Consider the following 55,922-nt stretch of genomic DNA (forward strand, 5'->3'; position numbering starts at 1 on the left):
CCAACCTAAACAGGGTGTGAGAACCCAGCACCTTCCTTTTTCTCCTCCCTTCCGGAGGGGCCCCACACAACCCCTTGGGGGGCGGTTGTGCCCCCCCCCCCCCCCCCCCCCACGACGACCGGAGCGCGCGAAGGGCGCCTACGAGCGCGGCAGCACGGCGAGCACGCGCCGGATGTGGTCGCGGAACTCGTTCATGAACTCGGTGAGGAAGCCCTCGGTGCTCTCGTTCGCGATCGAACCGTCCTCGCGGAAGACGTCGGGCGAGAACGTGATGTACGCCTCGGGCGCCGTCATCTGGCGGGCGTTGCAGAAGCTCAGCACGGCGCGGAGGCTCTGCTGCGCCACCGCCGTGCCGATGGATCCGGGCGATGCGCCGATCACCGCCGCCGGGATGTGGTCGAAGGAGTTGCGCCCCCAGGGCCGCGACGCCCAGTCGATCGCGTTCTTCAGTGCGCCCGGGATGGAGCGGTTGTACTCGGGCGTGACGAACAGCACGGCGTCGGACCGTCCGATCGCCTCCTTGAGCTCGAGCGCCTCCGGAGGGTAGTCGTCGTCGTAGTCGGGGCTGTACAGCGGCAGGTCGCGGATGGGGATCTCGGTGAACTCGAGGTGTTCGGGCGCGACGCGGATGAGCGCCTTCGACAGCGTGCGGTTGATCGACGTGGAGGACAGGCTGCCGACGAAGTAGCCGACCTGGTAGGTGCGCATGGGGGCTCCTCTGCTCGCGGTTCGAGCCCAAGCTACGGCGGAAGCTCCTCGGCGTGGAGGGGGTTGCACGCGTGCACTCGCGACGCACGGCGACGATCCTGAACCTCCGAGTATTCTTCACGTGTCGAGGAAGAGGTTGACCGTTTCAGCCTGGGGCGGTTAGCCTTCCTCAGCGCCGGTGCACGTCTCGTGCCCAGCGCCAGCCCCACCCGCCCCGTCACCCGCGGGGAGACCCGAGCCGCCCCCAGCGGCCCACCCCCCAGATGAACACCCCGTCCGCGACGTCATGTCGCGGCGACCGGATGGCGCGCCCCCACGCGTCCATCCGCTATCCACGATCGGAGATCGAGATGAACCTGCTCGAGCTCGCCGAATGCCGGCAGTGCGGACACGACGACACCGAGCACCTCGGTGCCTGCCGCACGGACATCTTCGCCGGCGGCGCCTGGGCGAAGTGCGACTGCGCTTCCTTCGTCACGTCCGAGGCGGCCTGAGCCGCTGAACCCCGCCGCCCACTCGGGCGACGGGTCCGGAGCTCCGGGGGTCTGCTGACTCCCGGCGCTCCGGATCACCCGGTCGCCGCTCACCCATCGCAGTCAGCCCTCGCGCTCGGATCGCAGCAGGCGCACCTCCTCCCCTTCGAGCATCGCCTGCACGCGGCGCAGCACGAGATCGTCGTGCGGCCCTGGTCGCGCAGCGCGAGCACGGCCCCCGTGCTTCCGGTCGAGCAGCGCGAGGCGCATCGCCCGGCACCGGTCGCTCCCGTGAGCGCGCCGGAACCTCCGGGGCGTCGGCGGAGCGCCGCGACCCCCTCCGACGGCGATCCCCGCGACTGGCAGAATCTCCGTATGCACGTGCCCGGCGAGACGGTGACCGGTCCGGGATGACGTCGGCCTGGCTCGTGCTCGCCGGGCTCGTCGCCCTCGTCGGCGGAGCCGAACTGCTGGTCCGCGGCGGCACCAGCCTCGCCGCCCGACTCGGGGTCTCGCCCATGGTGATCGGCGTGACCGTCGTCACGCTCGGGACCACCGCACCGGAGTTCGCGGTCGGCATCGATGCGGCACTGTCCGGAACGGGCGCACTGGCCGTCGGCAACATCGCCGGGACGAACACGCTGAACCTCCTCCTGATCCTCGGAGTCGTCGCGCTCATCCATCCGATCGCCCTGCGCTCGAGGGTGATCCGCCTCGACCTGCCGGTGATGGTCGGCGCCGCTGTCGTGCTGCTCGTCCTCGCGCTCGACGGCGTGCTCTCGCGAACCGACGGCCTCGTGCTGGTCGGGCTCGGAGCGGCCTACACCGTCGTCGTCCTCCACGCCGCCCACCGCGAGAGCATCGCCATCCGGTCGGAGTTCGCTCGTGAGTTCGGCGAGCCGCGTACGCGCACGATCGCGGCGAAGGGCCTCGCCGTGCGGGACGCGGTCTGGCTCGTGGCCGGCATCGGGGTCGTCGTGGTCGGCGCCGACCTGCTCGTGACCGGCGCAGTCGGCGTCGCGACCGTCCTGGGGGTGCCGCTGTCGGTCATCGGGCTCACCGTCGTGGCGCTCGGCACCTCGGCGCCGGAGTTGTAACCGCGATCGTCGCGACCATCCGGCGCGAACGCGACATCGCGGTCGGCAACCTCATCGGCAGCAGCGTCTACAACGTCCTGTTCATCCTCGGTGTCACCGGCATCGTCCAGACCGGCGGCGTCACGCTCGATCGCGGTCTCGTCACGATCGACCTGCCGTTCACGGTCGCGGCGACCGTGGCCTGCATCCCCGCCTTCCTGACCGGCCGGCGGATGCAGCGCGTCGAGGGCGCCGTCTTCGTGCTGGCGTACCTCGCCTACCTCGGGACGCTCCTCGTGCTGCGCGCCTGACGCGCTCCGCTCGTGCGCCGAGGCCATGTCGACGTGCGCAGCGCGCCCGCCCCTACGCGATGAGGAACCGGGCGATGAGCCCGTCGCGCAGGTCGAACGTGAACGTGCCCGGACCGTTGTAGCCGTTGCCCGTCACCGTCACGGTCAGCAGGTACTGCTCGGGCTTGCGTCCCGGCACGATGCCGTGCAGGTCGAAGTGCGCCTGCCGGCCGATGTTGTCACTGTCGTTCCAGCTCGCGACGCCCTCGCGCCCGTGGAACTCGCGCCCCCAGTCGTTCAGGTAGGCGTCCTCGGTGAACGCGGCGACGAACGCCTCGGAGTCGCCGCGGTTCGTGCTGTCGACGAATGCCGCGATGGCGGGCGGGATGCTCGTGTCGGCCATGGCCGTCACCCTACGCCGCTGCGCAGCCGGTGTCAGGGGGCGGATGGCGCGGGGGGTGCCATCCGCTGCGATGATGGTCGGCATGACCGAGCCCGCGATCCGTCCCGTGCGCCCTCGCGTGCTGGGCCCGGTGGTCGACGAGATGACGCGATGCGTGCATTACCGCACCGAGGTCGACATCGTCGCGATCCGGTTCGCGTGCTGCGGCGAGTACTACCCCTGTCACCTCTGCCATGCGGAGACGGCCGACCACCCCGCGGAGCTGTGGCCGCGGACCGAGCGCGATCGCGAGGCGGTGCTCTGCGGCGCGTGCGGCGCCGAGCTCACGATCACGGCGTACCTCGGCGCGACCGAGTGCCCGGAGTGCGGAGCGCGGTTCAACGAGCGATGCCGCCTGCACACGCACCTGTACTTCCAGACCGGGGGCTGAACGCCCCGGGCGGCTTCGCCCACGAATCCCGTGTTCGTGTGAGTTCATCCGCAGGAACCCGTGACTCGTCTCAGGCCGCGACGACCTGCGCGAGGAACGCGTTCCGCTCGGCCTGCGCCGGATACCCCGCGGCATCCGTCACGCACACCGGGCACCAATGGCCCCCGGTGAGCACGAGCCGAGGGCTGGCACTGAACTCGTGCCCGAATGCGCACGCCCACGTGATCGGCGTCGCAACGTCGCCGCGCACGACGTCGGTGCTGAGCAGCCGCCCGCCGCGGTGCGCCGCGACCTCCAGGTAGTCGAGCGCCGACCACTCCGCGGCGGACTTCGACTCGTCGTACCCGTGGTCGAGCAGACTCGGCATGCGCGATGGGCTCGGGGGCTCGAACGTCGACCAATCGCCGATCGCCTCCCATTCGGCGCGCGAGCCGAAGTGCGCCGCGATCTCGGCATGGTCGCCGCGCCGGATCGCGGCCATGGTGCCGCGCGGCTTGCGCGTCAACGGCTTCATGACGAGGTGCTTCACGATCCAGGCCGGCACGCGGCCGGCCGAGCGAACCGAGGCGGGCGCCGCGGCGATGGCCCGGGCGAGCGCGTCGTCGAACGTGTCGCGACGGAACGGCACGAGCTCGTCCAGCCGGTCGCTGTCGGCGTACCACTGGCCGTGGAAGTTGCGGGTGGCGAACCAGTCGCGGTCGTACCAGCGGCGGATGTCGCGCACCCCCATCGCCCGCCCGATCGCGGTCTGCAGCTCCCAGTTGGTGAGCCGCCATCCGTCGCCGCCGCCGATGTTGTACACGCCGCCCCAGAGCTCGTCGGGCACGTCGGCCTCGCAGAGGTTCGCGAGCAGGCGCGCGGAGTCGTCGGCGCTCGCCCACTCCATGACCGCGCCGAAGGGCGAGTGGGTCATGATCGGGTCCCGGATCTCGAGCATGCCGGGGTGGAAGATGCCGGTCTGCCGGAGTTGCACCCATCTGGGCAGTCCGGAGTCGACCAGGATGCGCTCGGCGACGACCTTGCTCTGCCCGTACTCGTCGTACTGCGAGACGCGGATGGGGTCGCCGACGCGTCCCCAGTGGTGCGGCGGATTGCGGCTGCCGGTCTGCGCGACCGAGCCGACGCCGACGACCGCGACCGAGCCCGGGTCGGGCAGCGCACGCACCGCCTCGACGATGTTGCGGATGCTGCCGACGTTCACGCGGTGCGCGAGCTCCGGACGTTCGTCGGCGAGTGGCGAGACCACCGCGCCGACATGCAGCACGACATCGACGCGCTGGACGCACGCCGCGACGGTCACCGCGTCGGTGAGGTCGCCCCAGACCACCTCGAGGTTCGGCATGTCGTGGAACTCGGCGAGCGCCGCTCGGTCGCGCTCGGTCGGGAGCGCCAGCGCGATGACGCGGATGCGGTCGGCGCGCTCGCGGAGTTCGCGCAAGGTGGCGCGGCCCCAGTTGCCTGACGCGCCCGTCAGGAGCACCTGCCTCACGCGACCGGCTCCGGCTGGGCCGCGGCGAGGCTCAGCGCGATGAACTGCTCGAGCACGTCGTCGGCGAGGTCGACGCCGGGGAACCGCGCGAACTGCCCCATCGGCATCGACTCGACCATCCTCAGCGCGTTCGCGTTCGCCTCGGCGGCCGCCTGCTGCTCGGCCGTCGCGTTCGCCATCATTCCCTGCATGAGCGCGGGCCCGACGACGGGGTGGCCGAACCATTCCTTGACCGTCGAGTCGAGGCTGAGCGCCGCGGGCCGGTCGATGTCGCCCTCGAGCGCGAGGTCGCGCGTCGCGACGATGTCGCTCGCCGAACGGCCGAGCTCCAGGCGGTAGGCGCCCGGGGCGACCCACCAGCGTGAGCCGCGCGCATCCCAGTGCGCGAACGCGCGGCGTTCGAGTTCGAGCTCGACCGTGGTCGCTTCGCCGGGGGCGAGTTCGACCTTCGCGAACGCGCACAGTTCACGGACCGGGCGGCGGACATCCGACGGCGCGGGCGCGACGTAGAGCTGCACGATCTCGGCGCCCGTGACGTCGCCCGTGTTCCGCACGATGACACGGGAAACGGCGGTGTCGGGCCCGGTCGCCTCGACCTCGAACGCCTCGACCTCGAAGGTGGTGTAGCTCAGGCCGTGCCCGAACGGGTACCGCACCGCACGGTCGGCGCTCGTGTAGTAGCGGTACCCGACGAACACGCCTTCGCCGTGCCGCACGACCTCCTGCTCACCGGGGAAGTTGAGGTACGCCGGGGTGTCGGCGAGCGCGAGCGGGATCGTCTCGGCGAGCCGTCCCGACGGGTTCACCGCGCCGGTGAGCACGTCGGCGAGCGCGCCGCCGACCGCTTGGCCGAGCGCCCAGCCCTCGACGATCGCGTCGACCTCGTCGTGCCAGGGCTCGAGCGAGACCACGCCGCCGTTGGACAGCACCACGACCGTGCGCTTCGCGACGGCGGCGACCGCTCGGATCGCGGCGACCTGGGCCGCGGGCAGATCGAGGTGCTCGCGGTCGAAGCCCTCCGATTGGTCGATCTCGTACAGCCCCGCGAACACGACGGCGACGTCGGCGGATTCCGCGGCGGCGCGCGCCTCGGCGAGCATCGCGACGGCGGTCTCGCCGTCGGCTCCACGCGCGTACCCGGCCGCGTAGTCGACCTGCTCCTCGCCGAGCGCGCGCCGGAGCTCATCGAGCGGCAGGTCGACGCGGGTGGCGTTCACGTGGGAGCTGCCGCCGCCCTGGTACTGCGGGTCGACCGCGAGCTCGCCGATCACGGCGACGCGCTGGCCGGCGCGCAGCGGGAGCGTGGCATCCTCGTTGCGGAGCAGCACCACCGACGCCGCCGCCGCCCGGCGGGCGAGCGCGTGGTGGTCGTCGACGTCGAACGGGGCCGGCGTGCCGGCGTCATCCGATGTCGTCCGCTCGGCCAGACGCCGCAACCGTTCGACGCTCGCCTCGACGAGGGATCGGTCGAGCCGCCCGTCGCGGACCGCGGCGAGGATCGCCTCCGTTCCCTCGTCACCAGAGGTCGGCATCTCGAGGTCGAGCCCGGCGGCGAGCGCCTCGACGCGGTCCTTGATCGCGCCCCAGTCCGAGACGACGAGGCCGTCGAACCCCCACTCGTCGCGCAGCAGCTCGGTGAGCAGCCACCGGTTCTCCGATGAGAACACGCCGTTGATGGCGTTGTACGCGCTCATGACCGTCGCGGGCGCGGCGTCCTTCACGACGCGCTCGAACGCAGGCAGGTAGATCTCGCGCAGGGTGCGCTCGTCGACCTCGGCGCTCACGCGCATGCGATCTGTCTCCTGGCTGTTCACGGCGAAGTGCTTGAGCGAGGCGCCGACCCCGGTCGACTGCAGGCCGCGCACCCACTCGGTGGCGAGCACGCCGGTCAGGCGCGGATCCTCCGAGAGGTACTCGAACGTACGCCCTCCGAGCGGAGAGCGCTTGATGTTGATGCCCGGCCCGAGCACGACGTCGACGCCGAGCGCGCGGGCCTCGCGGCCGATGGCCTCGCCGATCTCGCGGGCGAGCGAGGGGTCCCAGCTCGAGCCGAGCGCGACCCCGGGCGGGAAGCACGTCGCCGGCACGCTCGCGTTGAGGCCGAGGTGATCCTCGCCCTCGCGCTGCCGGCGGATGCCGTGCGGTCCGTCGACGAGGGTGAGCGAGCGGATGCCGCGTCCCTCGCGCGTCGCCCAGAAGCTCGCGCCGCTCAGCAGCGCGGCCTGCTCGGCGAGGTCGGCGTCGGCGGCCGCCGCCTCGTCGGCGGGCTCCGGGGCCGTGAGCACGTCGGCCGGGATCGGATCGCCCGCGGACACCGCGGCGAGGCCGCGTTCGAAGTCGGCGAGCACTCCGTCAGGGTCGGGGAGCATGACCGCGATCTGCCGGGGCGTCACCTCGTCCTGACCGCGAAGGCCCGCCTGCATATGGTTGGCGGCCGCCGGGATGTGCTTCACCACGACGCCCGTGATGACGCGCATGGCCTCCTCGCTCTCGATCAGGTCGGCGAGACGCGAGTCGACGGTGAACACCGGCAGTTCGATCGGGTCCATGTCGAACGGCTCGGTCCACTCGTACTCGCCGTGGCCGAGGCCCGGGTGCTGCGCACCCGACGGCAGCACGACGTCGGCCTCCGCGCCGACCGGCACGGTCACCCGCACGGTCAGCCGCCCGTCGTCCCATTGCCATCCGGAGGCCGCGCGGCCGTACGGGGTCTCGAGCGACGTCGTCGCACTGGTGAGCCCGCGCTTCGGCGGCTGCGGCGCGATGCGGAGGCGGCGATATCCGGGAGCGGCGGGGGCGAGGCCGGCGACCACGCGATGCATCCAGTCGGCGACCGACCCGAAGGCGTAGTGGTTGAACGAGGTCATGCCGCTGGGGTTGACCGAACCGTCGGGAAGGAGCGAGTCCCATCGCTCCCAGATGGTGGTGGCGCCGTTCTTGACGGAGTAGAGCCACGACGGGTTCTGCGTCTGCAGCAGCAGCTTGTATGCCGCATCGGCGTGTCCGTTCCGGCTGAGCGCGTCGGTCACGAGCGGGGTGCCGAGGAAGCCGGTGGCGATCCTGTAGCCGTGTTCGCGCACCAGCGCCGCGAGCCGATCCGCGGCGCGGCGCCGCTCGTCGGCGCCGTCGAGCAGGTCGAACTGGAGCGCGAGCGCATAGGACGTGACCGAGTCGGAGAGGAGCCTCCCGGAGCCCGATACGTACTCGCGGTGGAACGCGTCGCGCACCTCGTCGGCGAGGCGCCCGTAGCGCTCGGCGTCGTCGTCGCGACCGAGCAACGCCGCGGCGTTCGCGACGATTCGGGCGGACCTGGCGAAGTACGCCGTCGCGACGATCTCGGTGAACGTCATGGTCGCGTCGGGACGCTCGGGCGGGGCGGTCGGGTCGAGCCAATCGCCGAACTGGTGGCCGCCGGTCCAGAGCCGGTCCTCGCCGGCGAGCCCGGCGACCTGGTCGACCCACGCGGCCATGCTGTCGAACTGCCGGCGCAGTACCTCGAGATCTCCGCGGCGCTCGTAGATGGTCCACGGCACGACGGTCGCGGCATCCGCCCAGCCGGCCTGCGGTGAAGCCGCACCGGGGGTCGCTGCGGGCACGACCATCGGCACGCCCCCCAGTCGCCGCTGCTCCGCTTCGAGGTCCCGCAGCCATGACACGAGGAAGCCGGCGCTGTCGTAGAGATACGACGCGGTCGGTGCGAACACCTGCAGGTCGCCGGTCCACCCCAGGCGCTCATCGCGCTGCGGGCAGTCCGTGGGAACGTCGACGAAGTTCCCGCGCATGCCCCAGACGACGTTCTCGTGGAGTCGGTCGACGAGCGGTTCGGATGCCGCGAACCGGCCGGTGCGGTCCATGTCGGAGTGCAGCACCTCGGCGATCACCGCAGAGGGTTCGAACGCACCCGGCCAGCCGTCGATCTCGGCGTATCGGAAGCCGTGGAACGTGAACCTCGGCGCCCACGTCTCCTCGCCGTCGCCGCGCAGGACGTACCGGTCGGTCTGCTTCGCGGATCGCAGGGGTTCGACCGCCAGCTCTCCGTGCTCGAGCACCTCGGCGTGGCGGAGCGTGATGGTCTCGCCCGCGGTGCCGGTCACGGTGACGCGCAGCCGACCGACGAGGTTCTGCCCGAAGTCGACGATCAGCTTTCCGGACGGGCTCGTGAGCACCTCGCGTACGGGGAGCGTCTCGGTGACGCGCACCGGCGGACCGTCGGGTGCGACGAGGGTCGCGGGGTCGCGGTCCTGAGCCGCGGCGGCCTCCCATCCAGCGTCGTCGAAATCGGTCGTCGACCAAGCGGGAACGTAGCGGCGCGCGTCGAACTCCTCGCCGTCGTACAGGTCGGCGGCCCGGATCGCGCTCCCGCCGATCTTCCAGTCGGTGCCGGATGCCACGACCTGCCGCCGCCCGTCGGCGTAGTCGACCTCGAGCTGGGCGAGCACGCCGAGGCGATCCCCGTAGAGGGCGCTGCCGCCGTCCCAGCCGAGGCGTCCGCGCCACCAGCCGTCGCCGAGCCACGCGCCGACCACGTTGCGACCCGGGCGCAGCAGGCCGGTCACGTCGAACGTGGCGTACCGCAGGCGCGACTCGTAGGCGGTCCATCCGGGCGTGAGCTCGTGGTCGCCGACGCGCGCGCCGTTGATCTCGAGTTCGACCAGCCCGTGGGCGGTGGCGTAGAGACGCGCTCGAGCGATGGGCACGTCGTCGAGGTCGGCGATGCCGCGCACGAGCGGCGAGCGCTCCCCCGCGAGCGCGCCCGCGGGGTTCGGGCCGACCATCCTCGCGTGCCAGTCCGATGGCTGGAGCAAGCCGGCCTCGACCGGGGCCCATCCGCTCCACTCCGACGCGGCGCCGCCCTCGCCGATCACCCGGACCCGCACCTCGCGCCGCTCGCGGGAAGCCAGCGGCGCGAACGGCCACGGCACGAGCACCGAATCGGGGCTGTCGACGGCGTGCGAGGCCGGCGCCGCGCCATCCGTCGCCCTCGACTCGACCTCGTAGCGCGCCTGACGCCACCCGCCGGGCGCCGACTCGACGATCCAGCTGAGGCGGGGCTCGGGTTCGCCGATGCCGAGCGCGTCGCGGTGGTGCTCGAAGCGGACGGGGGTGATGGTGATGCTCACGAGGGGTTCCTTCGGTGGGGTGCGGATGTCGGAGGTCGCGGCCGGCTCAGCGCACCGAGCGGATGCGGAGGATGACCAGGCCGCCGGCGAGCACGAGGGCCGCCGCGACGATGAAGAGGAGCGAGTAGTTCTTGTCGCCACCCGTGACCCCCACGAGCAGGATCGCGGAGGCGACGAGCGGGCCCGCGGACTGCGGGATCGAGGTGGCGAAGCCTGTGATGCCCATGAACCGGCCGGCGTCGGTGGCCTTCTCGGGCAGCACGTCGAGCAGCAGCGCCTGGTCGACCGCCGAGAACATGCCGATGCCCGTCGAGACGATGAGCGACCCGGCGATGAGCAGCGGCAGGTCGGACGACAGCGCCATGAGCACCATGCCGGCGGCCATGAGTGCACCACCACTGACGACGAAGACCTTGCGGCGATGGAACCGGTCGGAGAGGAACCCGCCGCCGAGTGCGCCCGCGGTCACGGCGAGCACCCCGACGCCGCCGAGGGTGGCGATGATGCCGGCGACCTCGGTGACCTCGACGCCGAGGCGGTTCGCGAAGAAGAAGGCCGTGAACGTGGTGTTGAGCGTGAGGCCGAAGTAGAACAGGAAGCGGCCGAGCCAGTTCCACGAGAAGTCGGGGTAGCGGCGCGGGTCGTAGACGTACTTGCGCAGCAGGCCGCCGACGGTCAGCGCATCCTTGGGCAGCCCGCGGCTGTCGTCCTCGTGCACGAGCGTGACGAAGAGCGTGACGAGCACGACGCCGACCACACCGGGGATGAGGAACAGCAGCAGCGCGTCGCCCGTGAAGCCGACGGTGAGGATGACGCCGAAGACGGGCGCGACCTGCGTGGCGAAGCCGGTGAGCCCGGCGACCTTGCCACGCTGTTCCTCGGGCAGCCGGTCGGCCGTCGAGTTCTGCAGGTTGCCGAGCACCGTACCCCAGCCCCACTGCGCGAGCACCCAGCCGAGGCCGAGCACGAACACGTTCGGCGCGAGGGCCATGACGACGAGCGAGAGGACGCCGACGAACATGCCGCCGATCATGAACGGGCGGCGGCGACCCAGCCGGGTGCGGGTGCGGTCGCTCCAGACGCCCATGAACGGCGCGGTGAGCATGACGAAGAGGGCACCCGCACCGGTGATGTACCCCAGCAGCTCCTCGCGACCGGGCGCGAGCTCGTTGAGCCGGATCGACAGCGAGATCGCGAGCGGGGTGATGAAGGCCATGAAGACGCCGAACTGCGCCAGGACCATGAACCAGATGTAGCGGGCGCTCACCTTGGGCAGCTCGGGAACGGGCGCGTCGTGTGCTTCGGCGATGACTTCGGGGTCGACGGTCGCGGTGGGCAGCGGGGACGGCACCGGGGTGACGATCGGCTCGTCGTCGCGGTCGGTCGGGTTCATCGGGACTCCGTTGTCGTATGGATGCGGGCTGTGCTGGTGTCCGCTCGACTCACTCACTAGCGCGTGCTAGCGGACGACAGCGATGCTACATTGGGTAACTAGCGCGCGCAAGTAGTGCCGCGAAGAGGGGTGAGCCGATGCCGCAGGCGACGACCACGCGACGAGTGACGGCGTCCGACATCGCCCGTTCGCTCGGCATCTCGCGCGCCACCGTCGGGTTCGTGCTTAACGACACGCCCGGTCAGACCATCTCCGAGGCCACGCGCACCCGCGTGCTCGACGAGGCGAAGCGCCTCGGCTACCGCCCGCACATCGCCGCCCGTGCGCTCGCGAGCGGGCGGACGCACATCGTGCTGCTCGTACTCCCCGACTGGCCGCTCGACTTCAACCTGCGGCGCAACATCGAAGAGGCCTCGCTCGCGCTCGACGAGGCCGGGTACGCGCTCATCACGTACACGCCGCACCCGACCGGCCAGGCGCGCCCCCTGTGGGAGTCGCTCGAGCCCGACCTCGTGATGTCGATGACGCCGTGGGCGACGGGTCGGCCAGAGTCCATCCGCGCCGCCGGCGTCACGCGCATCATTCCCGACCCCGACCAACCGACCGCCGAGGAATGGACCGAGGAAGGACCCGTGCTGCAGGTGCGGCACCTGCACGATCTCGGCCACCGCGCCATCGCCTTCGCCGGCTCGGCCGACCCGCGGGTCGCCGACCTCGTGCGACTGCGTCGACGGGCGGCCGACGAGACCGCGGAGGCGCTCGGGCTGGGCACGCTTCCCACCGCCGACATCGAGCTGACGGATGTCTCGGCGAGCGCCGCACTCGCCGACTGGCGCGAGAAGGGCGTCACCGCCATCGCCGCGTACAACGACGACGTCGCCGGCGCCATCGTCGGCGCGGCCCTGCGGATGGGACTCGCGATACCCGGCGACCTCTCCGTGATCGGCCACGACGACACTCCACTCGCGGCGATGTTCGAGCCGACCCTGTCGACGATCCGCGTCGACACCGCGGGGCTCGGCCGATTCTTCGCCGAACTCGCGCTGAGCGCGGTCGAGGGTCGCCCCGCGCCGACGGTCGCGCCCGAGCTGCGCGCCACGCTCGTCGAGCGGGCGTCGACGACGCCTCGCTGAGGGCTGCGGATCGACCCACCCCCGTGCGCCGAATCCCGTGTTCGTGCGGGTTCACCCGCGGAAACCCGGGATTCGCCGCGACCCCGGCCACCCCGCCACGCCCCATGCCGCGAGTCACGCGTTTCTGCGGGTCGACCCGTCCAAACCCGGGATTCGACGCCGAGGCTAGAGTGCACGGATGGCACACACCGACCTCGTCAGCACCGGCGCCGCCCGCGTCGACTGGATCCGATCCCGCATGGGCCTGCTCGCCGAGGTCCGTCGCGAGTTCGCCGCGACCAGGCCCTTCGCGGGCCGCCGCATCGGCATGTCCCTGCACGTCGAACCCAAGACGGCCGTGCTCGTCGAGACCCTCGCGGCCGGCGGTGCCGAGCTCGTCGGCACGGGCAACTTCGGCTCGACGCAGGACGACGTGGTCGCCTACCTCAACACGCTGCCCGGCATCACGATCGTCGGGCGGCGGTCCGACCCCATCGAGCAGCACGAGCGGAACGTCGCGACGGTGCTCGACGCGGGTCCCGACATCCTGCTCGACAACGGCGGCGACCTCGTGGCCGGCATCGTCGAACGGGGGCTCGGCGACCGGATCATCGGCGGCACCGAGGAGACGACGAGCGGCGGCGACCGGCTGCGCGGCGAGCTGCACGGCCGCGTGCCGTTCCCCATCATCGTGATCAACGACAGCCTGCTCAAGGCGATCGGCGAGAACAAGCACGCGGTCGGCCAATCCGCGGTCGAGAGCTTCATGCGCCTCACGAACGCGATGGTGCCCGGCCGCCGGTTCGTGGTCTTCGGGTACGGATGGTGCGGACGCGGCGTCGCGCACTACCTGCGCGCCCTCGGCGGCAAAGTGGCCGTCGTCGACGTCGACGAGCTCAAGGCGTTCGAGGCGACCCTCGACGGGTTCCGTGTCGGCACCGGCGACGACTTCGCCGAATGGGGCGACGTGTTCATCACCGCGACCGGCCGCCCCGGCGTGCTCGCCTACGACCTGATCGAGCGGATGCGGGACGGCGCGATCATCGGCAACATCGGCCACGTGCCGTGGGAGATCGACGTGCCCGCCCTGCGCGCCAACGCGATCGGCCACGCGCGCATCGTCGACGCGCTCGACCGGTTCGACCTGCCGAGCGGACGGCACGTGGTGCTGCTCGCCGAGGGCCGCATGTTCAACCTCGCGGGCGCCGAGCCGAAGGGGAACTCGCTCGAGTCGATGGACCTCGGCTTCCTGCTGCAGTCGCTCTCGCTCGAGCGCGTGGCGACGCGCGCGGCCGAGCTCGCGCCCGGCGCGCAGCCGGTGCCCGACGACCTCGATCGCACGATCGCCCGCCGCATGATGGCGATCCTGAACGCAGCGGCCTAAGCGGCGCGGGCGCGCGACGGCCGTGCAGCGGTCAGGAGCCGCCGACAGCCTGACCGAGGAACTCCAGCGCGGCCCGGCGGAACACGCGTGAGCCCGGCGCGTTGAAGTGGTGGCGGTCGGGCAGCTCGACGAACGAGCCGTTGGGCGTGGCCTCCGCCAGCAGCTTCGACCGCTCCAGGATGGCATCCTCCGAGCCGGTCGCGAAGAGGATCTCCTGCAGCGGCGGATTCGACGGGTCCGGGTCGGCGTCGCCGAGCCGCATGCCCTCGGCGAGCGCGACGAGGGCCCGGAGGTCGTTGCCGGGCACGCGCTCGGCGAGCGTGCAGTAGTTCCAGGTCACCTTGTCCTCGACCGGGGTGCCGTGCTCCGCGTACGCGCGCGCCTGCTCGATCTGCAGCCGCGCGAGCGGCCGACCGTCGGGGATGCCGCCGAGCACCGCCCGCTCGACGTGGTCGGGCACCTGGACCGCGACCTGCCACCCGACGCGCGCGCCGAGCGAGTAGCCGGTGTAGAGCACGCTGCCGAGCAGGTACGTGTCGAGCACGGTGACGAGGTCGGCGACGAGCGCGTCCATGCCGTACGCGAGCGGATCGTGCGGCTTGTCGCTCAGGCCGTGCCCGCGCTGGTCGACGCCGAGCACGCGGAATCCGGCGCGCGTGAGGTCGCGCACCCACCCGGTGCTCACCCAGTTGTCGCGGCAGCTCGAGGCGAACCCGTGCACGCACAGCACCGTCGGCGAATCCTCGTCGCCCCACGAGTAGGTGGCGATGCGGAACCCCTCGGCCGACATCACGAACTGCGGCGCGGGCATCTCGGTCAGGGCGGGCATCGCGGCATCCATGTCGGCCATTCTGCCGTCGACCGGCCGTCAGCGGATGCCGCCGAGCCACACGATCACGCTGCGGGCGACTCCGTCGATCCATCCGTGACCGGCCGCTGCCGGTGCTGTCGCGCGTACTCGCGCAGGATCGCCTCGGTGTCGTCGCCGCGCGGGATGAACCGGTTGCGGAGGACGCCCGCGAAGTCGTCGATCGCCTCCTCGAGCATCTGGCCGCTGTTGCGCACGGTCCGGTCGGACGAGCGGCGCGCGAGCCGCGCGAGATGGAGCGCGTACGGCAACTGGGCGGCGATCGACGCCTCGGGGTCGTCCTCGGTGAAGTAGTACGACTCGGAGTTCTGCCACAGGTCGACACGTGCCTGCGCCAGGTCGGCGGTCACCGAGTCGAGCAGGCCGCTGGAGGTCGCCGACTCCATGTTGAGCAGGTGCCCCGCGGTGTCGGCCTGCTGGATGAGCGCGATCCGCAGGGCGAGCGCGCGGCGCCGGCCGAGGCCCGGGTAGAGCTCGAGGAACCACGCGACCGCGGCGGTCAGCAGCGCGAACCCGATGAGCGCCTGCAGCGGTGCGAACACGCGCAGCCACGGGTCGATCGGGTAGGCGTCGCCGAGCCCGAGGGTCGACATGCTGACGACCGAGAAGTAGAAGGCCTCGACGATCGGCGGGTAGCCCTCGGGTGCGATCTCGGGGCTGTACGCGAACCCGTCGGGGACGAACGGCAGGTACACGAGCGTCCATCCGGCGATCTGGAGCACCGCCCAGACGGTGACGACGGCGACGGCGGCGAGGGGTCCGGCCACGGTGCGTCCACGTCGGCCGAGCCGGGACGAGAGGCCCCACGTCGTCCTCGCCGCCAGGTTCGAGAAGCGCCCGCGGCCGGTGGGATGCAGCAGGGTGTGGAAGACCTCGTTGAGCCCGAGCGCGATGAGGGCGACACCCGCCACCACCCAGATCCAGCTCACGTGGTCGATCCTTCCGGATGTCGCGGTGCTCGGGTCGGCGGAGAGTCGGGTGTGTCCACCGTCAGCCCTGGAAGTCCTCCGGGTCGACGTCGTCGAGGAAGCGCTTGAACTCGTCGAGCTTCTCCTCGTCGGACTCCTCATGCGGTTCGACCATCTCGGCGGGGATGCCGGCCTCCTCCAGCACCTCGTCGGCCACGAACAGCGGCGCCCCGGTCCGCGAGGCGAGCGCGACCGAGTCGGACGGGCGCGCGTCGATCGTGTACGGCCCGGTCGGCGTGCGGATCGAGAGCTCGGCGTAGAACGTGCCATCCTCGATGCGCGTCACCTCGACGCGCTCGATCTGCGAGCCGACCGCATCGAGCAGCATCTTCATGAGGTCGTGCGACAGCGGCCGTGGCGGCTGCTCGCCCTGGATGGCGATGAGGATGGACGTGGCCTCCTGCGCCCCGATCCAGATCGGCAGCACGCGCCCCTCGCTGGCCGACTCGCCGAGCGGCTTCAGCAGGATGATGTGCTGCCCCGACGCATCGAGCGCGACCCCGAGCACTCGGACCTGGACCATGACGCCTCCCGTCGGACGATCGGGCGTGTCCCCCCAGCGTACGCCCGACCGCCCGCACGACGTCCGGTCCTAGGGCCCGGGCCCGAGACGCGGATCTCCACCTCGCCCGCGGCGAATTGCGACGGCCGCGACGGTACGCCGCCCGGTGTCACGGCGGCGTCACCGCGGAGTCACCCGCCGTGACGCGGGGGTGACGCCCGCGCGCTTGACTGGAAGCGCCAGGCCGGTTCCACGCCCCGTGGAGGCACACCAGCGGAAGGAGCATCCCCATGATCGACTCAGGGCCCTCGTCCCAGCTCGGGATCTCACCCGAGGGGCCGACCCTTCCGACGCCGCCGGAGACGACGGGCCGGTTCATCATCGTGTTCGCCGAGGGCGCCGACCCGGCGAGCATCCTCGAGGATGCCGGGCTGACCGAGGTCGTGAGCTCGCGCGAGCTCGCGGGCGAGGAGAGCGCGGTCGCCTCCACGGACACGGTGTTCGAGGAACTCGGCATCGCGGTCGTCAGCGCCGAACCCGGTCAGCTCGGCGCACTCGAGTCCACGCTCGAAGGGCCGCCGACCGTGCTGTCGGTCTCCCCGGAGCTCATCCACCACGTGCGTGAGAACGACTACGTGCGCGGCTACGCCGACGGCGTCAACGACCTCGCCGGGCGCCTCGGCGTGACCTCCGCGCCGCCGGCGGCGGCACCGGGCGGGGCGGACAGCCCCGGGGTGCAGTTCTTCCGCGACTCGACCGACTTCACGTGGGGCATCCAGGCGACGAAGGCGCAGCTGTCCACGTTCTCGGGCCAGGGGATCTCGGTCGCGGTGCTCGACACGGGGTTCGACTCCTCGCATCCCGACTTCGTGGGCCGGGCGGTGACGACGCAGTCCTTCGTGCCCAACGAGTCGCCGGACGACGGCCACGGCCACGGGACGCACTGCATCGGCACGGCCTGCGGGCCGAAGGCGCCGGGTTCGGGGCCGCGATACGGCGTGGCCTACGGGTCCGCGATCTTCGCGGGCAAGGTGCTGAGCAACGGCGGGTCGGGTTCTGACGGCGGGATCCTCGCGGGGATCGACTGGGCGATCGCGCAGGGCTGCCAGGTGATCTCGATGTCGCTCGGCGCCGATGTTCCGCGCGTGCATCCGCCCTACACGGCGGCCGGACGTCGCGCGCTCGACAAGGGCAGCCTGATCGTCGCCGCGGCGGGCAACAACGCCATGCGCACCGACCTCAAGTTCGGCTTCGTGGGCGCGCCGGCCAACAGCCCCTACATCGTCTCCGTCGGGGCGCTGAACCAGCAGCTGGATGTCGCGTTCTTCTCGGCGCGCACCCTGGCCGACGCGAACGGCGGGCAGGTCGACGTCGCCGGACCGGGCTATCAGGTGTACTCGTCGTGGCCGATGCCGACCCGGTACCGCTCGATCAGCGGCACGAGCATGGCGACCCCGCACGTCTCCGGCCTCGCCGCATTGTGGGCCGAGGCGACCGGATACCGCGGCAACGAGCTCTGGTCGCTGCTGACGCAGAACGGCCGGCGGCTGCTCGCGCCGTCGCTGGACGTCGGCTCCGGGCTGGTCCTCGCACCGTGACGATCCGATGCACGACGAACGGCGCGATGAGCGCGACGACGAGCGGGAGTACCATCCGGCCATGGCCTGGACCCGGGTGACCGTCTCGGTCGACGACGCCCACCTCGACGCGATCGACGAGGTCGCCGAGGCGCTGCGGGAACGGGGCATGCGCGTCGACCGGGTCCTCTCGAGCGTCGGCACCGTGACCGGCTCGGTGCAGGATGTCGCGGCGCTCGACGCCGTGCCCGGCGTGCAGTCGGTCGACCTCGAGGAGGGCGTCGACATCGGCCCGCCCGACCAGGAGATCCAGTAGCGACCGGTTCGCCGGCCGCTCCGCGTGGGTCATCCGCTCCAGGAGAGGACGAGGCCGGTCAGGTCGGCGCTCGGCGCCACATGGAGTTCGGCCTGCAGGACGTGCGCGTACTGCCGGTACGCGCGCCGGGCCTCGGCGAGGTTGCCCTCGGAGAGGTGGATCACGATCAGCGCCCGCTGGGCGCTCTCCCGCAGGGGATCGATCTCGATGGCCGTCATCGCGGCCTCGATCGCCTCGCCGAACCTGCACTGGTCGGCGAGGTGACGGCTGAGCGCCTCGAGGGCGTGCAGGAGCCGCTGCCGGATGCGCTCGCGCTCGAACACGACCCAGTCGTCGTACCATCCCGGCAGCAGTTCGATGGCCGCGGGGTGGAACCGACGCATCGAGAGGTCGTCGTAGTCGGCGGTGCCCTCGACGAGGCGCGCGGCCCACTGCTCGACCCGCGCGACGTCGATCTCGGTGCCGAACCGCAGCGAGAGGGTGTGCCGATCGGAATCGAGGACCCCGATGCCGGCGGACCTGAGCCGCCAGAGGGCCGTCCGGAGGTTGCCGGCCGCGCGCCCCTCCGTCACCGAGGGCCACAGGGTGCCCGCGATCTTGGGGCGGCTCACCGCGCGTCCGTTGCGGAGCGCCACGTAGACGAGGAGCCGCTCGCTTCCCTCCGGCACCGTCAGGCGCCGGCCGTCCTCCATGACGCAGGGGCCGTCGAGCAGGCAGACCTCCTGGGTCGGCTCGAGGACGGGGACCGCCTCGTCCCCCACGTCCCGTCGCTCGAGCAGACTCGACATCGAAGCACACCCCGTCGTCAGTCCTACTCGCGTGGCGCGGAAGCGAACAGTCCTCACTTCTACCGACCCGGTCGCCGACGACCGCGGGGACCCACCGAGGTCCATCCGCGTCTGCGACAATCGGAGCGCGACCGATCGCCGCCGAGACGGAGGACCGACGATGACCCTCAACCGCCCCTCGCCCGAGGTCACGCCAGTAGGGCGCGAATCGAAGTGGACCCTCCTCGGGACGGCGCTCATGCTCGGCATGGCCGCGCTCGTCGTCGGGGCCGGCCTCGTGCTCGCCGTCGCGACGATCGCCCTCGGCGACACCGCGTTCGAGCTGCCCTGATCGCCCCGGCGCATCCATGTCAGCGACACCGGATGGCCCGGCCGCGGCGCCGCAGACCGTCGACGAGTACATCGCATCCTTCCCCGACGACATCGCCGACCGCCTGCGACGCACACGCGACGCGATCCTCGCGGAGGTGCCGAATGCGGAGCAGAAGATGCGCTACGGCATCGCCGCGGTGATGCTCGGGGGCCGCTACGCACTGCACTTCGCCGGGTGGAAGAAGCACATCGGCATCTACCCGGTCCCGCCGCTTCCCGAGCCGCTCGAGTCCGAGGTCGGGCCGCGCCGCTCGGGCAAGGACTCCGTGACGTTCCCGCACTCGGCCGAGCTGCCCGACGCGCTCATCTCGCGCATCGCCGCGGCCGTCGTCGCGCAGCGCGCGTCGGCGGCGGACTGAACCCGGCCGTGTCGGCGGTCGGCGGCATACTCGTGCCATGACCGAGACGATCGGCACGCCGGGCGGCACTCCCGAGCGGCCGGCGCTGTTCTTCTCCGGCCCCGAGGAGTTCCGGGCCTGGCTCGAGGCCAACCACGCGACCGCCACCGAGCTGTGGATGGGCCTGAACAAGAAGCACGCGCCCGACCGCGGGCTGACGTGGGAGCAGGCGGTGCCCGAGGCGCTCTGCTTCGGCTGGATCGACTCCGTCTCGCAGCGCATCGACGACGAGGCGCGGCGGCAGCGGTGGACCCCGCGCAAGCCCGGCAGCAACTGGTCGGCGGTCAACATCGCGCTGGTCGAGCGACTCACCGCCGAGGGGCGCATGCATCCGTCCGGCGTGGCCGCGTTCGAGCGGCGGCGCGAAGACCGGTCCGGCGTGTACTCGTTCGAGAATCCGCCCCAGGAGCTGCCGCCTCCGTCTGCGGCGAGGCTCGCGGCCGACGCTGCGGCGTCGGCGTTCTGGGCGGCCGCGACGCCGACGTACCGTCGGCAGGTCGTGCATTGGGTGCTGTCGGCCAAACAGGAGGCGACGCGCGAGCGTCGGCTCGCGCAGCTCATCGACGACAGCGCGGCCGGCCGGCTCGTGCCGCCGATGCGGTACGGCGAGACGCCGAAGTGGGCCGAGGGGGGCGGGGGGGGGGGGGGGGGGGGGGGGGCGGGAGAAGGGGGGGGGGGGGGGGGGGGGGGGGGGGGGCGGTGGGGGGGGGGGGGGGGGCCCACCCGTTGGGTGGGGGGAAAGGAGGGTTTTCGTCTAGCAACGCCCGTAGACGAAAGCGTGGCCGGCCGGCTTTTTCCGCCGGTGTGGCACGGCGAGACCCCGGGGTGGCCCGCCCCCCCCCCCCCCCCGCCGCGCGCCGTGACATCCGACGACGCATCGGGGTAGCGGCGTTCGGCCCGACCGCCGCCGCGTACGAGGATGTGGGGGTGCCGATGTTCACCCCCCTCGAGTGGCTGTTGCTCGCGCTGGCCGCCTGCGCCGTCGGCCTCTCGAAGAGCGGCATGCCCGCGTTCGGCCCGGTGCCGGCCGCGATCTTCGCGACCGTACTCCCCGCGAGGGCGTCGACGGGCGCCGTCCTCGGCCTCCTGCTCGTGGGCGACCTCATCGCGGTGCGCCTGTACCACGCGCATGCCGACTGGAAGATCCTCCGCCGGCTCGTCCCGTCGGTCGTGGTCGGCGTGCTGCTCGGCGTCATGGCGCTGTGGTTCGCGGATGACGCGGCGGTGCGCCGCATGATCGGCGCCGTCCTCGTCCTCCTCGTCGTACTGAACGTGTCGCTCAAGCTGCGGCGGCGCCGCGAGGATGCGGTGCCGAGACCATTGCCGCCGGCACTCGCCCACGTGTTCGGCCCGCTCGGCGGGTTCACGACGATGGTCGCGAACGCCGCCGGGCCCGTGATGTCGCTCTACTTCGTCGCATCCCGCCTGCCGGTGCAGGCGGTGCTCGGCACGGCCGCCTGGTTCTTCCTGGTGGTGAACGCGTTCAAGGTGCCGTTCTCGCTCGGCCTCGGACTCATGACGCCGCAGTCGCTGCTGCTGAACCTCGTGCTCGTGCCGGCGCTGCTCGTGGGGGCGCTCGTCGGGTGGCGGCTCGCGCGCCGCATCTCCCCCGTCTGGTTCGAGCGGATCGTGCTCCTCCTCACGCTGGCATCCGGCCTGTTCTTGCTCCTCCGTCCGTGAGGAAAGTCTTGCCACGCATAATGTGAGCGACTAACATTTTGCCATGACCACCGAGGCGCCGACCAAGCGCGAGCGCACGCTCGCACGCCTCGTCGAGAGCGGCCTCGAGCTGTTCGAGCAGCAGGGCTACGACGCGACGACGGTCGCCCAGATCGCCAGCGCCGCCGGCGTAACCGAGATGACGTTCTTCCGGTACTTCCCCGCGAAGGAGGCCCTGCTTCTCGACGACCCGTATGACCCCCTGCTCATCGCCGCGATCGGCGAGCAGCCCCATGGCCTCCCGCCCTTCGTTCGCGCCGTCCGCGGCGTGCGGGAGGCCTGGCGGGCGGTGCCCGAACCCGAGCAGCCGATCATCCGCCGGCGCGTGCGCATCGCCGCGACGACGCCGTCGCTCCGCGGGGCGACGTGGAGGTCGACGGGCAACACCGAGCGGGCGATCATCGGCCAGCTCGTCGCCGACGGGGCGACCGAGCACGACGCGCGCATCGCCGCGGCCGCGGTACTGGCCGCGCTCGTGGCCGGTCTCTTCGCCTGGGCCGAGGATGGCTCGGCCGGGCTCGGGGCGTCGATCGAGCGCGCGCTCGACGTCGTCGACCCGCCGGAGACGATCAGTGCATCGCGCACGGAGGAGGCTCGCGATGACTGAGCCGCGCGTCGAGCTCCGCGGCGTCGGCCGGGTGTTCCGCGGCGGCGCGGGCGTCCACGGCGTCGATCTCGCGATCGCGCCCGGGCAGATCCACGCGCTCGTGGGACTCAACGGCGCCGGCAAGACGACGCTCATGCGCCTCATGCTCGGGATGCTGCGCCCCGACCGCGGCGAGGTCCGCATCGACGGCGTCGGGATCGACCAGCTCGCGCCTGCCGCCTGGGCGCGCGTCGGGCACCTCGTCGAGCAGGCCCTCGCGTACGGCGAGCTCGACGTCCGCGGCAACCTGCGCCTCGCCGCCCGCCTGCACGGCGCCTCGCGCTCCGAATCCGCGACGATGGCCGAGGCCGCGATCGAGGAGCTCGACCTCGCCCGGTACGCCCGCGTCCGCGCGCGCCGCCTCTCGCTCGGCAATCGGCAGCGGCTCGGGCTGGCTGCCGCAGTCCAGCACGACCCCGCGCTGATCGTCCTCGACGAACCCACGAACGCACTCGACCCCGCCGGCGTGATCCTCCTCCGCGAGGCCATCGTGCGTCGCGCCGCCGCCGGAGCGGGCGTGCTCGTCTCGAGCCACCACCTCGACGAGGTGGCCCGCGTCGCCGATCGCATCAGCGTCATGAACGACGGCAGGCTTATCGGCACGCTCGACCCCGCCACCACCGACCTCGAGCGGGCGTTCTTCGCGCTCGTGCACGCCGACGACGTCAGCCGGAGCGCGGCATGAGCGCCCTCGGCATCGCGGTGGCCGTCGAGGCGCGCAAGGCCGTCGCGTCGCGGGTGCTCCCCTGGACGACCGGGATCCTCGCGATCGGCCTCGCCGCGCTGACGGTCGGCCTGCTCGCCGCGGCCGCGGCGGGCGACGAGCGCGTGCTCGCGCGGCTGGGGCCGCTCGCCGAGGCCGACGGGTGGGCGCTCGTCGTCGGCACGGCGGCGCAGATCCTCGCCGCGGGCGGCTTCGGCGCATGCGGCATCCTCATCGCCTGGCTCTACGGCCGCGAGTTCGCCGACGGCACCGTGCCCGGGCTGTTCGCCCTGCCGGTGCGCCGCTCGGCGATCGCGCTCGGCAAGCTCGTCGTCTTCCTCGCCTGGGCCGCCGTCGTGGCGGTGGCGCTCACGGCCCTGCTCGCGGCGATCGGCGTGGCGTCGGGGCTGTCCTCCAGCGATCCGGATGGCGCGGTCGAGCTCGCTCGTATCCCGCTGCTGACGATCCTGACCGCGCTGCTCGCCGTGCCGGCGGGCTGGATCGCGAGCCTCGCGCGGAGCATCCTCGCCGGCATCGCGGCCACCATCGTGCTCCTCATCGTGGCGCAGGTCTGCGCCGTGCTCGGCGTCGGCGCGTGGGTGCCGCTCGTCGCACCCGCGCTGTGGGCGATCGACCCGCCGAGCGTGCCGTGGCCCGCGCTCCTCGGCGTCCTCGTCGTGCCGGCGGTGTTCGGCGGCGCGATCGCGTTCACGTGGGAGCGGATGCAGCTCGACCGCTGAGCCTCGCCATCCGGCGCGCCCCTACGCCGAGGCCGTGCGCCATCACGGTGCTGCTCACGTTCTGAGCGAGCGCCTGATCGCTCCGACCCGGGAGGTGAACGGCCCCGGCTGGAGAGCACGGTGATAGGTTCGGATCAGCGGACCTCCGGAGGGCGATCGCGATGCTGGACCTGACCCGGTACCACCCCCATCGAGGAGCGCGCGCATGAGCGGCATCGACGGACTCGTCGTGCAGATCTTCATCCTCGTGCTGCTGATCGCCATCGCGATCTTCGTCCTGATCGTGCTCGTCAGGTCGATCAGGATCATCCCGCAGGCCTACGCGGGCGTGGTCGAACGGCTCGGGCGCTACCACAAGACGCTCTCCCCGGGCCTGAACATCCTCGTGCCCTTCATCGACCGTGTGCGCCCCCTCGTCGACATGCGCGAGCAGGTCGTGTCGTTCGCGCCGCAGCCGGTGATCACCGAGGACAACCTGGTGGTCTCGATCGACACGGTCGTCTACTTCCAGGTGACCGACGCGCGCGCCGCGACGTATGAGATCGCCAACTACCTGAGCGCGGTCGAGCAGCTCACGACCACGACGCTGCGCAACGTGGTCGGCGGGCTCAACCTCGAGGAGACGCTCACCAGCCGCGACAACATCAACAGCCAGCTGCGGGTCGTGCTCGACGAGGCGACGGGCAAGTGGGGCATCCGCGTCTCCCGGGTCGAGCTCAAGGCGATCGACCCGCCGCACTCCATCCAGGACTCGATGGAGAAGCAGATGCGCGCCGAGCGCGACCGCCGCGCGCAGATCCTCACCGCCGAGGGCACGAAGCAGTCGGCGATCCTCACCGCGGAGGGCGAGCGGCAGGCCGCGATCCTCCGCGCCGAGGGCGATGCGAAGGCGGCGGTGCTGCGCGCGCAGGGCGAGGCCGAGGCGATCCTCATGGTCTTCGACGCCATCCACAAGGGCGACCCCGACCCGAAGCTGCTCGGCTACCAGTACCTCCAGATGCTGCCACGGCTCGCCGAGGGGCCCTCGAACAAGCTGTGGGTCGTGCCGAGCGAACTGACCGAGGCGCTGAAGGGCATCGGGCGGGCGTTCACGCCTGGCGTCGGTGGGAGTGGGGACTCTCCGCGGATCGACCGGGGTGCGAGCGGCACGGCATCCGCGGAGTGACCCGGCGGCGCGCCGTCAGCGACGTGGAGTCCATCCGGGCGGGAGCGGGTCGTCGATCGCCGCGCGCTCCGCGTCGGCCTCCGCCGACCAGCCCTGCGCGGCATCCGTCGCATCGAACCCGCCACGGGCGACCCTGAACCCGACGTCCTCGTGGTGCATGCGCGGTGCTCCCCCACGACGGGCCGAGGCGCGAACGCTCCACGCGTCATCGGCGAACCCGCCGCCGCGGAACACGCGGTAGTCGTCGTACCTGGCCGGGTCGAGCAGGTTCCAGCACCATTCCCACACGTTGCCGAGCGTGTCGAACAGCCCGTTCAGGTTCGGCAGCTTGCCGCCGACCGGCTGCGGCGAAGTCACTCCGTCGGCGCTGGTCCAGGCGATCTCGGCGAGCGGACCGTAGTGCGGCCCGGTCGATCCGGCGCGGCAGGCGAACTCCCATTCGGCCTCGGTCGGCAGCCGGAACCCGTCGGCGTCGACGTGCCAGGTCACCTCCTCGCCGTCGAACGTGTACGCCGGATCGAGCCCTTCCCACTCCGACGCGGCGTTGCAGAATCGGATGGCACGGAGCCAGCTGACGTCGGTGGCGGGTCGGCGCGGATGCGACGCAGTCTCCCCGAGCAGCTCGCCCAGCTGCGCCTGCGTCACCGGGTACACCCCGATTTCGAACGGCTCGAGCTCCACGCTCCAGCGGACCCTCCGGCGGGCGTCGTGCAGTGCGACGGTCCCCCCGTCGAGGCGAGCCAGCGCGATCTCCGTCACCGATGCAGTCTCGCACGAGCCTGCCGTCGACCACCCCGGATGCTATGGTGCGCCCATGTGGGGCCGCCGGTACTTCGCCGTGCAGGCGGTCGCCGGCGCCGCATGGTGGGGTGCGGTGTTCGCGTCGCCACTCGTGCGTGCGAGCACGCTCGGGAGCCTCGATCCCGCGACTATCGCCGTATTGGATGTCCCGTTGTTCGTGATCGCGTCGGCACTGGCGGCCTTCGGCAGCCGCGTCGCCGCCGTCGTGGCCACCGCCTGGACGCTCATGGTCACCGGCGGGCTCGCGCTGTACGCCACGGTGACCACCGAAGCCGGATGGGGCGTGCTCATGATGCTCGGGGCGAGCTGCGGGTCGGTGGTCGCGCTGTGCCTCGTGGCGCTGGGCCGGGTGCCGATCGAGTGGCTCGTGACGCGCGGCCCGTTCGCCTTCCGTCCCGCCGAACGGGCCGCCCCGCGGGCCAACGTGGCGGCGACCGCAGCGCAGATCATGGTCTTCTGGGGCCTCTTCCTGGCGGTGATCCCGCTGGTGCTCGCGTTCCTCGAGCGCCAGTGGGGCCTGTCGATCCCGTTCCCCGCTGCCGCCGGCTCCGTCGGCGCGGTCCTGCTCGCGCTCGCCAGCGTACTGGGGATCTGGTCGGCCACCGTGATGTCGACGAGGGGCGGCGGCACGCCGCTGCCGTCCGCCATGCCCAATCGCCTGGTGGTCGCGGGACCCTACCGGTACGTGCGCAACCCCATGGCGGTCGCGGGCATCTCGCAGGGCGTCGCGGTCGGCCTCATGCTGTCGTCGTGGCTGGTCGTCGCGTACGCGATCGCCGGGTCGTTCGTGTGGAACTACGCGGTGCGTCCGCTCGAGGAATCCGACCTCGAGCAGCGGTTCGGCGACGACTTCCGGCGCTACCGTCGCTCGGTCCGCTGTTGGTGGCCTCGGTTCTGAGCTGACCCCGCCGGTTGGTGAAGCCGCGGTGATCACCCGACCGACGCCGCGTAGCCGTTGGCGACGGTCGCGACCTTGTCGACGTAGTCGTTGTCATGGTTGTAGGAATACACGGCCTTGCGCCAGCCCTCGGGGCTCGTCATCGGGCCGGAAGCGCAGAGGTACAGGGCGGTGGCGTGCGCGGCGTCGTCGATCTGGCTCGGGTCGGCCACACCGTCGCCGTTGGCGTCGATGCCCCACCGGGCCCAGGTCGAGGGGATGAACTGCATCGGCCCGACCGCGCGATCCCACGTGGTGTCGCCGTCGAAGGCCCCGTCATCGGTGTCCCGGATCGCGGCGAAGCCGTTGCCGTCGAGTGCCGGGCCCACGATCAACGGCCGGACCATGCCGTCGTCCTCGAGCACGGAGTCGCCGTGGCTGCCGTGACCCGACTCGATCGCGCCGATGGCCGCGATCGTGGTCCAGTCGAGCCCGCACGCCGGCTTCGCCTGCGCGATGGAGACGTGCGCGAGCGCGTACGCCGACAGCGCGCGCTTGGGGATCCCGGTCGCGGAGGCGATCTTCGATACCCAGTCGACCTCCACCTCGACGTCGAGGTCGACGTCGGGCTCCACCATCGGCGCCACCTCCGAGCCGGTCACGGAGGTCGGCTCCTCGGTCGAGGCGGCACCGCCGCTCACCTGTCCGCCGTCGCCGACCGGCGCGCTCACGGGGGGAAGGCCGACGCCCTGCCCGCGTGCCGACGGCGCCGCGAACCCGTCGGGCTTCACGGCCTGGCCGACCAGCGTGACCGTGTAGACCGCGCCGAGCACCAGCGCGACGACGGCGACGACCACGCCGGCATAGGCCGCGACTTGCAGGAGCACCTGACGCGCGGATGCCGGTCGGGACCGACGACGCAGGGGGTCGCCGTACGAATCGTCATCCCAGGACATCGGTCAGCGGCTCCGTTCGGGCGTTGGATCAGACGTGTGCCCGTCGAGTCGACCGTGGCCGTGTCCACCGAACCCCCGTCGCCGACCCGCCCGTTCAGCCTAACCCCGTGTCGTGCGCGCCGCTGAGGAGATGCAACCAGGCGTCCGCGCCATCCGGCTGCGATCCCGAGGCTCGGCTTGGCGTGCAGTACGAGGGGCCCGATCCGGGATCGCGTACCCCCCGTTCGAGTCAATGTTCAGGCCTTTGAACGCGAGACCGGTTCTCACACCGTTTCCCGGGACGTAGCGTCGATCGACGGCGGCCCGGGGTGGGTCCGACCGGATGACCCGAAAGTGGAACGACTCATGGAACGAAGCCTCAAGCGTGCGGGCATGGCCTCCGCCGCGGCGCTCCTCACCGCGGCAGCGGTGTTCGGCAGCGCGCTCGTCGCGTACGCCGACAACATCCAGGACACCATCGCCGACACGGCCGACGCCGCGCTCGTGCTCGAAGCCGGGAGCTCGACGACGAAGAGCGCAGGCATCCGCGTCGTGCACACCGGCGGCGACGGCGACGATGGCTGCAACATCGATGCGGGCGAGACCCTCTGGCTCGATGTGATCACCCCCGCCGGCATCACGGCGACGCCGAATCCGCTCGGAATCACGTCGTGCGGCACCGACTTCACGGTCTCGTTCAGCGCGGGCCCGACCGCCGTCAGCGGTGACGTGACCGTCGAGATCGACCCCGCCACCAACACCGGTGGCGACTACAAGCGCCAGGTGACCATCCCGATCGTCGTCACCCAGCCGCCTGTCACCAACACCAAGCCGACGGTCTCGGTGCAGGGCGTCTCGGCGGGCAGCAGCTACGAGATCGGCTCGGTGCCGACCGCGACGTGCAGCGTCGTCGACGCCGAGGACGGACCGCGCTCCTTCGCCGCGACCGTCACCGGCACCCTCGAGCACGGCCTCGGCACGCAGACCGCCACCTGCAACCACACCGACAGCGGCGGGCTCAAGGCCGACACTGCGACGGCGACCTACACCGTCGTCGACACCGGCGCGCCGACGATCAGCCATGAGAAGAGCCCGGCGACCCCGAACGCCAACGGCTGGTACCGCACCGCGGTCGACGTGACGTTCACGTGCTCCGACAGCGGCTCGGGCATCCAGTCGTGCGGTCCGAACGCGACGCTCGACGAGGGCGCCGGCCAGTCCGTCACCGGCACCGCGGTCGACTGGGCCGGCAACAGCGCGACCGACACCGCGGCGGGCATCAACGTCGACCGCACGGCACCGACGGTCGGCTTCTCGAGCGCCTTCGGCAGCTCGTACTCGTTCGGCGAGGTGCCGGCGAAGCCCGATTGCGTCGGGTCCGACGCGCTTTCCGGCGTCGCCACGTGCACCGTCACCGGCTACAGCGCCGCCGTTGGCTCCTACACGCTGACGGCCAAGGCGACCGACCTCGCCGGCAACGAGTCGACGACGACCACGTCGTACACCGTCCTCGCCTGGAACCTCAGCGGGTTCTTCAGCCCGGTCGACATGGGCCGCACCTGGAACACGGTCAAGGGCGGCAGCACCGTGCCGCTGAAGTTCGAGGTGTTCGCCGGCTCCAAGGAGCTCACCGACACCGCCGCCGTCGACCGCTTCAGCGCCGTTCCGACGACGTGCCCCGGTGCCGACGCCCCGATGGACGCGATCGAGTTCACGGTCACGGGCGGCACCGCGCTTCGGTACGACGCCACCGGCGGTCAGTTCGTGCAGAACTGGTCGACCCCCAAGAAGCCCGGCGCCTGCTACCTGGTCAGCATGACGACCGACGACGGCTCGAGCATCACCGCCGGGTTCATGCTGAAGTAGCGCTCCGACCCTGCACCCCGCACCCCGCACCCCGCAGGAACGAGGGGCCTCGAGCATCGCTCGGGGCCCCTCATCTGTCGCGGCGCTCCTCCTCGAGCAGTCGGAAGGCGCTCTTCCGGTCGCGGACCGCGAGCTTCCTGAGCACGGACGACACGTGCACACGCACGGTCGTCGGCGACACGAAGAGGCGGGCCGCCACCTCTTCGGTGGTGTTCCCCCGCCTGAGCAGGTCCATGACCTCCCACTCCCGCGTGCTCAACTTCGCCGCGGCGGCCGAGCCACGGCCGAACCGTCGCCGGGCCGGGCCGCGGAACTCGTCGAGGATCCGGGTGACCAGGGCGGGCGGCATCGCCGCTTCGCCCGCCAGGACGCCGCGGAGCGCGTCGGCCAACGAGGTCGGCGGCGCGTCCTTCAGGAGGTAGCCGACCGCGCCGGCGCGGAGGGAGTCGAACAGGTCGTCGTCTTCGCGCGACTGGGTGAGCATGACGATGGCGGTCGTGGGGACCGCGGTGCTGATCTCCTGCGCCGCTCGGATGCCGTTGCCGGGCATGTGGATGTCGAGCAACGCCACGTCGGGCCGGTGCTCGACGACCAGCGCGACCGCGTCCGCCGCCGTCGCCGCCTCGCCGACCACGTGGCATCCGCCCGACTCGAGGCCTGACCGGATCGCGGAGCGCATCGCGGCGTGGTCGTCGGCGATGACCACGGTCATGCTCGGCGCTACCACGTGACCGTCACCGTGCTGCCCTGCCCGGGCGACGATTCGATGCGGATGTCGCCCGGGAGCCCCTTGGCGCGGTCGCCCATGCTCACGAGGCCGTACCCGGTGGGTTTCTCGCCCGATCCGGGGGTGAAGCCCGAGCCGTCATCCTCGATCGTCAGGCGCCGTTTCTCGTCGGTGCGGGCGAGGCGGACGCGCACGTGCCGAGCGCGGCCGTGCCGCACGGCGTTGATCACGGCTTCCCGCATGATCCGCACGAGGGCGTGCCGTTGGTCGCGGTCGGTATGGATGGCGTCGTCGACGTCGACCTCGAGATCGACGTCGTACCGCTCCGCGAGCTCCCTCGCCGCCCGGTGGAGCACGAAGCCGAGCGGCTCGTCGTCCACGCTGCCGAGTGCGTTCACGGCCGCCCTCGCCTCGTCGAGCGCACGGACGGCGGCGTCGCTGATCTGCCGCTTCGCGGTGGCCTCGTCGGGGAGCATCGACGACTCGACGCGGATGTATGCCAATTCCTGCATGACCCCATCATGAAGCTCGCGGGCGAGGCGTCGGCGGTCCTCGATCACGGCGACCTCCGTCTGCGCCCGCCAGTAGAGCTGCAGCTCCCGCAGCGCCCCGACGAGGAGGAAGACGTAGCAGGCGGTGCGCAGGATGTCCCCCGTGTACAGCCAATCCGTGTAGAGCGACGGGTACAGCAGGTAGTTGAGCCGCGCGAAGCCGGCGAGCGCGCAGGCCGGCGCCAGCCACCGCAGGAGCTCGTCCCTGCGGCGTGCGGCCTGCCTGGCCACGATCAACGATGCCGCGAGGAAGCAGAGCGCTCCGACTGCCTGCCCGGTGAGCAGCAGGGGATGACCGGCGAACACGGGTGCGAGCGCGGAATTCCGGGTGAAGTCCTCTGTCAGGGCGGTCGGGAGCGAGTCGCCCGCGGTCCACAGCACGCCCGCGATCGCGCCGATGAGGAGCACCGGCGCGGCGAGCGACCAGTGCCGCAGCCGTCCGGGACCGACCCGGTCGCCGACGAGCGCCGCGGCGAGCACCACCACCGCACCGGCGATCCGCACGGTGAGCGGCACCCACACGTTCAGGCGGCCGTCCCGGATACCGGCCACGTCCTCGAGCAGGTAGCTCACGCCCACCCCCGCCAGTCCGAGGAGGACCATCGCCTGGCAGAGCAGCCAGTCCTGGAGCCGTCGCCGCCGGACGAAGCGGTTGTGCAGGAGGTACGCGACGAGCAGGGCGACGCAGCTGTCGATGGAATCGAGCACGAGATGCAACGACCGGTTCGGATAGCCGAAGGCGACGTAGGGGCTCCACAGCAACGACGCGGTGACGAGGATGCAGAACGCCCACGTCACGACCGCAAGCCTCGACCACGACCTCGGGTGCAGGCGACTCGGCGAACCCCGCCCCGCGGCGGCACCGGGCATGCGCGACGCATCACGGCTGGCGGTCGACGCCCCCACGTCGTCACCCACGAACGCACCCCCGGCTCGCTCAGCGCGGCGCCCTCGCCGCTCGGTGGAGCGAGTCTACTGGTGCCACCGCGCCGGTTCGAAGCAGGCCGCACCCCCTTGCGCGACGGCCCGCGGGGCGCCATCCATTCGTTGCGTATCGACACCGTGGCGCCTGACCGCATCCGAGCTCGCCGCCGTGGCGATGCCGAACCGCGGCGGGCTGGCGTAGGGTCACCCCGCTCGACAATGGCGACGACAGGATCCACCATGACCACTTCCGCACCGACGGTGAACCCCACGAAGCTCCGCAATCCCACGAAGCTCCGACGCTCCCTCGGCCTCTGGGCCATCGTGGGCCTCGGCCTCGGCTACATGACCCCGATGACGGTGTTCGACACGTTCGGCTACGTCTCGGAGGAGAGCGGCGGCGTGGTGCCGCTCGCGTACCTCTTCGCCCTCGTGGTGATGCTGTTCACCGCCCTCAGCTACGGACGGATGACCCGGGTCTACCCGTCGGCCGGGTCGGCCTACACGTACGCGTCCGAGACGATCCACCCGAACGCCGGCTTCCTCGTCGGGTGGACGGCGCTGCTCGACTACCTGCTGCTTCCGCTCGTGAATGCGCTCCTCGTGCGCCAGTACTTCGAGTCGTTCTTCCCCGAGGTGCCCGGATGGATCTGGGTGGCCGGGTACGTGGCGGTGATCACGCTGCTGAACCTGTGGAGCATCACGTCGACGTCGCGCGTGAACGCGACGCTCCTCGTCTTCCAGGTGGTGCTGATCGGCGTCTTCGTGATCCTCGCGTGGGGGGCGCTGCAGCAGGGCGCCGGGAACGGCACCGCGTTCAGCATCGAGCCGCTGTACCACGCGAACGTGCAGATCGCGACGGTCGTCAGCGCGGCGACCATCGTGTGCTTCTCGTTCATCGGGTTCGACGCGATCACGATGTACACCGAGGAGGCGAAGGACGCGCACACGGTGCCGAAGGCGATCGTGCTCGCACTGCTCCTCGGCGGCCTGATCTTCTTCACGGCCGGATGGTTCGCACAGTCGCTGTTCCCCGTCACCGAGGGCTTCACCGAGGGCACGGCGCTGCCCGAGATCGCCTACTCGATCGGCGGCATGCTGTTCCAGATCCTGTTCGTCTCGGCGGCGATCGCCGCGGCGGCCGCGTCGAGCCTCGCCTCCCACGCGAGCGTGTCGCGCATGATCTACGTGATGAGCCGCAACAGCTCCGGCCCGGTCGCGCGGCGCCTGTCGTACGTCCACCCGCGCTTCCGCACCCCCGCGGTCGCGGTCGTGCTCGTGGGCATCGTGTCGCTCGGCGCGGCCGTCGCCGACCTCGACTTCGTCTTCTCGCTGATCAACTTCGGTGCGCTCATCGCGTTCACGGTCGTGAACCTGGCCGTCATCCTGCACTTCGCGATCCGCCGCCGCGAGGTGAAGAGCGCGTGGCAGATCGTGCGGAACGTCGTGCTGCCCCTCATCGGCGTCGTGCTCACCGTCGTGCTGTGGCTGAACGTGAGCGGCGAGGCGATGACCTACGGCCTGATCTGGCTCGCCGTCGGCTTCGTCGCGCTGCTCGTCATGACGCGCCTGTTCCGGCGCCGGCTGCGCATGTCGCTCCAGGAGGACGAGGTCATCGCCGAGGGCGACGAGGGTGCCGACGCGCTGCTCGACGACGATCGGCAGCGGCTGGCCGCCGGGGAGTAGCCCCGCGGGGTGGCGCCGCCGGTGACGGTGGCGCCACCCGGTGGGCGGCACGGTGTCTCCGAGCTCCTACGGCGTCCACCACGGCCGCAGCGGCAGGTCGCCGACGCCGTGCTCGTCGGCCTTCACGGCGAGCACCTGGTGCAGCTGGATGCCGCCGCGCTCGAACTGCAGTCGCGACCCGGCCATGTACAGGCCCCAGACCTTGGCCCGCTCGAGGCCGACCTCCTCCACCGCCTCGTCCCAGTGCGCGACGAGGTTGGCGCACCAGTCGCGCAGGGTGAGCGCGTAGTGCGGACGGAGGTTCTCCTCGTGCAGCACCTCCAGCCCGGCATCCTGCGCCTCGGTGATGATGCGGCCCGAACCGGTGAGCTCGCCGTCGGGGAAGACATAGCGGTCGATGAACCCGTGCGTCGACGGTTCGGCCGTGTTGTCGGGACGGGTGATGCAGTGGTTGAGCAGCAGCCCGCCCGGTCGCAGCCGCGACCGCAGGAATCGGAAGTACGACCGGTAGTTGCGCACGCCGATGTGCTCGAGCAGCCCGATCGACGACACCGCGTCGAACCCGGATTCGCGGATGTCGCGGTAGTCGCCGAATCTCACCTCGGCCAGGTCGCCCAGGCCCTCGTCGGCGACCGCCCGCTGCGCCCAGGTCGCCTGCTCCTGCGACAGGGTCACGCCGATGGCCCGGACGCCCCGGCGAGCCGCGTAGCGCACCATGCCGCCCCAGCCGCATCCGACGTCGAGCAGCCGGTCGCCGGGCCTCAGCCGCAGCTTCTCGAACACGAGGCGGTACTTGTTCTCCTGCGCCTCGTCGAGGGATGCCTCGGCGCTGGGGTAGCACGCGCACGTGTACGTCATCGACGGCCCGAGGACCCACTCGTAGAAGGTGTTCGACACGTCGTAGTGGTAGTGGATCACCTCGGCGTCGCGCGCCTTGCTGTGCCGGCGTCCCGTACCGAGGCGTCGCCAGCGCGGCGGCACCTCCTGCGGCGGCGGGGCGATCGGGCGCAAATGCTCCATGCCGATGGACCGGACGATCCTGGCGATCGTCCTGGGGGGCGGCATCCGGAACACCAGTTCGTCGGCGAGGGCCTTGAGCAGCTCGTACGGATCGCCGGGGTGCACGCCGTGGACCTCGATGTCGCCGGCGATGTAGGCGCGCGCGAGGCCGAGGTCGCCGCGGGCGGTCGCGAGGTAGGTGGTGCCGCGCGGCGAGGTCAGGTCGAGGCCGAACGGCGCGTCCTCGGGGCCGGCCGAGCTGCCGTCGTACGCGGTGAACCGCAGCGGGAGCCGACTGCCGGCGAGGAGTTCGAGGATCTCGGCGAGGGTGAGCTTGCGATCGTCTTCGGTGGACGTCGCAGCCGTGCCATCCGTCTCGGGCGCTTGGTCCTTGAATGTCGTCATCGTCGTTGCACCGCCTTCGCGTAGAGGTCGAGGAGTCGGCCGTCGGGGTCGTAACGTTCCTTCACCGCGCGGTAGGCGTCGCCGCCGTACCTCGCGTCGAACTCCTCGCGGGAGTAGTAGGCGTCGGAGTAGAGCGACTTGTGGCCGTCGAGCTCGCCCACCTTCTGCTCGATGCGCCGGTTCGTCTCGCCGGGAGTGGCCCCGATGGGAACCGTCGACCAGAAGCCGACGTTGACATAGGTCTCGCGCGGTCCGAGCGGATAGAGCGCCCAGCCCTCGTCGCCCCGCAGGCGCAGCGGACAGAGCCAGAGGGGCTCGATCGGCACATTCGCGAGGAACCAGTCGAGGAACTCGACGGTGCGCCCGATCGGCACCTCGATGTCCTGGATGACCCATTCCCGCGGTGGGCGGCGCTTGAGCCGCTCGAGCCCGTCGGCGATGCCGTACCGCCGCGCGAGGCGCATGAGCTTCCAGTACGACCTGCTTCGTCGGTACCGGCGCGGCCAGAGCGGGCGGACGAGCGGATGCTGCGCACCGAAGCCGGCCGAGCACCAGAACCAGTCGGTGTCCCACCGCCACAGGTAGTCGTGGATCGTGAGGCGGTCGCGGATGGCACCGTCGTCGTGCTGGATCGAGCGGTAGAAGATGCGCTGTCGGGTGTAGTCGCTCACCGGGCCTGGTGCGTCGGTCTGCGTCCCGAGGCAGAGGTAGCTCTCGTCGGCACTGAATACGACGCCGTCGAGGTAGTCGACGCGGACGCCGTCGTGCGTGCCGGCGTCGACGATGCGGTCCATCGCTTCGACGAGGTCGTCGAGGGCGTGGAAGCGCAGGTGGGTGAGGGCCACGAACGGCTGCACGGGCTCGAGCTCGATGCGCAGGCGCACCGCGTAGCCGAGCGTGCCGTACGAGTTCGGGAAGGCGCGGAACAGGTCGGCGTGCTCGGTGGGCGACGCCGTGACGAGCTCGCCCGAACCGGTGAGGACGTCGAGTTCGAGCACGGATTCATGCGGCAGCCCGTTGCGGAACGACGCCGACTCGATGCCGAGTCCGGTGACCGCCCCGCCGAGCGTGATCGTCTTCAGCTGCGGCACCACCAGCGGCGTGAGCCCGTACGGGAGGGTCGCATCGACGAGCGCCTCGTAGGTGCACATGCCCGCGACATCCGCCGTGTGAGTTTCGGGGTCGACCGCGATGACGTGCGTCAGTCCCGACGTGTCGAGGCCCGGGGCACTGGTCTTCGCCCGCGGCCGGAACAGGTTCGACGTGGGCTTCGCGAGACGCACCGCGGATGCCTCGGGCAGGGCCCGATAGCTTGCGAGCAGCCGCTCCACGCCGCCGGCGTGTGCGGTTCGTGCGTCGATCTCGCGAACGGACACGCCTTCACGGTAGTCCCGTTGCGGGTGGCCGGCCACCGCTCGGTGCGACGAGGAGCGGACGCAGGGACGCCGCCGGGCCCGGAGGCCGCGACGGCATCGCTCGCAGTCGACTACTGACCGAGCCTGCGGTCTCCGGCGTCGCGCGCGGCGTCGGTCTGCTCGTCGAACTTCCCGCCGGTGATCCGGTCCGCGGCGTCGTCCGCGCGGTCCAGTCCCTGGTCGGTGAGGTCCTCACCCTTCTCGCTCTTCGCGAACTCCCGGGCCTTGTCCCCGAGGTCTCCGAAATCGGCCATGGCCGCCTCCCTTGCGTTCGGTCCGACCAACCTACGTTCGAGGTGAGAGCGGATGTCAGGGGTTGACGCGGTCCGGCGTACGTCGTGAACTGGCTCCGCCGCGCCGGCTGATCGGATCAGGCGAGTCGCATGGTCTCCCCGGCCCGGGCCGCGAATGCGGTGGCGGTGGACGCGATGGTGCGCTGCATGACGTCGACCGCGGCGGTCATGGCGAGGTCGGCGGGCCTTGCGAGGCTGATCGTGCGGGTCAACGTCGGCTCCGTGAGGCGAAACGACCTGAGCGCGGGCCGGTCGATGAGCACCATGGCGGGCACGATCGCGACGCCGAGCCCGCGCTCGGCGAACCGCAGCACCGCATCCATCTCGGCACCTTCGAGCACGACCTCGGGCTCGAGGTCGGCGGCTCGGAACGCGGCATCCGTCGTCGCACGCAGGTCGTAGGTCGAGCTGAATGCGATCTGCGGCAGGCGCGCGACCTCCGCGAGCCCGATCCGGTCTCGAGTGGTGATGGGCGGTGCGACGGCGGACGACACGACGACGAGCTCTTCGACGAGCAGCGGGGTCACGGCGAAGCGTTCGGCCGTCGCGGCATCCGAGGTGATGATCAGGGCGAGGTCGAGCTCCCCGCTGCCGAGTTCGTCGAGCAGCCGCCGCGAGCCCTGTTCCGACAGGTGCAGCTCGACGCCCGGATGCTCGGTGTTGAACGTTCTGAGCACCTCGGCGACGAGACTGATGCAGAGCGTGGGCGTCGCGCCGAGCCGCACTCGGCCGCGCTCGAGCCCGGCGAGTTCGGCGAGCTCCCGCCGAACCGACTCGGCGTCGGCGAGCATTCGGCGGGCGAGCGGCAGCAGCGTCTCGCCCGCGACCGTCAGGGTCGAGCCGCCACGAGAACGGTGGAACAGTTCGGCGCCGAGACTGTGTTCGAGCGCCGCGATCTGCCGGCTGAGCGACGGCTGCGCGAGATAGAGCTCCTCGGCGGCTCGGGTGAAGTTGCCGACGCGGGCCACTTCGACGAACGACCGCAGCTGCTCGAGATTCACATGGATAGCCTACGCGCATCAAGCTAACACTGAAGATGCATTGGACGCATGCCGTTCACCAACCTACCGTGGATCGCATGAGCACCTCGGAACGCAAGATCTCCACCACCGTCCTCGTGATCGGCACGGGCGGATCCGGCCTCCGCGCCGCGATCGAACTCGCCGAGGCGGGCGTCGACGTGCTCGCCCTCGGCAAGCGGCCGAAGTCCGACGCGCACACGTCGCTCGCGGCCGGTGGCATCAACGCGGCCCTCTCGACCATGGATCCCGACGACAGCTGGCAGCAACACGCCGCCGACACGCTGAAGGAGAGCTACCTCCTCGCCAACCCGCACACCGTCGAGATCGTGACGAAGAACGCGGCGCGCGGCATCCACGACCTCGAGCGCTACGGCATGCCCTTCGCCCGTGAGGACGACGGCCGCATCTCGCAGCGCTTCTTCGGCGCCCACACCTACCGTCGCACCGCGTTCGCGGGCGACTACACGGGCCTCGAGATCCAGCGCACGCTCGTGAATCGGGCGGCGCAGCTCGGCGTGCCGATCCTCGACACGGTCTACGTCACGCGCATCCTCGTGAACGACGACGGCGCGGTGTTCGGCGCCTACGGCTTCGACCTCGAGGACGGCACGCGCTACCTCATCCACGCCGACGCGGTCATCCTCGCCGCCGGCGGCCACAACCGCATCTGGCGCCGCACGTCATCGCGACGCGACGAGAACACGGGCGACTCGTGGCGCCTCGCCGTCGAGGCCGGCGGCCGCGTGCGCGATCCCGAGCTCGTGCAGTTCCATCCGTCGGGCATCCTCGAGCCCGAGAACGCGGCCGGCACCCTCATCAGCGAGGCGGCGCGCGGCGAGGGCGGCATCCTCACCAACGGCCTCGGCGAGCGCTTCATGTCGAAGTACGATCCCGAGCGCATGGAGCTCTCGACGCGCGACCGCGTCGCGCTGGCCGCCTACACCGAGATCAAGGAGGGCCGCGGCACCCCCAATGGCGGCGTCTGGCTGGATGTCTCGCACCTGCCCCGCGAGACGATCATGCAGCGCCTCCCCCGCGTCTACCAGACCATGCTCGAACTGCAGATGCTCGACATCACGACACAGCCGATCGAGATCGCGCCCACCGCGCACTACTCGATGGGTGGCGTGTGGGTCCGCCCCGACGACCACGGCACCGACGTGCCGGGCCTCTACGCCATCGGCGAGGCCTCGTCCGGGCTGCACGGCGCCAACCGGCTCGGCGGCAACTCGCTCATCGAGCTGCTCGTGTTCGGGCGCATCGTCGGGCAGGCCGCGGCCGCGTACTCGGCCGGGCTGGCGGCGCAGAAGCGGTCGGCGGCCGCGGTCCAGGCGGCGCGCACCGAGATCGATGACCTGCTGGCAGCGGATGGTGCCGAGAACGTGCGCGCCCTGCAGCGCGCCATCCGCAACACCATGACCGAGCACGCCGGCGTGGTGCGCGACGAGGCCGGCCTGCGCATGGGCCTCGCCGAGCTCGACGCGATCGAGGAGCGCATGCGCGACATCGGCGTGCACCCCGACCTCGCCGGCTACCAGGACCTCGCCCACGCGTTCGACCTCAAGTCGGCCGCGTTGGCGGCTCGTGCGACCCTCGAGGCCGCCCTCGAGCGGCGCGAGACCCGCGGATGCCACAACCGCAGCGACTTTCCCGAGACGGATGCCGCGCTGCAGGTCAACCTCGTCTGGTCGCCCGGCACGGGTGTGACCCGCGAAGCCATTCCGCCGATCCCGGACGAGATCGCGGCGCTCATGGAGCGCGAGGTGTCGACGGTCGGCAAGCTGGTCGAGTAGGCCCGCGGGCGGCAGTGCGGCGCTCGGGCGAGGCGCGCGGGCCTAGAGTCCCTACCGCCGCCGCGGATCCGGTGTCACACTGTCGTGCGCTTCGGCCGCATGCGCGCTCCGTCGCGTGCTGCGCACCTGCTGCGCCGTGGACCTGGGCGGAAGGGCAGGACCGCATGTCGAGAACGCGTCACCTCTCATGAGCCGGCGGCGAGGGGTCACCTGCCCGGTTCCGATCCTCGGGTGGATCCGTTCCTACGACCGCCGCTGGCTCCGCGGCGACCTGATCGCCGGGGTCACGGTCGCGGCGCTCATCGTTCCGAAGAACCTGGGGTACGCCGGCATCGCGGGCGTGCCACTGCAGAACGGCCTGTATGCCGCCGCGGCGGGCGCCATCCTGTACGGGATCTTCGGCACCAGCCGCCAGATCTCGATGGGGCCGAGCTCGGCGCTGGCCGCCGTGGCCGCCAGCGCGGTGCTGGTCTCCGGCCTCACCGATCAGGCGGATGTCGCCTCGTTCGTCGCGGGCATCACGCTGGCGTCCGGCGTGCTCTTCCTGATCCTCTTCCTGCTCAGGATGGGCTGGATCGCGCAGTTCCTCTCGCGGGCCGTCGTCACCGGATTCCTCTTCGGAGCGGCCATCGACGTCGTCATCTCCGAGTTGCCCAAGCTCACCGGCACCGAGGCCGGCGGCGACAACTCGTTCCAAGAGTTGTGGTCGTGGTTCGGGACCCTGGATGACACGAACCGGGCGACCCTCATCGTCGGTGTCGTGTCGCTGGTCGTCGTCTTCGGGGTGCGGGTCGTCGCGCCTCGCGTGCCGGGCGCACTGGTGCTCTTGGTCGGCGGATTGATCGCCTCCTGGCTCTTGGATCTGGGCGATCGCGGCGTGGCGCTCGTCGGCGATGTACCGCGCGGGCTGCCGGCCTTCGCCATCCCCGATCTCGGCCTGATCTGGGAGAACGCGTCGACCGTGGCGATCGCCGCGGTCGCGTTGGTGCTGATCGGCTTCTCGCAGACTGCCGGGGACGCGCGGACCTTCGCGGCGAAGCACCGCTACCAGGTCGACATCGACCAGGAGTCGGTCGCGCAGGGCATGGCGAACACCGGCGCCGGGCTGTTCCAGGGCATGCCGGTCTCGACCAGCCTCTCGGCCAGCTCGCTCAACGACCACTCCGGCGCTCGCACCGGACTGGCGTCGCTCACCTCGGGTGCCACCGTCCTGCTCACGCTGGTGGTATTGGCCCCCCTGTTCTCCATCCTGCCGAAGCCGGTCCTCGCCGCACTGATCATCGAGGCCGTCGTGATGGGCATGATCAACATCCCCGAGATGCGACGCCTCGCGCGGGTGCAGCCGTTCGACTTCTGGATCGCCATCGCCGCGATCGTCGCGACCCTGGCATTCGGCGTGCTGGCCGGCGTCATGATCGGCATCGGCCTGTCGCTCCTGTGGCTCATCGGCGTGGCGACGCACCCGAGCATCCCCACCCTCGCACGGGAGGCCGGAACCGACGTCTTCCGCGACGTGAGCGAGTTCCCGGAGGATCGGCTGACTCCCGGGGTCGTCGTCATCCGGATGGACGGAGGCCTGTTCTTCGCGACCGCCGATGCGCTCGAAGACCGCATCCGCGAGATCATCCATTCCACCCCCGACCTCACCGGCGTCGTCCTCGACTGCGCCGGTATCAACTTCATCGACTCCCAGGGCACCGCGAAGATGAACGACGTCGTGACGCTCGCTGAGGACTCCGGCATCATCCTCCGGCTCGCCCGGCTGAAGAAGTCCGTGCGCGCCACGCTCCAGCGAGACGGCGTGCTGCCGCGCATCGGGACGACCAACATCCACGGCAACGTCGCCCGCGCGGTTCAGGCACAACTCGACGCGTCGGCGCCGCCCGACCGCGCGCCATCCGCGGATGACTGAGGGTGCAGCGAGTGACCACCGGCGCGGAGTTGAACGGAGACTGGACTCCGTCTCGCGGCCGCCCGTATGCTGCAACCACAGCGTTCGCGATTGCGAAGTCAGCTGGAAGCATGAACCGTTGGGGGAGCGGAAGTGCATCGAACGACGAAACCGACGGGGTCGCCGGCGCAGCAGCGGCAGGGTGAGGAGCGACTGACCGGCGCATCCGACGCAGCCGACGTACGAGCTGCCGAGATCACCGAGCTCTCACGGCGAGCCATCTCCGCCGAGGTGCACCTGCTCGCGTATGTGGACGAGCTCGAGGCCGAGATTCGTCGACTTCGCCGGCGGCTCGGCACCGACGTGTCCTATGAGGCGACGGATGGCACGGCCTGAGTCGTTCCTCGTCGAGCCGCCCGGCCCCATGCACGCGCACCTCGCGAGCGGGAGCGCGCTCGCTGGTCGGGACGGCTACGCCTCGTCGGGCACCCCGGCCGGAGCAAGTCGCGCGCTCGGCTCGGCCTCCGCGGCGGACCCCAAGACCAATCGCACGGCCATCCAGAGGCACGGTGCGAGCAGGAGCAGGCCCGTGGCGATCGCAACATCGAACGGGAGCGGGATGAAGCTGATGAGGAGGGGCAGCACGAAGAGCAGCGGGACGATGATCGGAACCAATCCGGTCCGCCACAGCGCGAGGCCGAGAAGCGGCAACGTCAGGTAGAACCCGACCAGTCCGACCATCAGCGGGATTGCGAATGCCGGCCCCGCGGACAGGTCCACGACGAGGGAGACCGCAGCGTCCGTGTCCGTCGCGGAGACCAGGATCGTCTGCATGGCGAGCTCGAACCCCAACACGAGGAGCACCGCGATCGCGGCGACCGTCCCGATGATCAGGCCGATGGCGCCGAGCGTCCGCCCGCGTCGTCGCGCGATCACGAAGCTCCCGATCGCGAGTGCCGCGACCAGCAGGAAGATGGCACCGCCGACCTGGCTCATCAGCGCGGCGTACTCGCCGGCGCCGCCTTCCTCCGCGATGGCCGTGAACTGCTCCTCCGCGGTCTCGGGCGTCACCGGGTGCATCAGGTTCGGAAGCACGAAGAGGCCGAACGGCGCGAGTGCGATCCCGGCTGCGCCCATCCAGCGGAGTACCGCATCGAATCGTTGCATGACCATCTCCGGCGTCGAGGCCGGCCCCTCTGATCGGAGCGTAGGGCGGCGAGCTCGTGCTCGCCATGCGTAGATCCACGCACGGGGCACCCGACGGAGGTGGGCAGAGTCACCACCGAGCGTCGGATGGCCCCGACGCGATGATGCCGGCGAAGGCCGCGAGCCGGACTGCCGAGACCCGATCGGAGACCCCGAGCCGGCGGTAGATGTTCTCGAGGTGACGCTCGACCGTGCGTGCCGAGATGTGCAGCCGGTATCCGATCGCCTGTGAGGTCATGCCCTGCGCGACCAGGCTGAGCACGGCGACCTGTCGCGCCGTCAGGTGCGCTTGGTCCGCCGCCGTGTAGGCCCCGGTCGCGAGCGGATGGCCCGACACCCAGTCGTCGAGGACCTGCCAGTGACGATGCAGCGCGACGATCACCCCCTGCGCATGCCCGGCGAGGCGTGACGACTGCTCGTCGAACGGCTCGACGGGTCGGCACCCACCGACCACGAGGACGCCGGCGCTCCCCCGCTCGATCGGGATCCACACGTGGTGCTCGATCTGGCAGGCGCGCAGCTCGTCCTCGTAGTCCCGTTGCGCGCTCCCGCCCCCGAACGGCACCTGCGTCGTGGTCAGCGGCGCACTCGTCGTGTGGGACGAGTAGTACTGTGCCAGCGGATGGACCGCCGGCGCGCGGCGCGCGACATCCGGAAGGTCGAACCAGTCCGGGAACGGGTAGGCGGTGACGCTGGCACGGCCGTGGGCGTCCCACTGGAATCGTCCGGTCACCGGCGCATCGAGCTGCCGACCAAGCTGTCGACACACGGGATCCCATGGAAACGCCCGGCCGAATTCCCCGAGAGCGTCGGTGATGACATCCAGCCACTGACTTCGAGCACGTTCCATCGACTGCATCATCGGTCCCCCCGAACCGTGTCGTCCGTTTCAGGATGACAGCATTCCCGCTCCGATGGCACCCCCGCCGTCGCTCGGCCGATCGTCAGGCCGCGTCGAACGGCTTCGCCTCGCGGTCCCGATCGGGACGCGCCCCCTCGACGGCGATCGCGATCGCGACGACGCCGACCACGATGGCGAGCGCGAGCATCGGCGTGACGATCGCGAGCAGCGGGATCGACCCCGCGATCAGGAGCGCCGCGACGATGCGGATCCACTGCCACGGCAGGGCGACCACTCGCGCGAAGACGGCGGTGCCCGCGAGGTACACGGCGAGGCCGCTGCCGAGCGCGCCGGCGCCGAACCATCCGAACGGCTCGGGATCGGTGATGTGCGCCATGGCGTCCTCCACGCCGAGGGCGGCGAGGATGATGCCCGCGACGACGATGAAGTGCGCGTACGTGTAGGCGTCGCGCGCGAGCACGACACGTGCGGCATCCGTTCGCCGCTGGAGCTCGTGCTCGCCCGCGGGGGCGATGCGCCGGAAGTACGCCGACCACAGCAGGATCGAGAGCGAGACCGCGAGGGCGGCGCCGAGCGTGATGTCGCCGTCGATCGGTTCCTGCGCCACGCCCACTCCGATCGCGACGATCGACTCGCCGAGGGCGAGGATCACCACGAGCCCGTACCGCTCGCTCCAGTGGCCGGGCGAGTAGATGCGCCATCCGCCGCCGCCGCGCGAACTGGCGTAGGTGAACACGACGTCCCAGAGGAACGCGGCCAGCCAGATCCACGTCTGCGCCGCGCCACCGACCAGCGCGCCGAGCAGCAGGAGCAAGGCTGCCGGCGCCATCGCGATCGCCTGCGTGCGGAGCACCTGCATGGCGAGCGCCCGGTCGCCGCGCGCCGCGGCGAGGTACAGCGACATGTGGACGAGGCGGACGATCGTGTACGCCACCGCCAGGACGAGCGGCCCCGACCACCCCCCGGGCAGGTCGCCGTAGGCCTCCGGGATCGTCAGCGCGATGATGAACACCGAGATCATCGCCACGCTCATGCCGACGCGCACGACGCCCTGGTCGGCGGGCGCCTGGTTGGCGAGCCAGCTGTAGGCGCACCACGTCCACCAGAGCAGCCCGAGCACGATGAGCGCCTGCAGGATGCCGAACGCCGAGTGGGTCTCGGCCATGAGCCGGCTGACCTGGGTGAAGGCGAACACGTACACCAGGTCGAAGAACAGCTCGAAGGTGGTGACCCGGGCGGACTCGTCGGCGGTGCGGACCCGCCCGACCAGCCGCCCACCGGCATCTGCAGGTCCACGGTCGCTCATGGCACCAGCATGCACGAGCGTGCCTCGTGCCGACAGTGCGGTTCGAGCCGCGTCCGCGTCGCCGTGACTCTGCCGCTGGACGAGGGAGCGACCCGTGATCTCCTCACGCCACCGAGGGCCGCGCCTCCGCGAGGCGCAGCGGGTCCAGCCGTGACTCGAGATTCCGCCCGCCGCGGTAGCGGGCTCCGAGATGCGTGTCGGGCAGGCGGTCACCGCGCCCGAAGATCCGGTCGCGTAACGAGGTCGCCGGTTCGTCGCGCAGCCGACCGCGCCGACGGAGTTCCGGCACGACGAGCTCCGAGAAGTCCTGCGCGGTGCCGAACGAGTGGAACTGCCGCAGATTGATGCCGTCGATGCCGTCGTCGTCGAGCCAGCGCTCGATCTCGTCCGCGACGACCTTCGGGGTGCCGACCACGTGGAAGCGTTCCCGACGGCCGCCGCGGAGCCCGTCGAGGAGAGCACCGACCGTGACCTCCAGCGGCAGCATGCCTGCCCGATCGAGCGTTCGCCCGGAACGGAGGATGGCCTCGCGGACCGTGAGGTCGCGTGGCGCCTGCGTCAGGTCGACGGGCAGGCTCGCGTGGGCGAGGTAGCCGTCGACGCTCGCGTGCTGCTCGTAGAGGCGCCACTTGTCGGCGGCCTCCTCCTCGGTCCGGCCCACGACCACGACGGCGCTGGCGATGAACTTCACGTCGTCGGCCGCCCGTCCGTTGCGCACCGCGGCATCCTGCATCGCCTCCTTGTTGCGCCGGAACTCGTCGGTGGTGCGGCCGCCGGTGAACACGACCTCGGCGTGACGGCCGGCGAACTCGGTGCCGGCCGGCGAGCCGGTGGCCTGGAACAGCACGGGCGTGCGCTGCCGCGACGGGTGCACGAGGTGCGGCCCGGCCACCCGATGGTTCTCGCCGACGTGGTCGATGTATCGGACCTTGGTCGGGTCGGTCGCGATGCGCCGCTCACGGTCGTACACGACCGCGTCGTCATCCCACGATCCCTCCCACAGCTTGTAGAGCACGTCGAGGTACTCGTCGGCGAGCTCGTAGCGCCGGTCATGCGGGATCTCGCCGTCCAGGCCGAAGTTGCGGGCGGCGTTCGGCAGGTAGCTCGTGACGATGTTCCAGCCGAACCGGCCCTTGGTGAGGTGGTCGAGGGTCGACGCGCGCCGGGCGAAGGCGAACGGCGGCTCGTACGTCGTCGAGAACGTCGCCCCGAACCCGAGCCGCTTCGTGACGGCCGCCATCGCGGGCACTACGAGCAGTGGGTCGAGGTTCGGGCTCTGCAGGCCCTCGCGCAGCGCCGTCTCGGGCCCATCGCGGAACACGTCGTAGGCGCCGATGACGTCGGCGAGGAACACCGCGTCGAAGCCGCCGTCCTCGAGGATCTCGGCGAGCTCGGTCCAGTAGTCGATGTCGTCGAAGCGGTGCCGGTTGTTGCCCGGCAGCGGCCAGAGCCCATGCGAGATGTGGCTGATGCACGCCATCTCGAAGAGGTTGAGGATCAGCGGCTTCGGGTCGGTCATGCGGGGATCCCTTCCTCGCGGTTCGTCGGGTCGGAGCTCGCGCGCTCGCCGGATGGGGCGAACACGTGCAGGGGGTCGGCGCCGTTCAGGTACCAGTCGCCGAGCACGCGCGCCTTGTAGACGCGCGGGTTGTGCGAGGCGAGCGTGCGCGCGTTCCGCCAGTGGCGGTCGAGAGCGGCGTCCCGTTCGACCCCCGACGATCCGAGGGCGTCGAACAGCAGCGTCGACGCGTCGAGCGCCGCATCGACCACCACCAGCTGCGCCTCGTACACGGCCACGGCGGCGAGCCGCGCGGCATCGTCCCGCGCGCCTGGCGGAGCCGCGACGACCGCGTCGAGTGCGGCGGCGCCGCGCGTGACGGATGCCGCCGCGGATGCCGCGAACGACGCCACGCGACCCACTACGTCCTGCACCTGCGCGTCGGCGCGGGGCACCGGGGCGAGTCCGTGGGGGTAGGAGCGTATGCGCTGGCGGACGCCGGTGATGACGTCGTCCCTGGCAGCCCGGGCGACCCCGGCGAGGGCGGCCAGCAGCACCAGCTGGTAGACCGCCTCCTGCGAGGCGAAGCGCTCGCCGAACGGGAAGACCTGCTCCTCGTCGACGGGGACCGCATGCAGTCGCGTCGTCCCGCTGCCCGTGGCGCGCTGGCCGAAGCCGGTCCAGTCGTCGAGCAGCTCGACGCCGCGGGCGCGGGAGTCGACGACCACCACGACGGACCCTCCCGACTCGTCGACCGCGGTGACGCTCACCCAGTCGGAGAAGATCGAGCCGGTGCTGTAGTACTTCTCGCCCGAGATGCGCAGCCGTCCGTCGACCCGCTCGAGTCGTGTGGAGGAGTCGAGCAGGCTGGTCGTGCCCACCTCCGACCAGGCGCCCCCGATCACCGCTCCGTCGGCGATGCGCTCCAGCCAGCGGCGGTCGCGCTCGGTCCCGCCGGCGAGGCGGTCCTCGACGAAGGCGATGTGGTTGCGCCAGGCCTGCGGCTGATTCGAGTCCGCGGCGGCGAGTTGCACGAGCAGGTCGAAGAACTCGACGAAGGTCAGGCCGGCGCCGCCCAGCTCGGCGGGGATCCTGAGGGCGCCGAAGCCCGCCGCGGCGAGCTCGGCCGTCTCCGCGAAGGGGAGCGTGCCGTCCCGCTCGTGATCGACTGCGCCCTGGGCGATCCGGTCGAGCGCCGGCGCGAGGCGCTTCCGTGCGGCGGAGAGCGGCTTCGTCGCGGAGCCGGTGGCCCCACCGCGGCTCATCCGGAGACCTCGGCGGGTGCGGGCGACGTCGTCGCCAGGGCGGGGTCGACCGCGTCCGGCCCGGACGCGGCATCCGTCGCCTTCGGCCCGAAGGCGCCACGATACCTGGCGGCGGGGTGCCGGTCGTTGAGCCGGGGCGCCCCGAACAACCGCTCGCGCAGGGTCGCACCGGGCCCGTAGTCGCGCTGGGCGAGGCCGCGGTCGCGCAGCACGGGCAGCACCTTCTCGGCGAACTCGACGAATGAGCCGGGGATGACCCAGTTGATGACGTTGATGCCGTCGACGCCGGCGGCCTGCCACCCCTCGAGCGCGTCGGCGATCTGCTCGGGCGTGCCCACGATGCGGGTCGAGCGCGAGATGAGCAGGGCGACGTCGCGGATGACGGGCTCGCGATCGGTGATCGCCTTCGCCGCCCACTCGGTGAGGCCCTTGGCCGTGTTGGTGTCGACGTCCTTCAGCGGGGTGTCGGGCGGGTACACGCGCCCGGTCTTGTCGACGAGCGCGGAGTGGGCGAGGTAGCCGTCGACCGACACGTACTGCTCGTACTCGGCCGCCTTGGCCTGCGCCTCCTCCTCGGTGTCGCCGATGACGAACGACAGGCCCTGGAAGAACTTCATGTCCTCGGGCCGGCGGCCGGCCTCGACGGCCAGCCGGCGCGTGTCGTCGATGAGCTGCTTCGCGATCGCCGGAGTCGGCGCAATGATGAACGTCGCCTCGGCGTTGCGGGCGGCGAACTCGCGACCGGACACCGACGACCCCGCCTGGTACAGCACGGGCGTGCGCTGCGGCGACGGCGACGGCAGGTGCGGACCCTGCACCGAGTAGCGCTCGGAGACGTGATCGATCTTGTGGATCTTCGACGGGTCGGAGTAGATGCCGCGCTCCCGGTCCTTCAGCAGGGCGTCGTCCTCCCACGAGCCCTCCCAGAGCTTGTAGGCGACGTCGACGTACTCCTCGGCCCACGCGTAGCGCTCGGTGTGGTCGGTGAGGCGCGGGTACCCGAAGTTCCGGGCCCCGTTGTCCTGCAGGCCGGTGACGATGTTCCACGCGATGCGGCCGTTCGAGATGTGGTCGAGCGTCGAGACCTGGCGGGCGAAGTTGAACGGATGGTTCTGCGCCACGTTCGACGTCAGTGCGAGCCCGATCCGCTCGGTGTGCACGGCGAGCGCCGCCACCAGCGGAATGGGGTCGTTGCTCGGGATCTGGAGGCCCTCGCGGATGTACACGTCGAAGTCGGCGTCCGCGTCGCCGTAGACCCCCGTGACATCCGCGAAGAAGAGCGCGTCGAACTTGGCCTCCTCGAGCCGCTTCGCCAGGTCGATCCACACGCGCACGTCGTTGAACTCGACCTGCCCGGCATCCGGCCGGCGCCACTGGCCGTGGTGGATGTGGGAGTTGGTGTTCATCACGAAGGCGTTGAAGTGCAGGGGCGTGGTCATGTCGTGCTCCTCGGTTCGAAGGCGGGGATGGAGGCGATGAGCTGCCGGGTGTACGGCTGCTGGGGTCGGGTGAAGATGTCGTCGGGCGTGCCCTCCTCGACCACGCGGCCGTCCTTCATGACGATCACGCGATGGCTGAGGTGGCTGATCACCCCGAGGTCGTGCGAGATGAAGAGGTAGGAGAGCCCGAGCCGTCGCTGGAGCGCGACGAGCAGGTCGAGGATCTGCGCCTGGATCGTCACGTCGAGGGCCGAAACCGCCTCGTCGAGCACGATGACCTCGGGCCCGGCCGCGAGCGCCCGGGCGATCGCCACGCGCTGGCGCTGGCCGCCGGAGAGGCGGAGCGGGAACCGCTGCAGCACCGCCTGGGGCAGGCCGACCTGGTCGAGCAGCTCGGCGATCCGGGCGCGGCGCGACGCGGCAGACGGATGACTCGACCGGGGCAGCGCGTCGACGAGGATCCGCTCGACGTTCCACCGCGGGTCGAAGCTCGACAGCGGGTCCTGCGAGACCACGGCGATGCTCGAGCGCCGCGCACGGCGGCGCGTCTCGGGGAGCGTCGACCACGGCTCGCCGAGGAGCGTCACCTCGCCCGCGTCGGCCGACTCGAGCGCAAGGGCGATCCGCCCGGTCGTGCTCTTGCCCGATCCCGACTCCCCCACGATGCCGAGGGTCTCGCCGCGTCGCAGCACGAACGAGACGTCGTCGACCGCGACGGTCGAGGCGCCGTCCGGGGTGCGGAATCGCTTCACCAGTCCGCGCGCCGCGAGCACGACGTCGTCGGGGTCGAGCGCGACCGGAGCGGTCCCCGCAAGCAGCTGCGCGCCGGCGGGGCTGAGCGCGCCACCTCGCGTTTCCTCACCCGGAACCGCCGCGATCAGCGCCCGGGTGTACGCCTCCTTCGGCTCGCGCAGCAGGATGCGGGCGGGCCCCTGCTCGACGACGCGGCCGTCCTGCATGACGAGGATGTCGTCGGCGAGCTGCGACACGACCGACAGGTCGTGGCTGATGAGGATGACCGATGCCCCGCGCCGGCGCGACTGCTCGAGGAGTTCGAGCACCTGGGCCTGCACGGTGACGTCGAGCGCCGTGGTCGGTTCGTCGGCGATGATGACGTCCGGGTCGAGCGCGAGCGCGGACGCGATCAGCGCCCGCTGCCGGAGGCCGCCGGAGAGCTGGCCCGGGCGCTGCTTCGCGCGGAACTCGGGCGAGGGCACGCCCACGGCGTCGAGCAGGTCGAGGACCTTCGCCCGGCGGGCGCGCCGGTCGCGCCATCCGTGCAGCCGCAGGGCTTCGCCGATCTCGGCACCGACCGGGCGGAGCGGGTCGAGCGAGACGAGCGCGTCCTGCAGGATGAAGCCGACCTCGCGGCCACGCACGCCGCGCCAGTCGCGCGCCGAGAGCGAACGGATGTCGCGGCCATGCAGCTCCAGCACGTCGGCCTCGGCCCGTGCGCCGCGGCCGGTGAGGCCGACGATCGTGCGCGCCGTCACCGACTTGCCCGAGCCGGACTCGCCGACGATCGCGACGCACCGGCCGGGAGCCAGGTCGAAGGACACGCCCTGGACCACGGATCGCAGCCCGGAGCTCGTCTCGAACGCGACCGAGAGGTTGCGGACGGAGACGCGCGGGCGTCGGTCGACCGGCTCGTCGATCGTGTGGACGGACGGGGCGACCTGCTCGATGACCGTCATGACTTCTCTCCCTTCTCGAGGAACAGCTGCAGGTGCCGGCCGAGCGTGGTCGCCGCGAGCGCGAGCACGACGATGACGAGGCCGGGGATCACCGTGAGCCAGCCGGCCTCGGTGATGTACGAACGGCCGGCGTCGAGCAGGGCGCCCCACTCGGGGGCCGGCGGTGCGACGCCGAGGCCGAGGAACGACAGGCTCGATGCCCAGACGATCGACTGCCCGACGGAGAGGGCGAAGATCGCGACGAGGGGTCGCAGCGCGTTCGGCAGGATGTGCCGTGCAAGGATGCGGCGACGAGGATGCCCGAGCGAGACGGCCGCCTCGACGAAGCCCGATCCCCTGGCCGAGAGGATCTGCCCGCGGACGATGCGCGCGTAGCCGGGAGCGGTGCCGACCCCGACCGCGAGGATCTGGGTGAGCGCCGACGGACCGAGCACGGCGATCAGCATGAGCGAGAGCAGCAGGGCGGGGAACGCGAACGCGACCTCGAGGAGCCAGCCCACGGTGGCGGATGTCGCGCGACCGCCAAGCCCGGCAAGGGTTCCGAGCACGACCGCGAGGCTGAGGCTCACCGCCGCGGCGCCGATGCCGATGCCGAGCGACTCGCGCGTGCCGTACACGACTCGCGAGTAGAGGTCGCGGCCGGCCTCGTCGGTGCCGAACCAGTGCGCGGCCGACGGCGGCTGCAATGCGGCGGCGAGGTCGATCGCGAACGGACCGTGGGTGGCGAGCACCTGCGGCCAGATCGCCGCGACGGCGAAGGTCGCGGTGACCGCGACGGCGAGCACGAGGTCCCAGGGCACGGCCGCGAGCCGGGCGCGCGTGCCAGTCCGGCCGGGTTCCACGGGAGCGGCGAGCGCGGTCATGCGGTCCTCCTCAGTCGCGGGTCGATGAGCACGTAGGCGACGTCGACGAGCAGGTTGGCGATCACGTAGAACGCGGCGATCAGCATGACCACCCCGAGGACGACGGGCATGTCCTGCGAGTTGACGGCGCCGACCAGCACGCTGCCGATGCCGGGCCGCGCGAACACGGCCTCGACGACGACCGCACCCGAGAGCGTGGCGCCGAGCGCCCAGCCCGAAAGCGTCACCGCGGGCAGCACCGCGTGGCGGAGCACGTGGCGGAGGCGGATGCCGGTGTCGCCCATGCCGCGCGTGCGGGCGCTCAGCACGAAGGGCTGGTCGAGCGATCGCTCGAACTCGGTCCGCGTGGCCTGTCCCATGAATCCGGCGAGCGGGATCGCGAGCGTCAGCGCGGGCAGCACGAGCCCGATCGGCCCGGTGCCCCCGATGACGGGGAACCAGCCCAGCCCGAGGGCGAAGACCAGCAGCAGGATGATGCCGAGCCAGTAGTGCGGCAGTCCGGCGGCGAGGGTGTCGGCGAACCCGCCGACCGCGCGCACCCGGCGGCCACGGCCCGCGGTCAGCGTCACCCAGGCGATCATGATGATCCACGAGAGCACGATCGCGGCGAGCGAGAGCACGATCGTCGCACCGAGCTGGTCGGCGACGATGTCGGCCACCGGCCGGTGCTGCTGGTACGACGTGCCGAGGTCGCCGCGGAGCAGGCCGCCGACGTAGTTCGCGTACTGCACGAGCAACGGGTCGTCCAGGCCGTACTCGGCGATGATCGGCGCGAGCTCCTCGGGCGTGCGCTCGATGGCCTGGCCCGCGCGCACGTTCAGGATGACCGTGGCCCGGTCGCCGGGGATGGAGGCCTGGGCGAAGAACGCCGCGGTCGCCGCCCCGAGCAGGACCAGCGCGGCCGAGACCGCCTTGCCGCCGATGAGGCGAGCGGTGCGGAGGCCCCGCCGGGGCGGCGCCGGGATCACCGGCACCGCTTCGGCAGCCGCCGGGCTACTCGACGAAATGAGCGTCATAGAAGGTCGGTCCTCCCTGTGCGTGCTCCTGCCAGACGCCCTGCAGCGAGGGCGACACGGCGAGCGTCGAGAGCCGGTCGTACACGCCGATGGCGAGGGCGTGCTCGGCGATGTACTCCTGCGCCTTCGCGTAGAGCGCGTTCTGCGCGTCGACGTCGGCGGTGGAGTTGGCCTCGAGGATGATGGCCTCGAGCTCGGGGTAGTTCGTGAACGACGAGTTCGAGTAGTTCGGCCACTCCTCGGTCGACTGGCGCCAGTTGATGTAGAGGATGCCGCTCGTGACCGCCGTCCAGTACCCCGGGTAGATGTCGCGCTCATCCGGCTGGCTGTACGCGCCCGCGAACAGCTCCGCTTGCGGCACGGGGATCAGCTCGACCTTGAAGCCGGACTGCTTGGCCTGCTCCTGCACGCCCTGCAGGATCGACGCGCCGTCGGCGTTGATGATCGAGCCGGCGCCGTACGGCAGCACCACCTCGAGCGTCTCGCCGTCCTTCACGCGGTAGCCGTCGGCATCCGTCTCGGACCAGCCCGCCGCGTCGAGGAGCTCGTCGGCCTGGTCGAGGTCGAGCGAGTACCAGTTCGCCGCCTTCTCGCTCCATCCCGGGGTGGTCTGGCTGACGCCGCCGTTGCCCTCGTAGGGGATCACGCCGCGGCCGATGGTCTCGACAATGGCCTCACGGTCGATCGAGTACGCGAACGCCTGCCGCACGCGCTCGTCGGTGAACGGTCCCTGGGCGGTGTTGAAGGTGAGCTGCTGCGGGCGACCGGGCGTGATGTACTTGTGCAGCTCGAAGCCCGCGTCATCCGTGCTCTGCCACTGCACGGCCGGAACGTCGTAGATCGCGTCGACCTCCCCGCTCTTGAGCGCCGCTACGCGAGTCGTCGGATCGGCGACGAACTTCCAGACCACCTCGTCGACGTACGCACGGCCGGTGTGCTCGGCGTTGGCGGGCGGCGACGTGTACTCCGGGTTCGCCGTGAGCACGATCTCCTGGCCTCGGTCCCAGTGATCCACGATGAACGCACCCGTCCCGATGGGCGCCTCGCAGTTCTCCTCCTCGGTGCGCGTCTCGAGCGCCTCCTGCGACTGGATGCCGAAGTAGCCCTGCGTCAGGTTGTCGGCCAGTCGCGGGTACGGCGCCGAGAGCGTGACCTGCACGGTCAGGTCGTCGACGGCCGTCGCCGACTCGTAGTACCCGCCGAGCCACGCGAAGGCGGTGCTGTTGCCCCCGTTGACCCAGTGGTCGAAGTTGTACGCGACGACCTCGGCCGTCAGGTCGCTGCCGTCGGTGAACTTCACGCCGGACTTCAGCTCGAACGTCCACGTCAGGCCGTCCTCACTCGAGCTCCAGCGCTCGGCGAGCCACGGCACGACCTGGCCGTCCTCATCGAGCGAGACGAGGCTGTCGAGCACGTTGTAGCTCAGGTACGCCTGCTCGATCCAGCCGCCGAAGACGCAGGCCGGCTCCTGCTGGTGGGCGTACACGATCGTGCCGCCCTCGACGCGTTCTCCGGTCGCGGCCGTCTGCGCCCCGGCCGCGCAGCCCGCGAGGCCGAGGGACGCGGCGGCGCCGGCGGCGAGCAGTGCGAGCGCTCGTGGTCGTGTGGTCATGGACGTACTCCTTCAGGCGGTGGATCGGGGGATGTCCGGTGACGCTACGCACTCCTCCGAGCCCCCCGCCACCCGGTCTGTTACGACGATTCACGGGCCGTCACCGGCTGTCGCACGACGTCATCGGAGGTCCCGTCAGGCGACCGGGACGCCGCCGGACGGGCGCTCCATGACGCCCAGCCCGACACGCCGCGACACATGACGTGCGTCATGTCGCGCAACAGGCGGGCCCGGGTCGGGGCCGGCCGGCGACGGAACGGGACGGTCAGTCACGCAGGAGGGCGGCGATGCGCTCCGGCACCGCGGCGTCCTGCAGCGAGGTCGTGTCGCCCAGCGGGCGGCCCTCGGCGAGGTCGACGAGCAGGCGGCGCATGATCTTGCCCGACCGGGTCTTCGGCAGGTCGGGGACGAAGTGGAGGTCGCGGGGCTTCGCGATCGGGCCGATGGCTGCCGCCACATGGGCGCGCAGGGCCGCGGCGCGCTCGGCGACGGCCGGCCCCGCGGCATCCGCGATCACGAACGCGGCGATGGCTTCGCCCGTGCGCTCGTCGGAGACGCCCACCACGCCGGCCTCGGCGACCGAGGGGTGGGCGACGAGCGCGGATTCGATCTCGATGGTGGAGAGGCGATGACCCGACACGTTGATGACGTCGTCGACCCGGCCGAGCAGCCAGACGTCGCCGTCGGCGTCGACGCGCGCGCCGTCGCCCGAGAAGAAGTACCCGCGCCCGGCGAATCGCGCCCAGTACGAGTCGCGGTACCGCGCGGCGTCGCCCCACACGGTGCGCGCCATGCCCGGCCAGGCGCCGTCGATGACGAGGTACCCGCCCTCACCCGGGCGCACGTCGTCGCCGCGCTCGTCGACGACCCGCGTGCGCAGGCCCGGCAGCGCGCGCAGCGCCGAGCCGGGCTTCAACGTCGAGAGTCCGGGCAGCGGCGCCATGATCGCGCCGCCCGTCTCGGACTGCCACCATGTATCCACGATCGGGGCGGTGCCGCCGCCGATCTCGGCTCGGAACCACTCCCACGCCGCCGGATTGATCGCCTCGCCGACCGAGCCGAGCAGGCGGATGCTGCCGAGGTCGAACCCGTCGGGCGCGCCATCCGGGAACCAGCTCATGAACGAGCGGATGAGCGTCGGCACCGTGTAGTACGTGGTGACGCCGTACCGCTCGATGATCTCGAGATGGCGCGCGGGGTGCGGGGTGGTCGGCGTGCCCTCGTAGATCACGCTCGTCACGCCGTTGGCGAGCGGGCCGTAGAGCACGTAGCTGTGCGCCGTCACCCACGCGAGGTCGGCGGTGCACCAGTAGACGTCGGTCTCGGGCTTCGCGTCGAACACGCTCCGGAAGGTGCTCGCGACGTGCGTGAGATAGCCGCCCGACGTGTGCACGAGGCCCTTGGGCTTCCCGGTCGTGCCCGAGGTGTAGATGATGAATAGCGCTGTCTCGGCGTCGAACGAGTCGGCCGTGTGGTGAGCGGATGCCGTGGCGAGCGCCTCATGCCACCACACGTCGCGACCCGCGGTCCAGGGGATGCCGGGGGTCTCGTCGCCCGTGCGGCGCACCACGAGCACGTGCTCGACGTGGTCGAGACCGTCGACTGCGGCATCCGCGGCACCCTTGACCGGCACCGCTTGGCCACGGCGGAACTGTCCGTCGCTCGTCACGAGCACCTTCGCGCTCGTATCGGCGACGCGGAACCGCAGCGCCTCGGACGAGAACCCGCCGAAGACGAGCGAGTGGATGGCGCCGAGCCGCGCCACCGCGAGCGTGGCCACGATCGTCTCGATGAGGACGGGGAGGTAGATGACGACGCGGTCGCCCTCGCCGACGCCGAGGGCCTCGAGCGCGTTCGCGGCGCGGGCCACCTCCTTCTCGAGCTCGGCGTAGGTGATCGAGCGGCGGTCACCCCGCTCGCCCTCGAAGTGGAACGCGACGCGCTCGCCGTGGCCCGAGGCCACGTGCCGGTCCACGCAGTTCACCGCGACGTTCAGGCGCCCGCCCGCGAACCAAGTCGCCTTCGGGATCGTCGCGCCCGCGGCATCCGTGGGCTGCCACTCCCGGAGGGTGTGCCATGGCGCATCCCACAGCAGGCGCTCGGCCTCGCGCGCCCAGAATGCGAGCGGGTCGTCGTGCGCCGCATCGACGAACGCGCGGTCGACGTTGGCGGCTGCGGCGAACGTCGCCGAGGGCGGGTACGAGCGACCCTCCTCGGAGAGGCTGGTGATCGACGGCGTTCGGCGGTCCGCCGGCCCGGCTGGGAGGTGCCCTGTCACCACGTCGCGACGTACTCGGACACGGGGGTGACCGTACTCCGTACGACCGGGACGCCGC

General features: G+C 71.4%; 50 protein-coding genes and 1 pseudogene (1 of these 51 cut by a window edge). 21 read left to right on the forward strand and 30 right to left on the reverse strand.

Translation table 11 applies throughout. The features are described from left to right. Positions 1–138: 138 nt before the first annotated feature. A complete protein-coding gene (locus ACZ4TW_RS11885; RefSeq protein ID WP_465542929.1) occupies positions 139–708 on the reverse strand; it encodes an NADPH-dependent FMN reductase in 570 nt (189 codons plus the stop codon). A 350-nt stretch (positions 709–1,058) separates the two neighbouring features. Here ACZ4TW_RS11885 and ACZ4TW_RS11890 point away from each other — a divergent pair, with 350 nt between their 5' ends. After that, the gene (locus tag ACZ4TW_RS11890) at positions 1,059–1,202 is read left to right on the forward strand and encodes a hypothetical protein (RefSeq protein WP_465542930.1); all 144 of its coding nucleotides are present in this window, start codon (positions 1,059–1,061) and stop codon (positions 1,200–1,202) included. A gap of 102 nt (positions 1,203–1,304) precedes the next feature. Here ACZ4TW_RS11890 and ACZ4TW_RS11895 read toward each other — a convergent pair whose 3' ends face one another. Further along, complete coding sequence (locus tag ACZ4TW_RS11895) at positions 1,305–1,451, reverse strand: hypothetical protein (RefSeq protein ID WP_465542931.1); 147 nt, start codon at positions 1,449–1,451, stop codon at positions 1,305–1,307. A 140-nt stretch (positions 1,452–1,591) separates the two neighbouring features. On the opposite strand from ACZ4TW_RS11895, the pseudogene ACZ4TW_RS11900 reads away from it, so the two are divergent. After that, positions 1,592–2,568: pseudogene (locus ACZ4TW_RS11900) on the forward strand (calcium/sodium antiporter). A 52-nt stretch (positions 2,569–2,620) separates the two neighbouring features. Here the strand turns inward: ACZ4TW_RS11900 and ACZ4TW_RS11905 are convergent. Beyond that, complete coding sequence (locus ACZ4TW_RS11905; protein WP_465542932.1) at positions 2,621–2,950, reverse strand: nuclear transport factor 2 family protein; 330 nt, start codon at positions 2,948–2,950, stop codon at positions 2,621–2,623. 82 nt (positions 2,951–3,032) lie between these two features. Between ACZ4TW_RS11905 and ACZ4TW_RS11910 the strand changes: the two genes are divergently transcribed. Beyond that, positions 3,033–3,380, forward strand: a complete 348-nt coding sequence (locus tag ACZ4TW_RS11910) for a CHY zinc finger protein (RefSeq protein ID WP_465542933.1) — start codon at positions 3,033–3,035, stop codon at positions 3,378–3,380. A 70-nt stretch (positions 3,381–3,450) separates the two neighbouring features. Here ACZ4TW_RS11910 and ACZ4TW_RS11915 read toward each other — a convergent pair whose 3' ends face one another. Genes ACZ4TW_RS11915 through ACZ4TW_RS11925 form a run of 3 tightly spaced genes read right to left on the reverse strand, consistent with a single transcriptional unit; the run spans position 3,451 to position 11,382 of the window. Next, positions 3,451–4,869 (reverse strand): NAD-dependent epimerase/dehydratase family protein, encoded by a 1,419-nt coding sequence (locus tag ACZ4TW_RS11915; protein WP_465542934.1) that lies wholly within the window; start codon positions 4,867–4,869, stop codon positions 3,451–3,453. After that, positions 4,866–9,989, reverse strand: a complete 5,124-nt coding sequence (locus ACZ4TW_RS11920; protein WP_465542935.1) for a family 78 glycoside hydrolase catalytic domain — start codon at positions 9,987–9,989, stop codon at positions 4,866–4,868. The genes ACZ4TW_RS11915 and ACZ4TW_RS11920 overlap by 4 nt, the downstream gene beginning before the upstream one ends. Before the next feature lie 46 nt (positions 9,990–10,035). After that, positions 10,036–11,382, reverse strand: a complete 1,347-nt coding sequence (locus ACZ4TW_RS11925; protein ID WP_465542936.1) for an MFS transporter — start codon at positions 11,380–11,382, stop codon at positions 10,036–10,038. Between the two features lie 137 nt (positions 11,383–11,519). Between ACZ4TW_RS11925 and ACZ4TW_RS11930 the strand changes: the two genes are divergently transcribed. Both ACZ4TW_RS11930 and ACZ4TW_RS11935 read left to right on the forward strand, forming a co-directional pair. Continuing rightward, entirely contained in the window at positions 11,520–12,515 is a 996-nt protein-coding gene (locus ACZ4TW_RS11930) for a LacI family DNA-binding transcriptional regulator (protein WP_465542937.1), read from the forward strand. A 178-nt stretch (positions 12,516–12,693) separates the two neighbouring features. Next, positions 12,694–13,878 carry an adenosylhomocysteinase gene (locus tag ACZ4TW_RS11935; RefSeq protein ID WP_465542938.1) on the forward strand — a complete coding sequence of 395 codons (1,185 nt, stop codon included), beginning with the start codon at positions 12,694–12,696 and terminating at the stop codon, positions 13,876–13,878. Positions 13,879–13,909: 31 nt separating this feature from the next. Here ACZ4TW_RS11935 and ACZ4TW_RS11940 read toward each other — a convergent pair whose 3' ends face one another. From ACZ4TW_RS11940 to ACZ4TW_RS11950, 3 genes are all read right to left on the reverse strand, one after another. Continuing rightward, positions 13,910–14,719: an alpha/beta fold hydrolase gene (locus ACZ4TW_RS11940; RefSeq protein ID WP_465542939.1), complete on the reverse strand. Its 810-nt coding sequence runs from the start codon at positions 14,717–14,719 to the stop codon at positions 13,910–13,912. A gap of 53 nt (positions 14,720–14,772) precedes the next feature. After that, positions 14,773–15,675 (reverse strand): potassium channel family protein, encoded by a 903-nt coding sequence (locus ACZ4TW_RS11945; RefSeq protein ID WP_465542940.1) that lies wholly within the window; start codon positions 15,673–15,675, stop codon positions 14,773–14,775. A gap of 61 nt (positions 15,676–15,736) precedes the next feature. Continuing rightward, complete coding sequence (locus tag ACZ4TW_RS11950) at positions 15,737–16,237, reverse strand: bifunctional nuclease family protein (RefSeq protein WP_465542941.1); 501 nt, start codon at positions 16,235–16,237, stop codon at positions 15,737–15,739. 269 nt (positions 16,238–16,506) lie between these two features. Here ACZ4TW_RS11950 and ACZ4TW_RS11955 point away from each other — a divergent pair, with 269 nt between their 5' ends. Together ACZ4TW_RS11955 and ACZ4TW_RS11960 are read left to right on the forward strand one after the other, a co-directional pair. Continuing rightward, entirely contained in the window at positions 16,507–17,814 is a 1,308-nt protein-coding gene (locus ACZ4TW_RS11955) for a S8 family serine peptidase (protein ID WP_465542942.1), read from the forward strand. 61 nt (positions 17,815–17,875) lie between these two features. Then, positions 17,876–18,109 carry a hypothetical protein gene (locus ACZ4TW_RS11960; protein ID WP_465542943.1) on the forward strand — a complete coding sequence of 78 codons (234 nt, stop codon included), beginning with the start codon at positions 17,876–17,878 and terminating at the stop codon, positions 18,107–18,109. A 29-nt stretch (positions 18,110–18,138) separates the two neighbouring features. On the opposite strand, the gene ACZ4TW_RS11965 is transcribed toward ACZ4TW_RS11960, so the two are convergent. After that, positions 18,139–18,897 carry an AfsR/SARP family transcriptional regulator gene (locus ACZ4TW_RS11965; protein WP_465542944.1) on the reverse strand — a complete coding sequence of 253 codons (759 nt, stop codon included), beginning with the start codon at positions 18,895–18,897 and terminating at the stop codon, positions 18,139–18,141. Between the two features lie 160 nt (positions 18,898–19,057). Between ACZ4TW_RS11965 and ACZ4TW_RS11970 the strand changes: the two genes are divergently transcribed. The 8 genes from ACZ4TW_RS11970 (at position 19,058) to ACZ4TW_RS12005 (ending at position 24,640) form a co-directional block, all read left to right on the forward strand. Beyond that, positions 19,058–19,228, forward strand: coding sequence for a hypothetical protein (locus ACZ4TW_RS11970; protein ID WP_465542945.1), 171 nt, complete (start codon positions 19,058–19,060; stop codon positions 19,226–19,228). Between the two features lie 16 nt (positions 19,229–19,244). Next, the gene (locus ACZ4TW_RS11975) at positions 19,245–19,628 is read left to right on the forward strand and encodes an iron chaperone (protein ID WP_465542946.1); all 384 of its coding nucleotides are present in this window, start codon (positions 19,245–19,247) and stop codon (positions 19,626–19,628) included. A gap of 37 nt (positions 19,629–19,665) precedes the next feature. Then, the gene (locus ACZ4TW_RS11980; protein WP_465542947.1) at positions 19,666–20,553 is read left to right on the forward strand and encodes a YdeI/OmpD-associated family protein; all 888 of its coding nucleotides are present in this window, start codon (positions 19,666–19,668) and stop codon (positions 20,551–20,553) included. A gap of 47 nt (positions 20,554–20,600) precedes the next feature. Further along, the gene (locus tag ACZ4TW_RS11985) at positions 20,601–21,347 is read left to right on the forward strand and encodes a sulfite exporter TauE/SafE family protein (RefSeq protein WP_465543057.1); all 747 of its coding nucleotides are present in this window, start codon (positions 20,601–20,603) and stop codon (positions 21,345–21,347) included. Positions 21,348–21,390: 43 nt separating this feature from the next. Continuing rightward, positions 21,391–21,993, forward strand: a complete 603-nt coding sequence (locus ACZ4TW_RS11990; RefSeq protein ID WP_465542948.1) for a TetR family transcriptional regulator — start codon at positions 21,391–21,393, stop codon at positions 21,991–21,993. After that, positions 21,986–22,717 (forward strand): ABC transporter ATP-binding protein, encoded by a 732-nt coding sequence (locus ACZ4TW_RS11995; protein ID WP_465542949.1) that lies wholly within the window; start codon positions 21,986–21,988, stop codon positions 22,715–22,717. Before ACZ4TW_RS11990 ends, ACZ4TW_RS11995 begins: the two co-directional genes overlap by 8 nt. Then, a complete protein-coding gene (locus ACZ4TW_RS12000; protein ID WP_465542950.1) occupies positions 22,714–23,475 on the forward strand; it encodes an ABC transporter permease in 762 nt (253 codons plus the stop codon). Before ACZ4TW_RS11995 ends, ACZ4TW_RS12000 begins: the two co-directional genes overlap by 4 nt. Before the next feature lie 205 nt (positions 23,476–23,680). Then, on the forward strand, positions 23,681–24,640 hold the full coding sequence (locus ACZ4TW_RS12005) for an SPFH domain-containing protein (protein ID WP_465542951.1): 960 nt from the start codon (positions 23,681–23,683) through the stop codon (positions 24,638–24,640). A gap of 15 nt (positions 24,641–24,655) precedes the next feature. Here the strand turns inward: ACZ4TW_RS12005 and ACZ4TW_RS12010 are convergent, their stop codons facing one another. Further along, complete coding sequence (locus tag ACZ4TW_RS12010; protein WP_465542952.1) at positions 24,656–25,399, reverse strand: formylglycine-generating enzyme family protein; 744 nt, start codon at positions 25,397–25,399, stop codon at positions 24,656–24,658. Positions 25,400–25,454: 55 nt separating this feature from the next. Between ACZ4TW_RS12010 and ACZ4TW_RS12015 the strand changes: the two genes are divergently transcribed. Next, positions 25,455–26,339 carry a methyltransferase family protein gene (locus ACZ4TW_RS12015; RefSeq protein ID WP_465542953.1) on the forward strand — a complete coding sequence of 295 codons (885 nt, stop codon included), beginning with the start codon at positions 25,455–25,457 and terminating at the stop codon, positions 26,337–26,339. Between the two features lie 32 nt (positions 26,340–26,371). Here the strand turns inward: ACZ4TW_RS12015 and ACZ4TW_RS12020 are convergent, their stop codons facing one another. After that, complete coding sequence (locus ACZ4TW_RS12020) at positions 26,372–27,274, reverse strand: lytic transglycosylase domain-containing protein (protein WP_465542954.1); 903 nt, start codon at positions 27,272–27,274, stop codon at positions 26,372–26,374. 345 nt (positions 27,275–27,619) lie between these two features. On the opposite strand from ACZ4TW_RS12020, the gene ACZ4TW_RS12025 reads away from it, so the two are divergent. After that, positions 27,620–29,119 carry a PxKF domain-containing protein gene (locus ACZ4TW_RS12025; RefSeq protein ID WP_465542955.1) on the forward strand — a complete coding sequence of 500 codons (1,500 nt, stop codon included), beginning with the start codon at positions 27,620–27,622 and terminating at the stop codon, positions 29,117–29,119. A gap of 70 nt (positions 29,120–29,189) precedes the next feature. Here ACZ4TW_RS12025 and ACZ4TW_RS12030 read toward each other — a convergent pair whose 3' ends face one another. Together ACZ4TW_RS12030 and ACZ4TW_RS12035 are read right to left on the reverse strand one after the other, a co-directional pair. Further along, positions 29,190–29,831, reverse strand: coding sequence for a response regulator (locus ACZ4TW_RS12030; protein WP_465542956.1), 642 nt, complete (start codon positions 29,829–29,831; stop codon positions 29,190–29,192). 8 nt (positions 29,832–29,839) lie between these two features. Beyond that, positions 29,840–31,195 (reverse strand): sensor histidine kinase, encoded by a 1,356-nt coding sequence (locus ACZ4TW_RS12035; RefSeq protein ID WP_465542957.1) that lies wholly within the window; start codon positions 31,193–31,195, stop codon positions 29,840–29,842. A 366-nt stretch (positions 31,196–31,561) separates the two neighbouring features. Here ACZ4TW_RS12035 and ACZ4TW_RS12040 point away from each other — a divergent pair, with 366 nt between their 5' ends. After that, positions 31,562–33,007 (forward strand): APC family permease, encoded by a 1,446-nt coding sequence (locus ACZ4TW_RS12040; protein WP_465542958.1) that lies wholly within the window; start codon positions 31,562–31,564, stop codon positions 33,005–33,007. A gap of 66 nt (positions 33,008–33,073) precedes the next feature. Here ACZ4TW_RS12040 and ACZ4TW_RS12045 read toward each other — a convergent pair whose 3' ends face one another. From ACZ4TW_RS12045 to ACZ4TW_RS12060, 4 genes are all read right to left on the reverse strand, one after another. Further along, on the reverse strand, positions 33,074–34,411 hold the full coding sequence (locus ACZ4TW_RS12045; RefSeq protein ID WP_465542959.1) for a class I SAM-dependent methyltransferase: 1,338 nt from the start codon (positions 34,409–34,411) through the stop codon (positions 33,074–33,076). Continuing rightward, a complete protein-coding gene (locus tag ACZ4TW_RS12050; protein ID WP_465542960.1) occupies positions 34,408–35,787 on the reverse strand; it encodes an FAD-binding oxidoreductase in 1,380 nt (459 codons plus the stop codon). The genes ACZ4TW_RS12045 and ACZ4TW_RS12050 overlap by 4 nt, the downstream gene beginning before the upstream one ends. 110 nt (positions 35,788–35,897) lie before the next feature. Beyond that, positions 35,898–36,080 carry an antitoxin gene (locus ACZ4TW_RS12055; RefSeq protein ID WP_465542961.1) on the reverse strand — a complete coding sequence of 61 codons (183 nt, stop codon included), beginning with the start codon at positions 36,078–36,080 and terminating at the stop codon, positions 35,898–35,900. 116 nt (positions 36,081–36,196) lie between these two features. Next, positions 36,197–37,120 (reverse strand): LysR family transcriptional regulator, encoded by a 924-nt coding sequence (locus tag ACZ4TW_RS12060; protein WP_465542962.1) that lies wholly within the window; start codon positions 37,118–37,120, stop codon positions 36,197–36,199. A 77-nt stretch (positions 37,121–37,197) separates the two neighbouring features. On the opposite strand from ACZ4TW_RS12060, the gene ACZ4TW_RS12065 reads away from it, so the two are divergent. The 3 genes from ACZ4TW_RS12065 (at position 37,198) to ACZ4TW_RS12075 (ending at position 41,221) form a co-directional block, all read left to right on the forward strand. Beyond that, positions 37,198–38,934 (forward strand): L-aspartate oxidase, encoded by a 1,737-nt coding sequence (locus ACZ4TW_RS12065; RefSeq protein WP_465542963.1) that lies wholly within the window; start codon positions 37,198–37,200, stop codon positions 38,932–38,934. A gap of 187 nt (positions 38,935–39,121) precedes the next feature. After that, entirely contained in the window at positions 39,122–40,846 is a 1,725-nt protein-coding gene (locus tag ACZ4TW_RS12070) for a SulP family inorganic anion transporter (RefSeq protein WP_465542964.1), read from the forward strand. 132 nt (positions 40,847–40,978) lie between these two features. Then, positions 40,979–41,221 (forward strand): hypothetical protein, encoded by a 243-nt coding sequence (locus ACZ4TW_RS12075; protein WP_465542965.1) that lies wholly within the window; start codon positions 40,979–40,981, stop codon positions 41,219–41,221. A 75-nt stretch (positions 41,222–41,296) separates the two neighbouring features. Here the strand turns inward: ACZ4TW_RS12075 and ACZ4TW_RS12080 are convergent, their stop codons facing one another. From ACZ4TW_RS12080 to msuE, 12 genes are all read right to left on the reverse strand, one after another. Further along, positions 41,297–41,992 carry a hypothetical protein gene (locus ACZ4TW_RS12080; protein WP_465542966.1) on the reverse strand — a complete coding sequence of 232 codons (696 nt, stop codon included), beginning with the start codon at positions 41,990–41,992 and terminating at the stop codon, positions 41,297–41,299. A gap of 109 nt (positions 41,993–42,101) precedes the next feature. Then, complete coding sequence (locus ACZ4TW_RS12085) at positions 42,102–42,764, reverse strand: helix-turn-helix transcriptional regulator (protein WP_465542967.1); 663 nt, start codon at positions 42,762–42,764, stop codon at positions 42,102–42,104. 211 nt (positions 42,765–42,975) lie between these two features. Further along, positions 42,976–44,199, reverse strand: coding sequence for a low temperature requirement protein A (locus tag ACZ4TW_RS12090; RefSeq protein WP_465542968.1), 1,224 nt, complete (start codon positions 44,197–44,199; stop codon positions 42,976–42,978). Between the two features lie 103 nt (positions 44,200–44,302). Continuing rightward, positions 44,303–45,718 carry an NtaA/DmoA family FMN-dependent monooxygenase gene (locus tag ACZ4TW_RS12095; RefSeq protein ID WP_465542969.1) on the reverse strand — a complete coding sequence of 472 codons (1,416 nt, stop codon included), beginning with the start codon at positions 45,716–45,718 and terminating at the stop codon, positions 44,303–44,305. Beyond that, a complete protein-coding gene (locus ACZ4TW_RS12100; protein WP_465542970.1) occupies positions 45,715–46,962 on the reverse strand; it encodes an acyl-CoA dehydrogenase family protein in 1,248 nt (415 codons plus the stop codon). Before ACZ4TW_RS12100 ends, ACZ4TW_RS12095 begins: the two co-directional genes overlap by 4 nt. Continuing rightward, positions 46,959–48,401, reverse strand: a complete 1,443-nt coding sequence (locus ACZ4TW_RS12105; protein ID WP_465542971.1) for an NtaA/DmoA family FMN-dependent monooxygenase — start codon at positions 48,399–48,401, stop codon at positions 46,959–46,961. Before ACZ4TW_RS12105 ends, ACZ4TW_RS12100 begins: the two co-directional genes overlap by 4 nt. Beyond that, positions 48,398–50,095, reverse strand: a complete 1,698-nt coding sequence (locus tag ACZ4TW_RS12110) for a dipeptide ABC transporter ATP-binding protein (RefSeq protein ID WP_465542972.1) — start codon at positions 50,093–50,095, stop codon at positions 48,398–48,400. The genes ACZ4TW_RS12105 and ACZ4TW_RS12110 overlap by 4 nt, the downstream gene beginning before the upstream one ends. Continuing rightward, positions 50,092–50,958 carry an ABC transporter permease gene (locus ACZ4TW_RS12115; protein ID WP_465542973.1) on the reverse strand — a complete coding sequence of 289 codons (867 nt, stop codon included), beginning with the start codon at positions 50,956–50,958 and terminating at the stop codon, positions 50,092–50,094. The genes ACZ4TW_RS12110 and ACZ4TW_RS12115 overlap by 4 nt, the downstream gene beginning before the upstream one ends. Beyond that, on the reverse strand, positions 50,955–51,974 hold the full coding sequence (locus tag ACZ4TW_RS12120; protein ID WP_465542974.1) for an ABC transporter permease: 1,020 nt from the start codon (positions 51,972–51,974) through the stop codon (positions 50,955–50,957). Before ACZ4TW_RS12120 ends, ACZ4TW_RS12115 begins: the two co-directional genes overlap by 4 nt. Further along, positions 51,952–53,586, reverse strand: a complete 1,635-nt coding sequence (locus tag ACZ4TW_RS12125; RefSeq protein WP_465542975.1) for an ABC transporter substrate-binding protein — start codon at positions 53,584–53,586, stop codon at positions 51,952–51,954. Before ACZ4TW_RS12125 ends, ACZ4TW_RS12120 begins: the two co-directional genes overlap by 23 nt. Positions 53,587–53,851: 265 nt before the next feature. Next, positions 53,852–55,864: an acetate--CoA ligase gene (gene acs / locus ACZ4TW_RS12130; RefSeq protein WP_465542976.1), complete on the reverse strand. Its 2,013-nt coding sequence runs from the start codon at positions 55,862–55,864 to the stop codon at positions 53,852–53,854. After that, positions 55,861–55,922, reverse strand: partial view of an FMN reductase gene (gene msuE, locus ACZ4TW_RS12135; RefSeq protein ID WP_465542977.1) — the 3' portion only. 535 nt of this gene lie beyond the right edge of the window; the window shows 62 of its 597 coding nt (coding positions 536–597); its start codon lies off the right edge, out of view; its stop codon occupies positions 55,861–55,863. Before msuE ends, acs begins: the two co-directional genes overlap by 4 nt.

It is taken from the genome of Agromyces sp. NPDC029043 (assembly GCF_055564615.1).

What these genes read in the sequence shown, in the direction of transcription:
- ACZ4TW_RS11885 (WP_465542929.1), bottom strand. Translation starts at nt 708, where the DNA reads ATGCGCACCTACCAGGTCGGCTACTTCGTCGGCAGCCTGTCCTCCACG.
- ACZ4TW_RS12100 (WP_465542970.1), bottom strand. Translation starts at nt 46,962, where the DNA reads ATGAGCCGCGGTGGGGCCACCGGCTCCGCGACGAAGCCGCTCTCCGCC.
- ACZ4TW_RS11905 (WP_465542932.1), bottom strand. Translation starts at nt 2,950, where the DNA reads ATGGCCGACACGAGCATCCCGCCCGCCATCGCGGCATTCGTCGACAGC.
- ACZ4TW_RS11895 (WP_465542931.1), bottom strand. Translation starts at nt 1,451, where the DNA reads ATGCGCCTCGCGCTGCTCGACCGGAAGCACGGGGGCCGTGCTCGCGCT.
- ACZ4TW_RS12045 (WP_465542959.1), bottom strand. Translation starts at nt 34,411, where the DNA reads ATGACGACATTCAAGGACCAAGCGCCCGAGACGGATGGCACGGCTGCG.
- ACZ4TW_RS12115 (WP_465542973.1), bottom strand. Translation starts at nt 50,958, where the DNA reads ATGACCGCGCTCGCCGCTCCCGTGGAACCCGGCCGGACTGGCACGCGC.
- ACZ4TW_RS11990 (WP_465542948.1), top strand. Translation starts at nt 21,391, where the DNA reads ATGACCACCGAGGCGCCGACCAAGCGCGAGCGCACGCTCGCACGCCTC.
- ACZ4TW_RS12040 (WP_465542958.1), top strand. Translation starts at nt 31,562, where the DNA reads ATGACCACTTCCGCACCGACGGTGAACCCCACGAAGCTCCGCAATCCC.
- ACZ4TW_RS11935 (WP_465542938.1), top strand. Translation starts at nt 12,694, where the DNA reads ATGGCACACACCGACCTCGTCAGCACCGGCGCCGCCCGCGTCGACTGG.
- ACZ4TW_RS11995 (WP_465542949.1), top strand. Translation starts at nt 21,986, where the DNA reads ATGACTGAGCCGCGCGTCGAGCTCCGCGGCGTCGGCCGGGTGTTCCGC.
- ACZ4TW_RS12065 (WP_465542963.1), top strand. Translation starts at nt 37,198, where the DNA reads ATGAGCACCTCGGAACGCAAGATCTCCACCACCGTCCTCGTGATCGGC.
- ACZ4TW_RS11910 (WP_465542933.1), top strand. Translation starts at nt 3,033, where the DNA reads ATGACCGAGCCCGCGATCCGTCCCGTGCGCCCTCGCGTGCTGGGCCCG.
- ACZ4TW_RS11890 (WP_465542930.1), top strand. Translation starts at nt 1,059, where the DNA reads ATGAACCTGCTCGAGCTCGCCGAATGCCGGCAGTGCGGACACGACGAC.
- ACZ4TW_RS12095 (WP_465542969.1), bottom strand. Translation starts at nt 45,718, where the DNA reads ATGACCGACCCGAAGCCGCTGATCCTCAACCTCTTCGAGATGGCGTGC.
- ACZ4TW_RS12055 (WP_465542961.1), bottom strand. Translation starts at nt 36,080, where the DNA reads ATGGCCGATTTCGGAGACCTCGGGGACAAGGCCCGGGAGTTCGCGAAG.
- ACZ4TW_RS12030 (WP_465542956.1), bottom strand. Translation starts at nt 29,831, where the DNA reads ATGACCGTGGTCATCGCCGACGACCACGCCGCGATGCGCTCCGCGATC.
- ACZ4TW_RS11940 (WP_465542939.1), bottom strand. Translation starts at nt 14,719, where the DNA reads ATGGATGCCGCGATGCCCGCCCTGACCGAGATGCCCGCGCCGCAGTTC.
- ACZ4TW_RS12005 (WP_465542951.1), top strand. Translation starts at nt 23,681, where the DNA reads ATGAGCGGCATCGACGGACTCGTCGTGCAGATCTTCATCCTCGTGCTG.
- ACZ4TW_RS12000 (WP_465542950.1), top strand. Translation starts at nt 22,714, where the DNA reads ATGAGCGCCCTCGGCATCGCGGTGGCCGTCGAGGCGCGCAAGGCCGTC.
- ACZ4TW_RS12015 (WP_465542953.1), top strand. Translation starts at nt 25,455, where the DNA reads ATGTGGGGCCGCCGGTACTTCGCCGTGCAGGCGGTCGCCGGCGCCGCA.
- ACZ4TW_RS11925 (WP_465542936.1), bottom strand. Translation starts at nt 11,382, where the DNA reads ATGAACCCGACCGACCGCGACGACGAGCCGATCGTCACCCCGGTGCCG.
- ACZ4TW_RS12090 (WP_465542968.1), bottom strand. Translation starts at nt 44,199, where the DNA reads ATGAGCGACCGTGGACCTGCAGATGCCGGTGGGCGGCTGGTCGGGCGG.
- ACZ4TW_RS11980 (WP_465542947.1), top strand. Translation starts at nt 19,666, where the DNA reads ATGACCGAGACGATCGGCACGCCGGGCGGCACTCCCGAGCGGCCGGCG.
- ACZ4TW_RS11960 (WP_465542943.1), top strand. Translation starts at nt 17,876, where the DNA reads ATGGCCTGGACCCGGGTGACCGTCTCGGTCGACGACGCCCACCTCGAC.
- ACZ4TW_RS11955 (WP_465542942.1), top strand. Translation starts at nt 16,507, where the DNA reads ATGATCGACTCAGGGCCCTCGTCCCAGCTCGGGATCTCACCCGAGGGG.
- ACZ4TW_RS11930 (WP_465542937.1), top strand. Translation starts at nt 11,520, where the DNA reads ATGCCGCAGGCGACGACCACGCGACGAGTGACGGCGTCCGACATCGCC.
- ACZ4TW_RS11985 (WP_465543057.1), top strand. Translation starts at nt 20,601, where the DNA reads ATGTTCACCCCCCTCGAGTGGCTGTTGCTCGCGCTGGCCGCCTGCGCC.
- ACZ4TW_RS12110 (WP_465542972.1), bottom strand. Translation starts at nt 50,095, where the DNA reads ATGACGGTCATCGAGCAGGTCGCCCCGTCCGTCCACACGATCGACGAG.
- ACZ4TW_RS11950 (WP_465542941.1), bottom strand. Translation starts at nt 16,237, where the DNA reads ATGGTCCAGGTCCGAGTGCTCGGGGTCGCGCTCGATGCGTCGGGGCAG.
- ACZ4TW_RS11965 (WP_465542944.1), bottom strand. Translation starts at nt 18,897, where the DNA reads ATGTCGAGTCTGCTCGAGCGACGGGACGTGGGGGACGAGGCGGTCCCC.
- ACZ4TW_RS12105 (WP_465542971.1), bottom strand. Translation starts at nt 48,401, where the DNA reads ATGACCACGCCCCTGCACTTCAACGCCTTCGTGATGAACACCAACTCC.
- ACZ4TW_RS12080 (WP_465542966.1), bottom strand. Translation starts at nt 41,992, where the DNA reads ATGCAACGATTCGATGCGGTACTCCGCTGGATGGGCGCAGCCGGGATC.
- ACZ4TW_RS12125 (WP_465542975.1), bottom strand. Translation starts at nt 53,586, where the DNA reads ATGACCACACGACCACGAGCGCTCGCACTGCTCGCCGCCGGCGCCGCC.
- ACZ4TW_RS11975 (WP_465542946.1), top strand. Translation starts at nt 19,245, where the DNA reads ATGTCAGCGACACCGGATGGCCCGGCCGCGGCGCCGCAGACCGTCGAC.
- ACZ4TW_RS11970 (WP_465542945.1), top strand. Translation starts at nt 19,058, where the DNA reads ATGACCCTCAACCGCCCCTCGCCCGAGGTCACGCCAGTAGGGCGCGAA.
- ACZ4TW_RS12025 (WP_465542955.1), top strand. Translation starts at nt 27,620, where the DNA reads ATGGAACGAAGCCTCAAGCGTGCGGGCATGGCCTCCGCCGCGGCGCTC.
- ACZ4TW_RS12120 (WP_465542974.1), bottom strand. Translation starts at nt 51,974, where the DNA reads ATGACGCTCATTTCGTCGAGTAGCCCGGCGGCTGCCGAAGCGGTGCCG.
- ACZ4TW_RS12070 (WP_465542964.1), top strand. Translation starts at nt 39,122, where the DNA reads ATGAGCCGGCGGCGAGGGGTCACCTGCCCGGTTCCGATCCTCGGGTGG.
- ACZ4TW_RS12020 (WP_465542954.1), bottom strand. Translation starts at nt 27,274, where the DNA reads ATGTCCTGGGATGACGATTCGTACGGCGACCCCCTGCGTCGTCGGTCC.